The sequence below is a fragment of the Paenibacillus sp. 01T424 genome, assembly GCF_056398745.1.
The window spans coordinates 288,358-346,028 of record NZ_JBFTPZ010000001.1 but is presented as its reverse complement, the minus strand read 5'-3'; the positions used below and the strand labels follow the sequence as shown (position 1 = coordinate 346,028).

The 57,671-nt window shown below is 45.2% G+C and carries 54 protein-coding genes and 1 riboswitch (2 of these 55 only partly in view); of the genes, 41 read left to right on the top strand and 13 right to left on the bottom strand.

The annotated features are described in order from the left end of the window. A protein-coding gene (locus AC1DPK_RS01360) for a hypothetical protein (protein ID WP_477509027.1) crosses the window boundary here: on the bottom strand, positions 1 to 289 show its 5' portion. 104 nt of this gene lie to the left of the window's left edge; the window shows 289 of its 393 coding nt (coding positions 1-289); the start codon lies at positions 287 to 289; the stop codon falls past the left edge of the window. 100 nt (positions 290 to 389) lie between these two features. Continuing rightward, complete coding sequence (locus tag AC1DPK_RS01355; protein ID WP_477509026.1) at positions 390 to 1,154, bottom strand: VCBS repeat-containing protein; 765 nt, start codon at positions 1,152 to 1,154, stop codon at positions 390 to 392. 210 nt (positions 1,155 to 1,364) lie between these two features. Here AC1DPK_RS01355 and AC1DPK_RS01350 point away from each other — a divergent pair, with 210 nt between their 5' ends. The 9 genes from AC1DPK_RS01350 to AC1DPK_RS01310 all read left to right on the top strand — a co-directional run bounded on the left by AC1DPK_RS01350 (position 1,365) and on the right by AC1DPK_RS01310 (position 11,959). Continuing rightward, positions 1,365 to 1,952, top strand: a complete 588-nt coding sequence (locus AC1DPK_RS01350; protein WP_477509025.1) for an NAD(P)H-dependent oxidoreductase — start codon at positions 1,365 to 1,367, stop codon at positions 1,950 to 1,952. 128 nt (positions 1,953 to 2,080) lie between these two features. Further along, the gene (locus tag AC1DPK_RS01345; RefSeq protein ID WP_477509024.1) at positions 2,081 to 3,862 is read left to right on the top strand and encodes a sensor histidine kinase; all 1,782 of its coding nucleotides are present in this window, start codon (positions 2,081 to 2,083) and stop codon (positions 3,860 to 3,862) included. Further along, positions 3,855 to 5,486: a response regulator transcription factor gene (locus AC1DPK_RS01340; protein WP_477509023.1), complete on the top strand. Its 1,632-nt coding sequence runs from the start codon at positions 3,855 to 3,857 to the stop codon at positions 5,484 to 5,486. The genes AC1DPK_RS01345 and AC1DPK_RS01340 overlap by 8 nt, the downstream gene beginning before the upstream one ends. Positions 5,487 to 5,611: 125 nt before the next feature. After that, positions 5,612 to 6,961 carry an ABC transporter substrate-binding protein gene (locus AC1DPK_RS01335; RefSeq protein WP_430060025.1) on the top strand — a complete coding sequence of 450 codons (1,350 nt, stop codon included), beginning with the start codon at positions 5,612 to 5,614 and terminating at the stop codon, positions 6,959 to 6,961. 126 nt (positions 6,962 to 7,087) lie between these two features. Next, positions 7,088 to 7,978, top strand: a complete 891-nt coding sequence (locus tag AC1DPK_RS01330; RefSeq protein ID WP_339204444.1) for a carbohydrate ABC transporter permease — start codon at positions 7,088 to 7,090, stop codon at positions 7,976 to 7,978. A 19-nt stretch (positions 7,979 to 7,997) separates the two neighbouring features. Then, a complete protein-coding gene (locus tag AC1DPK_RS01325) occupies positions 7,998 to 8,804 on the top strand; it encodes a carbohydrate ABC transporter permease (protein WP_339204443.1) in 807 nt (268 codons plus the stop codon). Between the two features lie 39 nt (positions 8,805 to 8,843). Further along, positions 8,844 to 10,925 carry a glycoside hydrolase family 43 protein gene (locus tag AC1DPK_RS01320; RefSeq protein ID WP_477509022.1) on the top strand — a complete coding sequence of 694 codons (2,082 nt, stop codon included), beginning with the start codon at positions 8,844 to 8,846 and terminating at the stop codon, positions 10,923 to 10,925. Between the two features lie 166 nt (positions 10,926 to 11,091). Further along, complete coding sequence (locus tag AC1DPK_RS01315; protein WP_477509021.1) at positions 11,092 to 11,397, top strand: DUF7667 family protein; 306 nt, start codon at positions 11,092 to 11,094, stop codon at positions 11,395 to 11,397. Positions 11,398 to 11,542: 145 nt separating this feature from the next. Continuing rightward, entirely contained in the window at positions 11,543 to 11,959 is a 417-nt protein-coding gene (locus AC1DPK_RS01310; protein ID WP_076267544.1) for a VOC family protein, read from the top strand. 434 nt (positions 11,960 to 12,393) lie between these two features. Here the strand turns inward: AC1DPK_RS01310 and AC1DPK_RS01305 are convergent, their stop codons facing one another. Then, on the bottom strand, positions 12,394 to 13,464 hold the full coding sequence (locus AC1DPK_RS01305) for a response regulator transcription factor (protein WP_477509020.1): 1,071 nt from the start codon (positions 13,462 to 13,464) through the stop codon (positions 12,394 to 12,396). A 115-nt stretch (positions 13,465 to 13,579) separates the two neighbouring features. Between AC1DPK_RS01305 and AC1DPK_RS01300 the strand changes: the two genes are divergently transcribed. From AC1DPK_RS01300 to AC1DPK_RS01290, 3 genes are all read left to right on the top strand, one after another. Continuing rightward, positions 13,580 to 14,767: a saccharopine dehydrogenase family protein gene (locus AC1DPK_RS01300; protein ID WP_477509019.1), complete on the top strand. Its 1,188-nt coding sequence runs from the start codon at positions 13,580 to 13,582 to the stop codon at positions 14,765 to 14,767. 84 nt (positions 14,768 to 14,851) lie between these two features. After that, a complete protein-coding gene (locus tag AC1DPK_RS01295; RefSeq protein ID WP_477509018.1) occupies positions 14,852 to 15,958 on the top strand; it encodes a hypothetical protein in 1,107 nt (368 codons plus the stop codon). Positions 15,959 to 15,991: 33 nt separating this feature from the next. Then, positions 15,992 to 16,321: a low molecular weight protein tyrosine phosphatase family protein gene (locus tag AC1DPK_RS01290; RefSeq protein ID WP_477509123.1), complete on the top strand. Its 330-nt coding sequence runs from the start codon at positions 15,992 to 15,994 to the stop codon at positions 16,319 to 16,321. 3 nt (positions 16,322 to 16,324) lie between these two features. Here the strand turns inward: AC1DPK_RS01290 and AC1DPK_RS01285 are convergent, their stop codons facing one another. Beyond that, the gene (locus AC1DPK_RS01285) at positions 16,325 to 17,029 is read right to left on the bottom strand and encodes a MerR family transcriptional regulator (RefSeq protein WP_477509017.1); all 705 of its coding nucleotides are present in this window, start codon (positions 17,027 to 17,029) and stop codon (positions 16,325 to 16,327) included. A 204-nt stretch (positions 17,030 to 17,233) separates the two neighbouring features. Here AC1DPK_RS01285 and uvrA point away from each other — a divergent pair, with 204 nt between their 5' ends. Beyond that, the gene (gene uvrA / locus AC1DPK_RS01280; RefSeq protein WP_477509016.1) at positions 17,234 to 19,747 is read left to right on the top strand and encodes an excinuclease ABC subunit UvrA; all 2,514 of its coding nucleotides are present in this window, start codon (positions 17,234 to 17,236) and stop codon (positions 19,745 to 19,747) included. A gap of 54 nt (positions 19,748 to 19,801) precedes the next feature. Here uvrA and AC1DPK_RS01275 read toward each other — a convergent pair whose 3' ends face one another. Continuing rightward, on the bottom strand, positions 19,802 to 20,551 hold the full coding sequence (locus AC1DPK_RS01275) for an MBL fold metallo-hydrolase (protein WP_477509015.1): 750 nt from the start codon (positions 20,549 to 20,551) through the stop codon (positions 19,802 to 19,804). Positions 20,552 to 20,923: 372 nt separating this feature from the next. Between AC1DPK_RS01275 and AC1DPK_RS01270 the strand changes: the two genes are divergently transcribed. Further along, on the top strand, positions 20,924 to 21,208 hold the full coding sequence (locus AC1DPK_RS01270) for an iron chelate uptake ABC transporter family permease subunit (RefSeq protein WP_477509014.1): 285 nt from the start codon (positions 20,924 to 20,926) through the stop codon (positions 21,206 to 21,208). 99 nt (positions 21,209 to 21,307) lie between these two features. Next, positions 21,308 to 22,198, top strand: a complete 891-nt coding sequence (locus AC1DPK_RS01265; RefSeq protein ID WP_477509013.1) for a YhfM domain-containing protein — start codon at positions 21,308 to 21,310, stop codon at positions 22,196 to 22,198. A gap of 159 nt (positions 22,199 to 22,357) precedes the next feature. Here the strand turns inward: AC1DPK_RS01265 and AC1DPK_RS01260 are convergent, their stop codons facing one another. Beyond that, positions 22,358 to 23,506: a metallophosphoesterase gene (locus tag AC1DPK_RS01260; RefSeq protein WP_477509012.1), complete on the bottom strand. Its 1,149-nt coding sequence runs from the start codon at positions 23,504 to 23,506 to the stop codon at positions 22,358 to 22,360. Between the two features lie 281 nt (positions 23,507 to 23,787). Here AC1DPK_RS01260 and AC1DPK_RS01255 point away from each other — a divergent pair, with 281 nt between their 5' ends. The 4 genes from AC1DPK_RS01255 (at position 23,788) to AC1DPK_RS01240 (ending at position 28,195) form a co-directional block, all read left to right on the top strand. Beyond that, positions 23,788 to 25,953, top strand: a complete 2,166-nt coding sequence (locus AC1DPK_RS01255; protein WP_477509122.1) for a DNA topoisomerase III — start codon at positions 23,788 to 23,790, stop codon at positions 25,951 to 25,953. A 205-nt stretch (positions 25,954 to 26,158) separates the two neighbouring features. Then, positions 26,159 to 26,770, top strand: coding sequence for a TetR/AcrR family transcriptional regulator (locus AC1DPK_RS01250; protein WP_477509011.1), 612 nt, complete (start codon positions 26,159 to 26,161; stop codon positions 26,768 to 26,770). A gap of 86 nt (positions 26,771 to 26,856) precedes the next feature. Further along, entirely contained in the window at positions 26,857 to 27,444 is a 588-nt protein-coding gene (locus tag AC1DPK_RS01245) for an NAD(P)H-dependent oxidoreductase (RefSeq protein ID WP_441876732.1), read from the top strand. Between the two features lie 79 nt (positions 27,445 to 27,523). Further along, entirely contained in the window at positions 27,524 to 28,195 is a 672-nt protein-coding gene (locus AC1DPK_RS01240; RefSeq protein WP_477509010.1) for a YheC/YheD family protein, read from the top strand. A gap of 159 nt (positions 28,196 to 28,354) precedes the next feature. On the opposite strand, the gene AC1DPK_RS01235 is transcribed toward AC1DPK_RS01240, so the two are convergent. Beyond that, positions 28,355 to 28,921 carry a GbsR/MarR family transcriptional regulator gene (locus AC1DPK_RS01235; protein WP_477509009.1) on the bottom strand — a complete coding sequence of 189 codons (567 nt, stop codon included), beginning with the start codon at positions 28,919 to 28,921 and terminating at the stop codon, positions 28,355 to 28,357. 248 nt (positions 28,922 to 29,169) lie between these two features. On the opposite strand from AC1DPK_RS01235, the gene AC1DPK_RS01230 reads away from it, so the two are divergent. From AC1DPK_RS01230 to sda, 7 genes are all read left to right on the top strand, one after another. Next, positions 29,170 to 30,039: a carbohydrate ABC transporter permease gene (locus tag AC1DPK_RS01230; RefSeq protein WP_441876741.1), complete on the top strand. Its 870-nt coding sequence runs from the start codon at positions 29,170 to 29,172 to the stop codon at positions 30,037 to 30,039. Positions 30,040 to 30,071: 32 nt separating this feature from the next. Further along, on the top strand, positions 30,072 to 30,914 hold the full coding sequence (locus AC1DPK_RS01225) for a carbohydrate ABC transporter permease (protein ID WP_076267558.1): 843 nt from the start codon (positions 30,072 to 30,074) through the stop codon (positions 30,912 to 30,914). Positions 30,915 to 30,967: 53 nt separating this feature from the next. Then, a complete protein-coding gene (locus AC1DPK_RS01220; RefSeq protein ID WP_477509008.1) occupies positions 30,968 to 32,314 on the top strand; it encodes an extracellular solute-binding protein in 1,347 nt (448 codons plus the stop codon). A gap of 14 nt (positions 32,315 to 32,328) precedes the next feature. Continuing rightward, positions 32,329 to 33,123 carry an HAD family hydrolase gene (locus AC1DPK_RS01215; RefSeq protein ID WP_477509007.1) on the top strand — a complete coding sequence of 265 codons (795 nt, stop codon included), beginning with the start codon at positions 32,329 to 32,331 and terminating at the stop codon, positions 33,121 to 33,123. Further along, positions 33,113 to 33,454, top strand: coding sequence for a DMT family transporter (locus AC1DPK_RS01210; protein ID WP_076267561.1), 342 nt, complete (start codon positions 33,113 to 33,115; stop codon positions 33,452 to 33,454). Before AC1DPK_RS01215 ends, AC1DPK_RS01210 begins: the two co-directional genes overlap by 11 nt. Before the next feature lie 27 nt (positions 33,455 to 33,481). Next, positions 33,482 to 34,312, top strand: a complete 831-nt coding sequence (locus AC1DPK_RS01205; RefSeq protein WP_441876753.1) for a metallophosphoesterase family protein — start codon at positions 33,482 to 33,484, stop codon at positions 34,310 to 34,312. A 330-nt stretch (positions 34,313 to 34,642) separates the two neighbouring features. Further along, positions 34,643 to 34,786 (top strand): sporulation histidine kinase inhibitor Sda, encoded by a 144-nt coding sequence (gene sda / locus AC1DPK_RS01200; RefSeq protein WP_076267563.1) that lies wholly within the window; start codon positions 34,643 to 34,645, stop codon positions 34,784 to 34,786. Between the two features lie 31 nt (positions 34,787 to 34,817). Here the strand turns inward: sda and AC1DPK_RS01195 are convergent, their stop codons facing one another. Together AC1DPK_RS01195 and AC1DPK_RS01190 are read right to left on the bottom strand one after the other, a co-directional pair. Then, positions 34,818 to 35,057, bottom strand: coding sequence for a hypothetical protein (locus AC1DPK_RS01195; protein WP_441876756.1), 240 nt, complete (start codon positions 35,055 to 35,057; stop codon positions 34,818 to 34,820). Positions 35,058 to 35,174: 117 nt separating this feature from the next. Beyond that, positions 35,175 to 36,176 (bottom strand): NAD(P)/FAD-dependent oxidoreductase, encoded by a 1,002-nt coding sequence (locus AC1DPK_RS01190; RefSeq protein ID WP_076267565.1) that lies wholly within the window; start codon positions 36,174 to 36,176, stop codon positions 35,175 to 35,177. 333 nt (positions 36,177 to 36,509) lie between these two features. Here AC1DPK_RS01190 and AC1DPK_RS01185 point away from each other — a divergent pair, with 333 nt between their 5' ends. After that, positions 36,510 to 37,703, top strand: coding sequence for an NAD(P)/FAD-dependent oxidoreductase (locus tag AC1DPK_RS01185; RefSeq protein ID WP_477509006.1), 1,194 nt, complete (start codon positions 36,510 to 36,512; stop codon positions 37,701 to 37,703). After that, a complete protein-coding gene (locus AC1DPK_RS01180; protein WP_076267567.1) occupies positions 37,703 to 37,975 on the top strand; it encodes a hypothetical protein in 273 nt (90 codons plus the stop codon). Before AC1DPK_RS01185 ends, AC1DPK_RS01180 begins: the two co-directional genes overlap by 1 nt. 129 nt (positions 37,976 to 38,104) lie before the next feature. Here the strand turns inward: AC1DPK_RS01180 and hemQ are convergent, their stop codons facing one another. Continuing rightward, positions 38,105 to 38,851, bottom strand: a complete 747-nt coding sequence (gene hemQ / locus AC1DPK_RS01175) for a hydrogen peroxide-dependent heme synthase (RefSeq protein ID WP_076267749.1) — start codon at positions 38,849 to 38,851, stop codon at positions 38,105 to 38,107. 164 nt (positions 38,852 to 39,015) lie between these two features. Here hemQ and AC1DPK_RS01170 point away from each other — a divergent pair, with 164 nt between their 5' ends. From AC1DPK_RS01170 to AC1DPK_RS01135, 8 genes are all read left to right on the top strand, one after another. Next, the gene (locus AC1DPK_RS01170) at positions 39,016 to 39,306 is read left to right on the top strand and encodes a YuiB family protein (RefSeq protein WP_076267568.1); all 291 of its coding nucleotides are present in this window, start codon (positions 39,016 to 39,018) and stop codon (positions 39,304 to 39,306) included. A 208-nt stretch (positions 39,307 to 39,514) separates the two neighbouring features. Continuing rightward, complete coding sequence (locus tag AC1DPK_RS01165; RefSeq protein ID WP_339204420.1) at positions 39,515 to 41,044, top strand: replication initiation and membrane attachment family protein; 1,530 nt, start codon at positions 39,515 to 39,517, stop codon at positions 41,042 to 41,044. Between the two features lie 21 nt (positions 41,045 to 41,065). Further along, on the top strand, positions 41,066 to 42,022 hold the full coding sequence (dnaI, locus tag AC1DPK_RS01160) for a primosomal protein DnaI (protein WP_076267750.1): 957 nt from the start codon (positions 41,066 to 41,068) through the stop codon (positions 42,020 to 42,022). A 388-nt stretch (positions 42,023 to 42,410) separates the two neighbouring features. Beyond that, positions 42,411 to 43,517 (top strand): sulfate ABC transporter substrate-binding protein, encoded by a 1,107-nt coding sequence (locus AC1DPK_RS01155; protein ID WP_477509005.1) that lies wholly within the window; start codon positions 42,411 to 42,413, stop codon positions 43,515 to 43,517. Positions 43,518 to 43,551: 34 nt separating this feature from the next. Continuing rightward, entirely contained in the window at positions 43,552 to 44,385 is an 834-nt protein-coding gene (cysT, locus tag AC1DPK_RS01150) for a sulfate ABC transporter permease subunit CysT (RefSeq protein WP_477509004.1), read from the top strand. A 17-nt stretch (positions 44,386 to 44,402) separates the two neighbouring features. Further along, positions 44,403 to 45,287, top strand: a complete 885-nt coding sequence (cysW, locus tag AC1DPK_RS01145) for a sulfate ABC transporter permease subunit CysW (RefSeq protein ID WP_339204419.1) — start codon at positions 44,403 to 44,405, stop codon at positions 45,285 to 45,287. 24 nt (positions 45,288 to 45,311) lie between these two features. Next, positions 45,312 to 45,554, top strand: a complete 243-nt coding sequence (locus AC1DPK_RS01140) for a YezD family protein (protein ID WP_076267573.1) — start codon at positions 45,312 to 45,314, stop codon at positions 45,552 to 45,554. 98 nt (positions 45,555 to 45,652) lie between these two features. Beyond that, the gene (locus tag AC1DPK_RS01135) at positions 45,653 to 47,587 is read left to right on the top strand and encodes a dihydroorotate dehydrogenase (protein ID WP_477509003.1); all 1,935 of its coding nucleotides are present in this window, start codon (positions 45,653 to 45,655) and stop codon (positions 47,585 to 47,587) included. Positions 47,588 to 47,664: 77 nt separating this feature from the next. On the opposite strand, the gene AC1DPK_RS01130 is transcribed toward AC1DPK_RS01135, so the two are convergent. Then, on the bottom strand, positions 47,665 to 47,811 hold the full coding sequence (locus AC1DPK_RS01130) for a YqzM family protein (RefSeq protein ID WP_144376731.1): 147 nt from the start codon (positions 47,809 to 47,811) through the stop codon (positions 47,665 to 47,667). 208 nt (positions 47,812 to 48,019) lie between these two features. Here AC1DPK_RS01130 and uvrC point away from each other — a divergent pair, with 208 nt between their 5' ends. After that, positions 48,020 to 49,924 carry an excinuclease ABC subunit UvrC gene (uvrC, locus tag AC1DPK_RS01125; RefSeq protein WP_339204416.1) on the top strand — a complete coding sequence of 635 codons (1,905 nt, stop codon included), beginning with the start codon at positions 48,020 to 48,022 and terminating at the stop codon, positions 49,922 to 49,924. Here uvrC and AC1DPK_RS01120 read toward each other — a convergent pair. Next, positions 49,890 to 51,548: a CPBP family intramembrane glutamic endopeptidase gene (locus tag AC1DPK_RS01120; protein ID WP_477509002.1), complete on the bottom strand. Its 1,659-nt coding sequence runs from the start codon at positions 51,546 to 51,548 to the stop codon at positions 49,890 to 49,892. The genes uvrC and AC1DPK_RS01120 overlap by 35 nt on opposite strands. A gap of 245 nt (positions 51,549 to 51,793) precedes the next feature. Continuing rightward, a riboswitch (cyclic di-AMP (ydaO/yuaA leader) is annotated at positions 51,794 to 51,998 on the top strand. A gap of 90 nt (positions 51,999 to 52,088) precedes the next feature. Here AC1DPK_RS01120 and AC1DPK_RS01115 point away from each other — a divergent pair. After that, positions 52,089 to 53,429, top strand: a complete 1,341-nt coding sequence (locus tag AC1DPK_RS01115) for a TrkH family potassium uptake protein (RefSeq protein WP_339204413.1) — start codon at positions 52,089 to 52,091, stop codon at positions 53,427 to 53,429. Between the two features lie 18 nt (positions 53,430 to 53,447). After that, the gene (locus AC1DPK_RS01110) at positions 53,448 to 54,110 is read left to right on the top strand and encodes a potassium channel family protein (RefSeq protein WP_076267751.1); all 663 of its coding nucleotides are present in this window, start codon (positions 53,448 to 53,450) and stop codon (positions 54,108 to 54,110) included. Positions 54,111 to 54,211: 101 nt separating this feature from the next. On the opposite strand, the gene AC1DPK_RS01105 is transcribed toward AC1DPK_RS01110, so the two are convergent. Beyond that, positions 54,212 to 55,120, bottom strand: coding sequence for a LysR family transcriptional regulator (locus AC1DPK_RS01105; RefSeq protein ID WP_477509001.1), 909 nt, complete (start codon positions 55,118 to 55,120; stop codon positions 54,212 to 54,214). A gap of 304 nt (positions 55,121 to 55,424) precedes the next feature. Between AC1DPK_RS01105 and AC1DPK_RS01100 the strand changes: the two genes are divergently transcribed. Together AC1DPK_RS01100 and sdhA are read left to right on the top strand one after the other, a co-directional pair. Next, complete coding sequence (locus tag AC1DPK_RS01100; RefSeq protein WP_441908277.1) at positions 55,425 to 56,096, top strand: succinate dehydrogenase cytochrome b558 subunit; 672 nt, start codon at positions 55,425 to 55,427, stop codon at positions 56,094 to 56,096. 24 nt (positions 56,097 to 56,120) lie between these two features. Then, positions 56,121 to 57,671, top strand: the 5' portion of a protein-coding gene (gene sdhA, locus AC1DPK_RS01095) for a succinate dehydrogenase flavoprotein subunit (RefSeq protein ID WP_076267580.1). Its footprint extends 207 nt past the window's final position; 1,551 of the gene's 1,758 nt are visible here — the first part of the coding sequence; it begins with the start codon at positions 56,121 to 56,123; its stop codon lies beyond the right edge, outside the window.

The following is a 57,671-nucleotide window of genomic DNA, read 5'->3' as shown; positions in this document are numbered from 1 at the left end:
CAGGGAAAAACCAGAAACCATGACCATTCTCCATCCATACGTAAGTGTTGCGGAACAAACAGCCGGAAATAGCGCCTGGATCAATTGCAAATGACGAAACAGCTGGCTGCGGCGGCGTGAATTGTGGAGGCGGAGCGGTCGGACCCGACATACCTGGTTGACCTTGTTGTCCTGGTCCCATAGGTCCTTGTGGACCTTGTGGACCTTGCGGACCTTGCGGTCCAAATGGTCCGAAAGGCCCCATCGGTCCCATTGGCCCCTGAGGGCCTATTGGAGGCATAAATGCCATGCAAAATCACTCCTTATCAATTGGGCTAATGCATGTTATGCAGAAATACCTAGCAACGATTGGGCGAACGATCATTGTCAGCGATTCAATCTGAAAAAAGTTAAAAATGTGATTGGAGCGGAGTACCGATTATAGCGACGTTTAATCTAGAGGAATCAAATCTGTTTCCATTCCATGTCAGCAGATTCTCTACATAACCGAGCGTATCAGCGTTTGTTGGTCCAATGATGCGCTGAAGAGCCTGCAGATCAAAGGATGCACGGTTTTCGGCTGTAATAATTGGGTTTAATGCTGCGATAGCCAGCACTTCACCTTGCAGAGGCTGCTTCAGCGTTCCGTTTTCGTTGTAATAAGTGGCTAAATAAGCGGCCCCTTTGCTGCTTATATCAATTATAAACAGCAAATCAAGCTGAGCACTTGATACCGATACTTTGTACATATCTTCATACTGGACGCGAAACTTGTATTGTTGATTGTAGCTGTCTGAATCAAACAGCTTGTGAAGCGCATGGTGAGCGAAGGAGTAAATGTAGAAAATGCCGTAACCGCCGCTTCCTCCGGAATCGATACTGATCAAAATGTCTGGTATTTGATTTTTATCAAAGTCGCCAAGCAGCAGGACAGCGTTATAACCGGCATTATTTTGTAAAGGAACGACTGTTCGCTGCTGTGAATAACCATCTTGAATGACTAGCGTAATATGATCTGCGAATATACCGGATGGTCCATCCGGTTTATGACCAATTAAATAAATCTGATCAGGTATACCGTCACCAGTTACATCTCCTTGTTTCATGTCGAGCAAATATTCGTCTGTTGCTAACCGATCTGGCTGGTACCTATGTGTATGGAAATACGAGTGCATAACTTTTCCTCCAAGCCTAAAATACATGGTTTCTGTCTATACCTATGCCAATCCCTTGCGATTGGACTGTGCGAATGCCTAGAAGCGGGCAAACAAACCAAAGCAAGCTTTCGTTTGAAAAGAGAGCATTCAGGCATTACATATTGCAAGATGATTAGGCAACACTAATGCGGACTGATGTCTATATACTTACGGAGGTGCAGCCTTTTTATGAAGCACTTAATCGTCTATTGTCATCCTAATCCAGACAGCTTTAATAACGCCATTGTGGATGCTTTTATTGAATCATTAAAGGAGCAAGGCCATGAGGTCGTCGTCCGAGATTTGTACGCGATGCGATTTGACCCTGTGCTCAAAGCCAGCGATTTTGAGGCGCTGCGCGAAGGCAACACACCTTTGGATATTAAAACGGAGCAAGAGCATGTGAAATGGGCGGATGCTTTTACGATGGTATATCCTATTTGGTGGACGGGGCTGCCCGCACTTATTAAAGGTTACATTGATCGAGTATTCTCGTATGGTTTCGCTTATGCGTATGGTGAGGATGGAACGATCAGCAAGCTGCTTGCGGGCAAGAAGGGGCTTATTATTAATACACATGGAACGCCTTCGGAGATTTACAGCCAGACTGGCATGTACGATGGGCTGAAAAAAACTTCGGATACGGGTATTTATGAATTTTGCGGCATCAAGTCAGTTGGCCATATATTTTTTGGCAGCGTGCCGCAAATTGATGATGCAGCCCGAAAGAAGATGCTCGAAGAAGTGCGGGGCAAGGCAGTCAGCTTGTTCGAATAGAAAGCCAAGAAAAGCTGGTCGCAACGATGCGATCAGCTTTTCCTTTTTTTAAAGCATGCTTGTCCTGTCCGAGGTTGAGGAGTATCATATAGTCCAAAAGCCTAAATGTATAGAATTGGAGATTTGGAATGAGAATCGGCATTCGCACCAAGATATTCACAAGCTTCTCTGTAGTAATCATTGTTTCGCTGACGATAGTTAGCGTGTTGTGGTACAACAAATATTATGATAGCCAGCGCGATTCGGCTGAGAGCTTTATGTCCCGTACCATTTTGGATGCAAATAAAAGCTTCGAGCTTACTCTCAAGGACATCGATTATATTAGTACGATTATTTCTCTTAACCGGCCCAACGTGATTGATGTGCTTTTGCCTGATCCTTCTGAAAGTTTAATTAATCGACTCGAGAAGGATCGTAAGCTTGATAACTTCATTTCTAGTTTATATGGCTACAAATATTACATATCGAGCATACAAGTAGCGAGTTTGGGAGGCCGCAGCTACTCGCAGGGGGCCACGGTTCCAACCAATGAATTTATGGAGTCGAGCTGGTTCGAGCAGCTGCTCGAGCAAAGAGGGAACAAAATATTTATTACGACTCATTCCAATAAAAAACTTAATTATGTGTCTTCCTATGTGAACCAAAACGTCGTTTCTATTGCGAGGGCAATCATGGACGGCTCGGAGGCGGCAGGTTACGTCATGGTTGATTTCAGTTATGAGGTTGTTGAGCGTATTTTCAATACCCCTCTGCCTAATAAAAGTCAGTTGTTTCTGATTGATGAAAAAGGGAATTTTGTCTACTCGCCGCGCAACAAGGATATTAATCAGCCGATTTCAGATACAGCTTATGCAGATGTACTCCCTGAGTTGAAGGGCAGCTCGGGCAAGCTAAGCATGAACATAAACGGAGAGAAGCATCTTGTTATTTATCATACTTCCGATTTTACAAATTGGACGACAGTGGGGCTAATTCCACAGGGTGAGCTGCTCGCAGAGAGCAGAAAAGCAGCCAATACGATTATGATTATTCCTATGGTGACCCTCATTGTTGCCCTTTTTGTTGCTACGATTTTGTCCAATCAAATTACGATTAATATCGGCCGTTTAAGGCAGGCCATGAAGAAGGTCAGCGAGGGCAATTTATCTGATCCTATTGCCATATCATCAGGAGATGAGGTGGAGGAGCTGAGCCATGGCTTTAACGCGATGGTTACCAACTTGCGGCTGCTGCTTGATGATGTGAAGCAAACGGAGGAGCAGAAACGGATTCTTGAGTTTAAAGCGCTTCAGGCGCAGATCAATCCTCATTTTTTATTCAATACACTAAATCAAATCAAATGGCTGGCAGATGTACAGAAAGCCGACAATATTAAGCAGCTTGTTACTTCTCTCGTTACACTCCTGCATAGCAGCATGGGAAAAGGCGGAGAGTATGTTACCGTTCAAGAGGAACAGCAATATTTGGAGCATTATTTGAATATTCAGCAGTTTCGTTATTACGATAAGTTTGTCGTTGTATTCGACATCGAGGAAGAGATTTTGCAGGTGCGTATGTTGAAGTTTTTGCTGCAGCCTATCGTTGAGAATGCCCTCATTCATGGCTTAGAGCCGCTTAAGGGAAGAGGACAGCTCACGGTTAAAGGATATGAGGATGATGGACATATCGTAATACAGGTGTCAGACAATGGTGTAGGCATCGAGCAAGAGCGATTGGAAACTATTTTTAATAAAGTCACTGAAAAAAATCGGTCTAGATTTAGCGGTATTGGGCTTGTAAATGTACAGCAGAGAATGAAGCTCCATTATGGAATAGGCTATGGCCTGCAAATCGAGAGCGTGCCCGGTTTATTCACGACGGTAACTGTGCGTATTCCGATTGAAGTGAAGGGAGACAACAAGCATGATTAATGTTTTGCTGGTCGATGACGATCTGCCTATGTTGAGCAAGCTGAAAAACATCATGAACTGGGAAGCGGGCAGCTTTCATTTATGCGGAGAAGCCAGCGGCGGCTATGCAGCGATCAAGCTTCTGGATGAACGCAAGCCTGAAATCGTCATTACGGACATGAGTATGCCGGGAATGGATGGTTTAGAGCTGATCAGTTATATGGAGGAGCATTATCCGCATATTCAAGTGATAGCGATCAGCAGCTACAGCGATGTTCATTATGTGAAGAACAGTATGAAAAAGGGCGCTGTCGACTATATTTTGAAGCATGAGCTGGATGCAGAAACACTGGCTGCTGCCCTTGCAAGCGCACGGGAGCGGTTTGCGATAGAGCAGGAGGAGCAGGCGAAGACGCTGGATTTGCAGCGACAAATTCAGCAGAATCAAACAACGCTGATCAGGGGGGTCATTCGAAGTCTTGTTCAGTACACATACAATAGCGAAGAAGAGCTTCTCGTGCAGATGGACAAGCTTGATTTAGCTCTGAACCTACGGATGCTCACCGTCGTCGTTGCGGAGTGGGATAGCCGCGGCATGCTTCATGATAAATATAACGCCAAAGAGCTTGACTATATTATGGGCACTTTTATGGATATTACCGACAATATCCTTGCAGATACAGGAAACGCTTATATGACGCCGATCGAAAATGGGAAGTTTGCCATTTTATTTTCATTTGATACGAACAGCAAATTTATTTGGCACACGATTATATCGGAAGCGCTCTCCCGAATCAGATTGAGCGCCAAACGGCAGCTTAACCAGATGTTAAGCTTCAGCGTAAGTGAAATGTGCAGCAAGGTGAATGTGCTGCATGAATACTTCAATGAGGCGGATAAAGCGCTGCAGGAGAGGTTTTATGAAGGCGGCGATGTCGTCATCTGGCCGGGGATACAGCGAAAGGCAGGGGCTGACTCTGGAACAAGCTTCTCCGTTGATGTGAAGCTGGAGCGAACATTGCTGTCGCTTCTCGCAGCATCCAATGAAAAGGATCTGGTCACTAAAATTGAAGAGCTGTTTACTAGAATGAATGAAGCGCGTGCACCGCATAAAACGGCTCAAATGGTTGCAGTAGAACTCATTCATCTTGTTAATCGCAAGGCGAAGGAAGCTGGCATTGCAGATCAGGATTTGTTCGAGGGCGATCAGAATCCTTATCTGGCGATTGGTAAATTTGATACGCTCTCCGATCTGAAGGAATGGATTGTTGGGGTGTATAAGAAGCTTGTCGAGGCGCTTCGTCCGTATGTGCATGACAATCTTTATTCTGAAAATACCCGCCGCACGATGGAGTGGGTTCGGAAAAAATTCTCAGAGCCAATCACTTTGCAGGAGGCCGCAGATATCATTGGAGTCAATTCCTCTTATTTGAGCCGGATGTTCAAGGAGGARTGCGGWCARGGCTTCRCYGATTATGTSAACCATGTGCGAGTGGARCAAGCTAAGCTGCTGATCAGGTCAGGCGATGTTGATTTAAAGGATGTTGTGAAGCAGGTTGGTTTTAACAATTACAATTATTTCTTTACGGTATTCAAAAAAATTACTGGAAACACGCCAATCGAATATGAAAAACAACAAAAATAAGATTATTTGAGTGAAAAGTAAAAAAGATAGAGTAAATGTAAAAATAATGGAGTCCACGTGTGGGCTCTTCTTTTCTATGATGAAGAGGCAAGATGACAAACATACATCTAAGGGGAGATGGAACAATGAAAAAATTATCTTTTAGATTTGCGCTTGTATTGGCATTATCCATTTGTTTAACATTGACGGCTGCTGCTTGCGGCAGCAAAAACACAGACACAAATAACGGCAAGAATAGTGGATCAACTTCTACGGAACAGCAAACGGTTACTTTCTGGTCTTGGGTTCCTACGGATGTACAAGCGGAGAAAGCGATTGCGGCATTTGAAGCAGCTAACCCGAACATTAAAGTAGATTACTGGCGCGGCGAGCAAACAGACTTTCAGAAGAAGCTTCAAGTAGCGATGGCTGCCAACGAAGGTCCGGATCTTCTTGGTATGCAAGTTGGAGGCATGCTGAACCAATATGCCAACACGCTAGAGCCTATCGAAGCGCTTGCGGATACGAACTGGGGTACTGGCTGGCAGGACAAGTTCGTTAAAGCTTCTATCGATCAAGTAAGAGCAAAAGACGGCACAATGGTTGCACTGCCGCTTAACTTGACTGGCCAAGAATTTGTTCTTTATAACAAAACGATTTTTGATAAATTGGGCATTACAAAAGTGCCGGCAACGTATGAAGAGTGGTTGTCTGTAAATGCGACTATTCGTGAGAAAGGCAACGGCATCGTGCCTGTAGCTTTCGGAGCGAAGGACATTTGGCATGACGTTGATATGTTCGTAGCGCTTAGCAATCAATTCGCGCCAGGCAAAATCTATGAAGCAGAGCAAGGCAAAGTAGCTTGGACCGATCAAGCTTTCGTCGACACGATGACAGCATGGAGCAAGCTATTCACAGATAAAGTGATGCAAGACGGAGCTTTGGGCTTGTCTACTTACCCAGATGCTCGTGACCAATACTTCTATTCTGGTAAAGCTGCGATGTTCTTGACTGGTTCTTGGCATGCAGGCTTCAGCCTACCAGGCGGAGAGAAAGACGGAACAGCGATTGAAAACGATGAAACGGGCATTTTCTTGCTTCCGCAAATCGGACCAAACGAATCCAAAGCGGTTGCCAGCGTAGATACAGCACTTTCAATCAACAAGAACTCCAAAAACAAGGAAGCGGCTTGGAAGCTGCTTGAGTTTATGACACAAGGCGAAGGCCAACAAATTATGGCTGATTTCATTCAAGGATCACCAGCTAAGATTGGCGTTGAAATTCAATCGCTTGATCAATTTAAATTCGAATCCGAGCGTGAAGCGATCAAAACGGTAAACGATGCAATCGAAAATGCAGTAGGCAAACGTCTGCTTGATTACCCTGAGCTTACGAATGCGATTGGTGTAGCGATGCAGGATGTTGCAGCAGGTAAAAGCATTGAAACCTCGCTTAAAGATATTCAGAAGGTTTCCGATGGTATTGACCGCAAGTAAATTCGAATTTTTAGCAAGCAATAAGATTTAGAGCAGATAAAGAGCATGGATATGCGTGTTGGTATTCATGCTCTTTCTTATACTCAAAATCGGATATTTGATAGGTAAATGAAGGGGTGATACACCATGAACGGCAATCGTTCTGTTCTTTCCGGATGGAGAGCTTATTTATATATTTTACCAATTCTTATCGTATCGGGTTTATTTTTGTACTATTGCATAGGATTTACGGTTTATACGAGCTTTCATTCTTGGAACGGCATTGACTCGGAGATGAAATATATCGGCTTTGATAACTATATCAAGCTGTTTGACGATAAGTCTTACCATATCGCACTGCGAAATAATCTCGTGTTCTTTATTTTTACAGTGGGCATTCAAGCGGCGCTTGGGTTAATGCTGGCGATACTGCTTCGCGCGAAGCTGCGGGGCCATTCCATCTTCAGATCGGTCTATTTCATACCGACCATTATGGCACCGATCATTATTGCAGCTATATTCCGTATCATTATGGATACAAACTTCGGCAGTCTAAATGAAGGATTGCGCGCTTTGGGGCTAGATTTTCTAGCTGTATCCTGGCTTGGCGATCCCAAATATGCGCTCATGTCGATCATTATCGTCAATATTTTTGAATGGATGGGCTTTAGTATGACGCTTTATTATTCAGCGCTTCTAGCCATTCCAGATGAAATCTATGAATCAGCTAAAATTGACGGCTCCGGCTTTTGGAGGACGCTGTTCAAAATTACGGTTCCGCTCGTTGGCGGCACAACGTCTACACTCGTCATTCTTGGTATTGTCGGCTCGCTCAAAACGTTCGACATCGTATCGCTGCTTACTGGCGGCGGGCCGGGGCGCTCGACAGAGTTTCTGACTACCTATGTGTATAAGAAGGCGATTGAGGAGTTTAATGGCGGGATGTCCGCTGCTGCAGGAGTGACCATTCTCATCATCGCTCTCATACTTGCCGTGCTGCAAATTCAGTATACGAACCGTCAACAACGTGATTTATAACCGTAAGGGGTGAGCTCAAATGTTTATTAATTTACGCAAATTAGATAAATGGATCATTCAAGCCGTTTTAGCGATAGTTGCGGTCGTTTGGTTGTATCCGCTTGTACAATCCGTCATTAAATCGCTCGGCATCAATGGGTTTGGCAATTATCTTGCCGTTATCAATCACCCAAAGGTCAATTATTTCCTAGTCGTTTTCAATAGCTTTTTTATCGCGGTATGTACAACTCTCGCAGTAGGTTTGCTAGCTACACTGGCTGCTTATGCATTCTCGAAAATGCAATTCAAGATGAAAAACGTCCTATTTTATTCGCTGGTTGCCTGCTTGGCTATTCCTGCGACAGCGGTCATGTCACCGCTCTTTTTTACAGCAAAAACACTTGGCATTATGAATAGCTATTCTGGCGTCATTTTGCCATTGGTCGCATTCAACGCACCGTTCATGCTTCTTATTCTCAAAAACTATTTCGATTCCATTCCGAATGCGATTCTGGAAGCGGGCATGATTGATGGCTGTACATCCTTCCGAATGTACAGAACGATCATGATCCCGCTTGGCATTCCTGCTATTATTAATATTGCAGTGCTTACGTTTATCTACTCATGGAATGACTATATCATTCCGCTGCTCCTTATTCGTGATGAAGAGATGTATACCGTTACGCTGGCTACGCAATTTTTTACGGGTACAACAAATCAGACGCCAGAAATGGTCGCACAGCTTTATGCAGCGCTTATTTTGATGACTATTCCTTCAATTATTGTTTATATGTTCGGTCAGAATGCAATGAAATCAGGCTTAACGGCAGGCGCAGTAAAAAGCTAATTAATGAGCTAGTAGATAAGCTGGAGGAGGACTATTATTATGGCTAAAAACATACCATCTATCGGACTGCCGCATCATGGCGGCGCATCGTATTTGAATCCGCTGAAGATCGGAGCGGGCGCAGGGCAGCAGGAGCCGCTGACGCTCGTGCATCCCGATCCTTACCTTTTGAAATTTAACGGTCGTTATTATACCTATGCAACCGCGAAAGCTGGCGTAGTTGTGCTGCGATCCAGTGATCTTGTAAGCTGGGAGCACTTAGGCTATGGATTTCAGCTGGAAGGGCATAAGGAATATTGGGCGCCAGCCGCTGTATATGAGAATGGCCGCTTTTACTTATACGTATCATCAATGCCGATAACGGAAGATGATGTGCATGAAGAGCGATTAATGGTTGCCGTTTCAGATACACCGGAAGGGCCATTCGAATACGTGCGAACGTTTTATGACACGTTTTCATTGGATGCGCATGTCGTGAAGGACGAGCAAGGCGATTATTATATGTTTTACTCCAATAATGAATATTCAGGCGTAGATCGTGATCGTGCGGGCACAGTCATCCTGGTCGATAAAATGCTTGATATGGTTACGCCAGCCGGTGAACCGCAAATTGTCGTATTGCCTACTATTGATGAGGAAATCTATGAGGAAAATCGGTTTGGCGACGGCCGTGACTGGCATACGATTGAGGGTGCTTTTTACTTGAAGCGCGGCACGAAGCATTATATGATGTACAGCGGAAATGCATATGTACGCCCGAATTATTTTTTAGGTTATTCGGTGGCAGACGGCAGCAAAGGCCAGCCGCTTCATGAGCTGGAATGGAACAAATATCCTTCCGATGATCAATATGAGCCGTTTCTTCGCAAAAATGATGGTGTCGAGGGCGTAGGCCACAATTCCGTGGTGAGAGCTCCAAACAACGTAGATTCATGGGTGTTTTACCACGGCCGGAATGCTGACGATGTTCTTGACATGGACCGTGAGCAGCGGACGATGCGAGCAGATCCTCTGCTTTGGAGCGGTGATCGGCTCTATATTGCCGGCCCGACTTATACGCCGCAGACAGCGCCGGCGCAGCCAACATTCCGTGATTTATTTGACGGTAGTGAAGAAGGTCTAGGCGAGTTGTGGCAAGCAGCTGCGGGCAGCTGGACAAGAGCAAATGGCGAAGCGCTTCAGACAAGCCGTGCTGTTATCTCCGGGGCGGTCACGAAGTCTGCATACAGCCACTATGTTCTTGAAGCAAGCGTGAAATGGTCGAAGGATCATACCGGCGGTTTATATGGCATTTATGCCGCATATCAGGACGAAAGCAATTACGTGTCGGTCTTATTGGATGTAGGACGAAGAGTACTACGTGCTCATGCCGTCTATAAAGGCATTCAGCATGAAGCTATCGAGCATGCTTTGCCAGAGAGCTTTAACTTCGCCGTATACCATTTGCTGCGTGTGGAGAAAACGGGAGACAACTATCGTATTCAGCTTGATGAGGTTACGGTAATAGATAAACAATTCCCGATTGCAAGCGGCAGCGTAGGTTTACAAACGCGTTATACAGCTGCTTCCTTCGCAGGTTTTGAGGTTACACGCCATTTGGCGTTAACGGATGCGAGCAGCACTGCATTTGCTGAGCAGCTTGAGCGGACAAGCGGCGATGGCATCTGCCGTGTCAGCGGCGGCGAGCTTCACTGCCGCAGCAAGCAAGGGCTGCGTACAGCTTGGTTATTGGACAAACTAGGTGATGCTGCCTCAGGTGAGGCTTACTGTTTTGATACCGATATTCTCGTGAAGCGTGGTTCCGAATATGGCGTCTATGCCGCTTATACGGATGAGCGCAACTCGGTAGAAGCCGTGTTGAATCGTACAGCCGGTTCCGTAACCGTATCGTCATGTATTGATGGAGAGGCATCTGTTTTGTCCAGCGTTACTTTAGATGCGGCAGACTTCGATTGGACGGTCTGGCATACGCTTTCGAGTACGGTCGTTAACGGCTGCTTGACCATTCGACTGGACGATCAAGTCGTATTTGCAGGTGCTGTATCCAGCCTTGCAGGCTTGCCTGGTCTGGTGGGCGCAGGTGAAGCTTCATTCCGTGAAACACGGTATACGATGCTTTAATAAGTGAATGTTGTCATGATAGATTAATGAAATAATGGGTCTGTTTCTCTAGGTCGCGAGTGACCTTTAGGGACGGGCTCTTCTTTTTTTTATAGCAAATCTACTAATTTTTTGTGAGTTTTAATAGCAAGGAGATTATTTTGGCTACGACTGGGAAAGAATAGAGGTGAAGGTCATTAATAGAACGATGGGAATGATCGATATGATGAATGTTCATTGGCGCCTTGCTGAGCTGTGGCTGCTGCAGGAGAAACGGAGCTTAACGGAGCAAGAAAGCTCAGAGCTAAACGCCTGCATGAAATTGAATGCCAAGTACGCACAAAGACTTGCCGAACAATATAATTTTGGCTATATGGCGAGCATGACAGGTGACGAGGTTTGGCTTCAGGAAATCGCAGTCGAAATTGACAAGCTGGAGAGAACTAATGAATGCAAGCGTCCTTTGTTTTTTGAAGGCAAAACGGAGAAGTAAGCAAGAAACGGCTTATTAATGTGCGAGTATTGGTATGAAAAAAGCAATCGACAAACTATCATTCACTAGTAATAAAGCTAGAATATAGGTTATTATGATAGTGATGATTTACATGTAGGGCATTCTAATTAAGAGGTGATAGGTTATGGCTTTTCAGTCCGCAAACATCTTTGTGAATTTACCGATTAAAGATTTGAATAAGACAGTCGATTTTTTTACTAAATTAGGGTTTGAGTTCAACCCCCAATTTACGGATGAGAAAGCTACCTGTATGATCATCGGACCTAATATTTTTGCTATGCTGCTGGTTGAGCAGTACTTCCAAACGTTTATTGATAAAGAAATTGCAGATCCATCAAAAACAGCTGAGGTCATATTGACATTATCCGCCGAAAGCAAAGAGCAAGTGGATGAGATTGTGAATAAGGCTTTGGAAGCTGGCGGTAAACCTGCTAAAGATCCAATCGACCATGGATTTATGTATAACTGGAGCTTTCAAGATATAAATAATCATCTATGGGAACTAGTGTATATGGACCCAAGTGTGATCGAACAAGGGTAATCTGGTGCAATAGGCAAGTAATGCAGGGGTTGTCTTAAACGTAGATTTATCTGCGTTTTGGACAGCCCCTGCTTTGTTTTGTTAATCGAGCTTAGACTGCGTGAATCCCAAAGCGCTGCTCTGCTGGGGCTTCGTTCACCTGCCATTTGGATTGCACCACTATTTTCAGTTAACGAACCCAGCAGCTCTTATTTAAACCATTTGTCTTGAAATGAAAATGTAGCGAACTCCAGCGTCCTTATTTCGAGAAAAACAGCTCAGGACATCCAATACAGCATGCTATAACATTAATGGGGTTCGTTAAAATTCAAAACATGGCATTTTGTTCACAATAAGAATGATACAGTTCGTTAGAGCTGTGATCTGGGGAGTGTTAGCCAGCATCTCGTTCCCAGTTTGCAAGACCCCTTGAAGATGACATCAACCTCTGGTTATTAGTTATGACGGGAAAACAGTTCCCATAAAAGCTCACGCCGGCTGTTTACGCCGGTTTTGGTGAAAATCGACTTTAAATGGTCTTGAACGGTATAGGCAGAAATATGAAGAGACTTAGCAATTTCTTTAGTTGAAAATGCTTTGATGATCCGCTCTATAACCTCCTTCTCGCGAGAAGAAAGGGCGTATGCCTCTGATATAAGCGGAACAATATCGGATGGTTTAGCTAGCTCGATAAATACCGCAAGCTGGGTCAAACCATTTGTCCCATCCAGCCTGCTCGCAAGCAAGGATAAATAATGACCGCTCGGCATCCGAATACATACTTTTGCTGACTTTGTTTCATCCGCTGAAGAGGCTGGCTTCGCCAGCGTCCGAGAGCAAACAGCTCTGATTGGTCTTGGCAGTGTATCGCCTTCTATTTGCTCTAAGCCTCTTAAGGCGGAAAGCCAGCGGCGGGCAGCATCATTGGAGGAATTGAATTGAAGCTGCTCGGACAGCACCAAGAAGCCAGGCTCCTCTAAGCCTGCAACGCCCTCGGTCGACGGAAGCTCCAAAGCGTATTTTTTTAATGTTTTGGCTAAAATCGGAGCGACAGCGACCATAAACAAAATTTCCGACTCAAGGAAAAAAGGCTCTCCTGACTTACGGAACAACGTCAAATATCCCCAGCATGAACCCTCGCAAAGCAAAGCAGCACGCAGCTCGTCTCCGAATCCAGCAGGCAGCAGAACCTCTTGGTAACGACCGCTTCGCCCCAAGTGGCCCTCAGTGGCTTTGCTTAAGGAGGCTGCGGCCAGTTCTGACTGGGCTAACTGCTCATAGCTGTTGTAATCCTCATGCAAATATTCATATTCAAATAATTGATGATGAATTGCTTCCACAGCCTCATCTGTTGTCGCCCCGATTGAGAGCAGAGTCATCGGATCAACAGAAGTACAGCAGGCTCCAGCATAAGGCACGGCTTCTCTGATGATGGATAAGGCCGCTTCGCGATAAGCTTGTGATGTTATTGAGGCAACGGACAACTTATTTAATCGCTGCTTGACCATATCTATGGTTAAAGACATACGCAGTCTCCTTCATTTCTGTATTCGGAATCCCACATTTATGGGATGGTCGTTTATTTTATCTCCACTATAATTGAGAATAATTCTTAATTCATTTTACATAATGGATGAGACGATGAACAGCTTTGCTGCTGCTTATATATTAGACGGCTATGTTGATTTAAGAGAGGATAAGGGGACAGCTATGAAAACAGACATCATTGTAGTAGGCGGTTACGGCCATGTGGGCGGGAAAATATGCAATCAGCTTGCGATTCATTATCCAGGCAACGTGTATGCGGCAGGCAGAAGTCTAGCGCGAGCCGAGCAATTTTGCCAGAGCGGGGGCGGGAAGGTAAAGCCGCTTCGCATTTCAGTGGAAGAACCGCTTAAGAAGCAACAGCTTGAACGAGTAAAGCTTGTTGTAATGTGTTTGGATCAGATGGATACTGCCTTTGCGGAAGCTTGTTTGCTCGCTGGCGCGGACTATGTAGACGTATCGGCAAATGGTGCTTTTTTTGCAGCGATGGAGCATTTGAATAAAAGCGTGAACGATCAGCAAGGTACCGCTGTATTAAGCGTCGGGCTGGCGCCAGGCCTGACGAATCTGCTGGCGCTTAAGGCCGTGCAGTCGATGGATGAAGTGCAACGGATTGATATCGGCATTATGCTGGGTCTTGGAGACGCGCATGGCAAAGCAGCTATCGAATGGACAGTCGATAGTCTCTCACGGTCATTTCATATTACGGAATCAGGCAGCGCACGAAGAGTCAGCAGCTTTACGGAAGGGCTTAAAACAGATTTTGGCGCTGATTTAAAAGTCCGAACAGCCTATCGCTTCCCTTTTTCCGACCAAGAAACACTACCTCATACATTAGGCGTACCATCAGTATCTACGAGGTTATGCTTTGATTCGCGGATCGTCACCAGCACGATAGCACTCTTTAAGGGATTAGGATTCGATCGTCTGCTGCGATTAAAACCGATGAGAAGTTTGGTGATTCAATTGCTTGGTAAGCTTCGAGTCGGTTCTGCTTGTTACGCGGTAAAAATGACAGGTTACGGTGTTAAATCAGGAGCAGAGACGTTAATCGAATATGGGCTGCAGGGTACAGAGGAGGCTGAAATTACAGCACAAACGGCAATTGCGGTTGCCATGGCTGTATACAGCTCGAATCTGCCAAAAGGAGTTTATCATATTGAGCAATTATTTGAGCTCGATCTCTATGAAACAAAGCTTGAGCTGCGTTTAAAAGAGGACGAGAACAAGCTTTCAATCGCTGCTATTTCCAATATCGAGAGCTGGACTAGGATGAATATGTAGTTTTTCAGCTGATTCATTTGGTATAATTAGCATTAAATGCCTAAAATACTGAATCGGATTTACGATAGGGAGATGGAGCTGAGCATGGATAAACAATCAATGATTGCTTTCATTTTGGAAGAATATGCGTTCGTAAAGGAGGATAACCGCGCACAGTTTGATGCGATTATTCTGCGTTTATCCGGTCATAAGGGCGGCATATCGTTGGAGAGCTTGTCGGCGTGGGAAGAAGATGACCTTACGCAGCTGTACCAAATTCTGTCCGGCCATAAACTGACTCGTGAATACGTACCGGATATCATTCAAGCTTATGCCAGCATCGATAGGGCAAATTTGCCATCGAAAACATCGTTTGGGCCTATCATCGAAACTGAACAAAAATGGGATAAGCCGCGTATTCATCGGCAATATGGCAACTATGAGGTGCCGCAGGCGATTAATCAGCTGTACGAGCTGGAGACTGAACTCGGAAGAGCAATGGATCTAGAGCTGGGGCTTATCATGCAAAAATATGACTTCCGCTATCCATGTACGCCGCCCGATTTTATTCCTTTCGCCAGCTCTGGTTGTGATGGCATTCATTATTGTTTTGTAACGGATTTCGGAGCTGTCAAAGATTTGGAGCAAGCTTATATAGCTGTCGTATCGCCAATGGATTTTGACTCGGAAATATGGCTTGTTTCCAAAAATATTACGGATTTCCTTCGTCTTATTATTACGGATAGAAGTCTACTGTATAATAACCCTGCGACATTTGATGATTTCTTTAAAAAGATGCGAGAGCAGAAAAATGAAAGCTTGGCGGATGAGCATTCAGCGGCGCTGCAAAGGCTGAAAGAGCTTTTTGGACTGCGTGAAATTACTGACTTGGAACAGTATATGCAAAGTGTACGTGAGGAAAGGGCGCAAGCGATTTGCATGCAAACGCTGGATTCGATTGGTGTTGCACCGCTTTTGGGTCAGGTTGATTATATCGCTGAAGGGCCGCTCTCTATTGATTGGGATGATAGGCGGGCGCTCGATGCAATGGTTGAAGAGGCAACCCCGGAGAGAAAGCTTGCTTTCCTTCGTGATGCGCAGCACAAGAAATTAATTTTGGAAGACAGACGGATGCTCAGACGCTGCAAGCGCGTATTGTCGGAGCTGGAGTTATATCATGAACTGAGTAATTTGCTTGAACTGGTTGAATAATAAAATTAAAAATGAATGAGGAGTGTGTTCTCGATAAATCTATTGTTTGTATGCAGCAGAAACAAGTGGCGAAGCTTGACTGCGGAAACGATTTTTCAAGGTGTTGGCGGCCATGAGGTGAGGTCCGCTGGTACGGAAGAGAATGCCCGGATTAAGGTGACAGCAGGTCATATTGGCTGGGCTGATTATATTTTTGCAATGGAGAAAAAACATATTCGAAGGCTGCAAAGCAAGTTTGGCCATGAGCTTTCGGGCAAGCAGCTAATCTGTCTTCATATACCAGATGAATTCGAATACATGAACGAAGATTTAATCGATCTACTTCGATCAAATGCAGCTTCCTATCTCAGCGATCTGGGCTAATGATTAATGCTTTTGTTCGATGGCGAGTAGAAGCTTATACAAAGAATGGGCTCCGAGCAGTTGGTTTCTATTGACTCGATTTAGAAATTGCATCGATTCACGCGCTATTTTTATCGCATTTTCTACCTGGTTATCGTTAACCTCTTTCAGCACCTGCTGAATGATCTCAAGCGACCATACCGCCGCCTTGAAGGTGCGAATAATTAAGATTTGACGCAGGTTTGCTGGACTGAAGATGCGGTAGCCATTTTCCTTGTTGCGATTAACAATAAGGAGACCCATCTTCTCCCAGTGACGAATAGCGGAGCTTGGTATGGTTGTTGCCTCGGATACTTCCCCAATGGTCATCCCTTTTCTTTTCCTTGCTCTATGCAGCAAATGAATCTCATCTGTCTCCAGCGCAAGAATCGTTTTATCGGCGATCGTTTTGTCACGGTGAAGCTCTGCCTGTGCACGGTTTACAAGCCATAACGCCTCATCAATCTCGCCTTGGATCAGTTTAATCATCACTTCTTTGGTAAGCGTCATTCCAAAACCTTCATTCATCGCTCTTATGCACTCAAAGTAAGCGACGTGTTCTGCTGTATATATGCGATAACCGTTTGTCCCTCGTTCAACCGGTGGAATGATGCCCCAATCCTCGTAGTGCCTCAACGCGTTAGTACTAATATTTAATCTCCTGGCAATATCAATCGGTCGAATAATCACAAAAAACACCTCCGAACATTTTCTAAAAACATTAAACAACCATGGGAACCTTTTTGTCAACGAAACAGGTTTAAATAGGGTGTTTATTTGCGTAACCTTCACACTTGCATCAATGTAGTATGCTGGAATAAATGCTGGAAAAGCGCTCTAAATAGGCGAAGCGTTGCTTACCCCAAAAATTTATTGTCAATGAGGAGGACATGCATGAACGATACGATAGTCATTACAGGTGCACGCGAAAATAACTTGAAAAACATTTCACTCTCAATCCCCAAATACAAATTGGTTGTGTTGACAGGGCCCTCAGGCTCCGGCAAATCAACGCTTGCCATGGACACGCTGCAAAGGGAATGTCAGAGGCAGTATATGGAGTCAATGGGGATGGTATCGGATTCCATAAGCAAGCCGAAGGTGGAATCGATAGCTGGACTTTCTCCTTCCATCAGCATCGGTCAGCACGTCACCAATCGCAATCCGCGTTCTACGGTTGGTACGGTTACAGATATTTATACGTATTTGCGTTTTGTCTACTCCAGGCTTAGCAGCCGTGTATGCAGCAGCTGCGGTACAACTATACCGCCTGTATTCGATGAAGAGAATGATATCGCAGCTGCAGAGGAAGAGGAGGGACGCCAGACGATCGTATGCCCGGGCTGCAATAAGGAACATGAGAAGCTCGGAATGGCTCATTTTTCTTTCAATAAGCCGGAGGGAGCCTGCGAAACCTGCAGTGGGTTAGGACATGTTGCCACGCTTGACTTAGAAGCGGTATTCAATCAAGAGCTGAGTTTCCGCGGCGGCTGTGTGACTTGCCTGTACGAAGTACAACTCGAATATTATGCTGTCATTTTAAAGGGTGCAGGAGACCATTATGGATTTACATTTGATCTCGACCTGCCATTAAAGGATTATACGGAAATCCAGCGTGATCTGCTTTATTACGGCGTGGAGAGCGATGCATTCATGAGGCATTTTCCTCTTGCAGCGCCGCCAAAAACAGTCGGAAAAGGCAAGTTTGAAGGCATTGTAACTGGAATGTGGAGAAGGTATAAAGAGAAGGAAAGCGAGCAAGGGGCAGCAGAAAAGGAAAACGATTATTTTAAGCAAGATGGGTGTACGGATTGCAAGGGCATGCGTCTAAAAAAAGAAAGCCGGTCAGCTTTAGTGGCAGGGGCTTCGATATCAGAAGTATCCACTTGGTCATTGGAGGATTTGCTTACTTGGACCAAGCAGCTTCAGGATGCTGTGCCTCCTCAGGGACGGCCGCTGCTTGCGCCTGTCATGACCGATATGCCGATACGTTTGGAGAGAATCATCGATGTTGGCCTTAGTTATTTATCTCTGGACCGACAGACCGTTTCCCTGTCAGGCGGGGAAGCTCAGCGTCTGCGATTAGCGTCACTCCTTGGGTCTGGACTTACTGGTGTGCTCTATATATTGGATGAGCCAACAACAGGTCTACATCCACGCGATACAGCAGGTTTGCTTCGCGTTCTCATGCAGCTGCGTGATTTGGGCAACACGGTACTCGTTATTGAGCATGATATTGAGGTCATGAGAGCTGCAGATCATATTATCGATATCGGTCCAGGAGCAGGATATTTAGGTGGGACGGTCGTTGGCGAAGGCAGCTTGGAGGAGCTGATCGCAAGTGAGAGTTCCGTTACAGGTACCTATTTGCGTCAGGAAAGCTTGCCAGCGGCGGTACGGACAAGAAGGTCAGGCGACGGTAAACAGCTGTCGATTGTCCATGCACATGCTCGTAATTTGAAAGGGTTTGATGTTGCTTTTCCGCTTGGCTGTCTCATCTCGGTGACGGGAGTGTCTGGCTCAGGCAAATCTACCTTGTTATTTGATTTGCTTGCGGAGGGAGGGCAGGGGAAACGACGTATTGCGGGCTGCGACAGCATTGCGGGCTTTGAGCATATCGGAAATCAAATTACGGTCGATCAGTCACCATTAGGCCGTATGCAGCGCTCAAATATTGCGACTTATACAGAAGTATTTACACAGCTGCGAAATTTATATGCAGGGCTGCCAGAAGCGAAGCGCAATCAGCTTACCTCGAAGCATTTTTCATTCAATACACCAGGGGGACGCTGCGAGACTTGCCAAGGACTTGGCGTATTATCGGTAGACATGAGTTTTCTCCCTAATCTTGAAATTCGCTGCACGGCTTGCAAAGGAAAACGATTCAAAGATGAAGTATTGAGAGTCACTTACGAGGGTTATTCGATATCGGATTTGCTTAATATGACGGTTGAAGAGAGCCGAGCTGTGTTTAAAAATAAAGCAAAAATTGCGAGCATGACCGAGCTGCTGTGTGAAGTAGGGTTAGGTTATCTGCAATGGGGACAGTCGGTAAAAACGTTGTCCGGCGGAGAAGGTCAGCGAATTAAGCTGGCGAAGGAGCTGAACAAGAGATCGAACAAACATACCCTTTATTTGCTGGATGAGCCAACAACGGGCTTGCATCTAGCGGACGTTGAACAGCTGCTTGCTCTACTCAATAAATTAGTGGATGCCGGCAATACGGTCATTCTGGTTGAGCATAGCTTGGAAATTATCCGGGAATCCGATTGGGTCATCGATATAGGGCCCGAGGGAGGTGCAGCAGGCGGCAATCTTGTCGCAGCAGGAACGCCAGAGCAAGTAGCGTCTATTGCTGCTTCCTATACAGGACAGTTTTTGAAAAAAGCGCTGGCTGGCGGATTGTAGGAATATATAAAAGGGAGCTGTCAACGTCGATTGCGTTGGCAGCTCCCTTATTCGCTATTCGGCAGCGAGCTCTAAAATTCGCTCATTCACATGATCAGAATATAACCCGCCATGGTAGCAGATGACTGTGTTTATGTCGTATTGCGTTAATTTTTTGATGGATTTTTTTGCGGTATCCGGATCGAGACAATAATGTGGGGTCGGTCCTAGCAGCTGGTCGTTTTCAACGATTAGAGCATCAGCTGCAATTAACGTTTTGCTAGCAGTATGATAAAGGCTAAGATGTCCGGGCGTATGCCCAGGTGTGCCAATGACGATAATTCCTCCGCAATACGGCAATTGTTGCCCATCCGTAATGATAACATCGACATTCGCTTTAGGCGGATTTTCAAGCGTCTTCCTGAATGCGGCTCGCCATTCCTCAGGCACCTCTGCCGGCAAGGCTTGGACAGCTTGCTCAATCGATTCTGGTGTAACTTTGAGCAAATGTGCTTCACCTTGAATGTAAGGAGCCTCTACTTTGTCCGCAAGCACCTCCGCCTTATGAGGCAATTCCTGCAAAATCGCAGGCAAGCTTCCAATGTGGTCAAGGTCTTGATGGGTAATAATGATTTTGTTAAGACGCTCAAACGCAAGTCCAGCACGCTCCATTTGCTCCTTTATTAATGGCAGCTGCCCCGGATAGCCAGTATCCACTAAGATCACGGTGTCGTTATCCCAAATTAAAGTGGGATAAATTGTTTCCATTCGACCCATCATGACCGCTGATATCGGCATCATATTAACTCCGCTTGCAATGTTCATTTTAACCCTCCGCTACTGTTTAGAAGTTTTTGCTGCAGGTGAGTTGCTCATTTCAAGTAACATCGTACCAGTAGTTAAAATGTATGTAAATAGTAAAATATTATATTATACCACAAAAATAATTATTTGTCAATATGCATTAGTAGCGTTTTTGATGAAATAACGTTTCATCTCACGAATCATATATTCACGCCCAATGGGGCCCCAAGGGTCCCATTCTCTAGAATCGGGATAATGTGCTCAAGCGCATTGTTTTTGTAAATGGGATGCGTGATGCGCTCATCACATTGGAACTGCAAGCGATCGTAAAATAACTCCGTAAAGGTATGTTCACTATTTCCATAAAGGCGGCAATTATTTGGCAGCAGTCTTATGATTACCCATTTTCCTTGTTTTGTAACCGAAGCAAGCTTTTTTCTTGCGTCCTGCTCGGCCATGATCATTTGCCGAATGATGATTTATTTAATTGCTTGGAAAAAAGGTGTAAATCCCTTTCGCCTCGTATTAGTCGGCATAGGTGTGGCTTCCTTGTTGTCGGCGATGACGACATTTATGCTTGTGTTTAGCCCTGCCTATTATTCCAGATACTCCTATATTTGGTTGACCGGAACAGTTTATGACACAACCTGGACCTATGTATGGAACCTTTTACCATGAACCTTCGTCTTAATGGTTATCGCACTCGATTTATCTATTTATTATATCGGACACGAAGTAACAGGTAGCAATGGTTGAATTTTTTTGGAGAAAGGAAGTGTGCATTTGAAGCGTGGCTACATCATTCTGATTGGCGTCGTAGTTGTGGCTGCTGCAATTTTGATGTTTTTGTTTCGGGTAAACGAGAATCAGGTTACCGTCCAGCGCATGCTTGATTTCGAGCAGGCAGAGCCGACCTCGCAAGTGGTGTGGGAGGATCGAGAGTCGATTCGAGCATTCGAATATGCATTCCGATTTGGTAAGCAGATGAAGGGAAAGGTCGATATCGCGGCACCACCCTATTCTGTAATCTTAGGGGACTCGCGTTACCTGCTTTGGATATCGAAGARCAGCGAGCATGGGAATTTCATGAAGCCAGGTGATACTGGAACGCTTTATCGATTAGGGAAATCATCCACGAAGAAGATTTGGACTTTGCTGGAAGATGCGTATTCGGTGAGTGGTTCTGGCAAAGAAGGAGCAGACGAGCAAGTAGACGGAGAACAGCAGAATACACAGAGCATGTCGCCATCACCTATAATCGAGTCTTCCACTCCCATTCCTATGCAGTCGTCTGAGTCGCCGAATAACGAAGTACTCGAGCCAGCGTATTTGGAAAGCTCAGCTTTCACGGAAGAAGAGAAGCCGCTTATCGAGCTAATTAATTTGCGAATAAAGTATATGCATGAGAAAAAATGGGATGATTTTTTAAACTTGTACACGGAAAGTGCACGCAAGTCACGCGAAGATTCAAGTGGCATTACCGGATTCACAATTACAAGCATAAAGGTCGAACAACCAATAGCTATTAAAGAGCAAAAGTCGTTGTTTGAGGCTGTCGTTCAAGTTTCGGAGATCAGGAACAATGAAGACAGCGGTGGAAGCTCAGTGTATGTGTTCCATAAGAGCAAGGAAAAAGGTGCTGAATGGCGTATAGCTGATGTAGATTAATCGTTAATTAGCGGCTTCACACTGCCAAAGCGGCAACTCGGAGTCTACAATAAAGATATAAAAATAGCGGCAGCAATTGTGTGTATACCCTCGTCATAGGCTGGATAGCCGGAAATGAGAGTGGTTTACATCATTGCTGCCGCTATTTTCGTTAACCTTTTAAACGGTTATGAATTCTACCTCGATATGAATGACCTCAGACCGGCTGCCAATTCGTACCGGCGGTCCCCAAGTTCCGAAGCCTGATGATACGATGGCGTTCAGGCCGCCTTTTTTTAAATAACCCCAATCAAGCTCAAACAGCTTTCTCGTAATCAGATGATTAGGCATCATCTGGCCGCGATGGGTGTGGCCGGATACGGAGATGTCGATGCCGTTATCTGCGGCGCTTGCGATGTCGGAAGGCTGATGATCGAGCATGATTAGCGGCCTAGTTTGATCTAGAGGAGCGACAAGCTCCTGAATAGGCAGCCTTCCTTTGCCGCTGAATCCCGCAGCCGCCTTATCTTTACGGCCGATGACATAGAAGCTGTCAGCAATGAGCGCCGTCTCGTCCATAAGGACACGAATGCCGATTGCATCCATTGCCGCAATAAATTCTGGCACTTTCCGGCCAATGTATTCGTGATTTCCAGTTACGGCGTAAACGCCTAGTGGCGCTTTGAGCTTGCCAAGTTCAGTTGACATGTTTTTGCGAAGAAAAGGCTCAATATCATCATCAAGAATATCGCCAGGAAGCAGGATAAGATCCGGCTCAATTTCTTCAACCTTGTTCACCAGCCTAACTAAATGCCGATTGCCTACGATTGTACCCAAATGAAGATCAGAAGCCATGGCGATGCGCAGCTTCTTCAATTTTCCAGCAGGTTTTGGCACTTGAACATGATAGGTTCGAACAATTGGGCTCCATGCATTCCAAGAACCGCGGATAAGGAGTACAGCCATAATAAGCAAGGCAAGCCCGCCTACACCGACAATATAGATTGATTTTTCAGCGCCAGCTGCTTTTAAGATAAGGGCAACAACATTGGCAGGCGGCAAAATGATTACGGCATATTCCAATACGGCAAACCAGTAGGAACCAATCAGCTTCAATACCTCGGCAACCGGTTTAAAAGGCGCACGGTAAGCGAGCCGGCCGATAATGTACGAAAATGCAATGACACTAGCAATGATCGTATACACTGTCGCATTTTCGAAATGAAATAAATGAGATAAGAACAGCCACCCATTCCAGCCAATATAGAAGGAAATGCCGCTGTATAAGAGCAAAACACCAAAAACAATAGCAACAACACGCAGCTTCATCCATCAACGCTCCCTAGCTCTTAATCTGCTTTCTTATAAGCTGAACCTACTATATCACACCGAGAATATAGCAGTAAAATTCACAAGAATAGCAGGAATAGATTGCTAATCGCCAAGTGTTTCAATACGATAGGAAGGATGCGAAATCGATGCATAAAGGTTTTACAGCATGCTGGGAGTTAAGGCTGCAGGCGTTGCGCAGGCTGCGAGCCTATGGTATCGTTTCGTCATAATGATTGATGCGAATGAGGCATCTAAATGGAATGGAGCGAATAATCCGAATGAAATCGCTTGTACTGGCAGAAAAACCGAGTGTGGCGAAGGAAATAGCCCGTGTACTCGGCTGCGGACAGAAACATAAAGGCTACATGGAAGGCCCTAAATATGTTGTAACTTGGGCGCTGGGACATTTGGTGACACTGGCTGAACCTGAGGATTACGATCCGAAATATAAAACTTGGAATTTGGAAGATTTGCCGCTGCTTCCGCCAAAAATGAATTTAAAAATTATGAAGGAAACATCACAGCAATATCGTACAGTAGCTCAGCTTTGTAAACGGCAAGATATTAGTGAGCTTATCATCGCTACGGATGCTGGCCGAGAAGGCGAGTTAGTCGCTCGTTGGATTATGGAGCTTGTTCATTGGCGCAAGCCGTTTAAGCGTCTTTGGATTTCATCTCAGACGGACAAAGCGATAAAGGACGGCTTCAACACCTTGAAGCCAGGCAAGGACTATAACAATTTGTATGCTTCGGCCGTTTGCCGTGCAGAAGCGGATTGGTTGATTGGATTAAACGTGACGAGAGCATTAACGACCAAATACAACGCACAGCTAGCAGCTGGACGCGTGCAAACGCCAACGCTCGCCATGCTGATGGAGCGGGAACAAGAAATACAATCGTTTCAATCGCAGCCATATTGGAATGTGTCTGCTGATTTTGGCTCATTCTCTGCGCATTGGCGGGAGCAGGATGCACATGACGGAAGAGTATGGAGCCGTGCTGATGCTGATGCGATCGCCGCTCGTATCAAGCAGGGAACTGCAAAGGTAAGCAAGCTTCGCACCTTGGAGAAATCGGAGCCGCATCCCCAGGCCTATGACCTTACTGAGCTGCAGCGAGATGCAAATAAACGTCTGGGCTTCTCGGCCAAACAAACGTCCAACGTGCTTCAGAAGCTTTATGAGCAGCATAAGCTGGTTACGTATCCGCGTACAGATTCCAGATATTTGTCGAGCGATATGGTTCCTACCTTAAAGGGACGGTTAGAGAGCATCGCTGTTGGGCCTTACACACAGCTGGCTCGCAAGCTTGTCAGAATGCAGCTTCCAATAACGAAGCGAATTGTAGATGACAGTAAAGTAACAGATCATCATGCTATTATTCCTACAGAACAATTCGTAAATCTGTCTGCTCTAAGCAATGATGAGCGCCGATTATACGATTTAATCGTAAAACGGTTTATTTCATTATTTTATGGACCTTATCGTTACGATGAGACGAGTGTTGTGCTTGCTGTAGGCAAGGATATGTTATACGCAAAAGGGAAGATCGAGAAAGAAAAGGGCTGGAAGGAAATTTATCAATCAGATGCTTATTCTTCCGTTCAAGATGAGGATGACGACGACGGAGCGGGCTCAGGTCAAGGGAAATCCGACGGACAGCCTGCTCAGCTGCTTCCGCCGCTATCCATCGGACAATCGCTCCCTGTGAAGCAGGAAAAGGTACGCGAGCTTCGCACAATGCCGCCAGCACGCTATACAGAAGCGACACTGCTTACTCGCATGGAGAAGCACAGTCTTGGAACACCGGCAACAAGAGCTGATATTATTGAAAAACTGCTCGGAACAGATACGATAACTCGGACGCAAAACAAGCTGATGCCAACGGGAAAAGGAAAGCAGCTGATTGAACTCGTAGTAAACGAGCTCAGAAGTCCTGATTTAACAGCAAAATGGGAGCAGGAGCTGGAGCGTATTGCGAAAGGTAAAGGCGACCCGGCTGCCTTTATGAAAAATGTTAGACAGCAGGCTGCGAAATGGGTTTCTGAGGTTATTGCTGAGACGAAGGAATATAAACCGCATAATTTGACCCATTCACGTTGTCCTGAATGCGAGAAGCCGTTGCTCGAAATTAACGGAAAACGAGGCAAATCGCTCGTCTGCTCAGATCGTGAATGCGGCTATCGCCGTTCAGCAGAGCCAATGCTCTCCAATAAGCGCTGCCCGCAATGCCATAAGAAGATGGAGATTAAAGACGGCAAAGCAGGTAAATTTGCACAATGCAAACCATGCAATGTCATCGAAATGCTTGGCGATAAGCAAAGCGGCAAAGTGAATCGCAAGCAAAACCAGAAACTGATTGAACAGTATAGCGATAATACGTCGATGTCCAATAGCTTGGCAGATAAGCTTAAGGCAGCACTCGAGAAACAATCAGGCAAATAAATTAGAGAAAACCGGCAAGCAACCCTTAAAGGGCAGCTTGCCGGTTTTTTTTGTGAAAAGAAAAAATAAAATACCACTTTACAAACCGACCAGCGGTCTGTATTATAGAGACATCAACAAACCGACCGACGGTCTTCTGTCCTTTTAAATAATTTATCGTCGATTGCAACTCATAATAAACAATTAATAATAAAGGAGGCTGCTTATGGTAGATTACACTGCAAATGCGAGTTATAAATTATTGTTGGAAACAGCAGAGCAGCTCATTCAGGAAAAAGGCTGCCGACATACCACATTGCAGCAAATTATGCTTAGTACCGGATTGTCCAAAGGTGCCATCTATCATTATGTAAAAAGCAAAGAAGAGCTTTTTGGACTTATATTGTCTTCGCAAGTGGAGCTCATTAATGATTCCTTCCTGCTTACGATAGAGAAAAGCTGCAGTCTTACAGCTCCATTGCTTGCTATTACTGAGGGGCTTGATCAGCTTCAGCAGAAGGATAGTGTAGCTAATCAAATCTTAACTTATCTGCTTAGTCAGAAGGATAAGCCAGGTATTGCAAGTGTTCTGCAGCAATTTCACGAGCGTTCAACAGCGACCTTGCTAGAGTGGATAGAAAGCGGACAAAAAGAGGGTCTCATTGCTCAAACCGTGGATGCGCGTAAAGCAGCGGAGCAAGGCGTAATGCTTTCATACGGCATGTGCGTTCGGAACATTATGTTAGCCGACACGCTTTCATCACCAGCTCGTGCATTCGAGAAAGAAGATTTTTATACATTTATGCTGCTCATTTTACAAGACGGAACTTCTGAATAGTGTCAAAGAGAATCACGACAAGGATAAGTACCGATGATTAGATTTCTTGCAATTATTTTATTAACTGAAACGGTGGTGGAGCCAAAGTGAGCTCAAACAAAAAAATACTTATCATTCAAGGAAATCCCAACCCTACCAGCTATTGCAGCTCTTTGGCAAAGGCTTATGCTGACGGCGCGGTGCAGGGGGGCGCTGAGGTTCGAATCATACAGCTGCATGAGCTAAGCTTTAATCCTAATCTTGCCTTCGGCTATGCGAAGCGTACAGAGCTTGAACCGGATTTGCTAGAAGCTCAAGCATCGATGAAGTGGGCGGATCATCTCGTCTTTATTTATCCGACTTGGTGGGGGACGCTGCCGGCTTTGCTCAAAGGTTTTTTGGATCGGGTGCTGCTGCCAGGTTTCGCTTTTAAATATCGTGAAGGCTCTATATTTTGGGATAAGCTGTTGTCTGGCAAAACAGCTCGCTTGATCGTTACACTGGATACACCAGTATGGTACAACCGCTTTGTATACGGTCAGCCAGGGCATCGCGCAATGAAGAAAGCAACACTTCAATTTTGTGGAATTAATCCAGTACGGATTACGAATATTGGTCCAGTAAAAGGTTCTACGGATACGAAACGAGGCAAATGGCTAGCGATTGTTGGTAAGCTTGGTAATAAAGGCTCCTAACCTATGTCATTCATCCAAGAGACAGATAGTGTTCTGTCATATGCTATGGATGAAGAGGTAGGAAAGGGGAAAGATTTCATTGGGTGATAATCAGGGTAGGCAATTAGCTAGCAAATGGGCTAAGACGGCAATACTGCTCTCTCATTCCAGCATCGCACCGCATATTCCTCCAACTAGGAGATTTACGGCCAATAACCTCAGAAGCATGTTGGATACACATCAAATGGTTGTTGTTAAGCCAGTAGTCGGTGCTGGCGGACACGGCGTTATAAAGGTTACGCGATACGGCGATGGGTATACCTATACTTATTATTCGCAGACGAAACGATTCGCTAGTTTTGCGGCTTTAGTAGGATCGCTTAACAATCAACGTAAAGGCCGTGCTTATATTATTCAAAAAGGGATATATTTGGCAACGGTGGACGGCAGGCCTATTGATTACCGAGTAAAATATGTGAAGACGGATAACGGCTGGGTCTATCGTGCAATTGTAGGGCGAATTGCTAGAAAAGGGCTGTTCGTAACTRATTTATGCCGAGGCGGCACATTGGTTTCAGCAGCAGACGGGATTAGCAGATCCCTATCTTCAGCACAGGTAGGGGAAAAGAAGCGGAAGATGCGTGAGCTTACCGTATTATCGACAAATGTGCTTGAAGCCAAGTACCCCGGAATTGGCCAGTTAGGGTTTGATTACGGTATTGATAAACAAGGTAAAATATGGATATTTGAAGTGAATACAAGGCCGCAATAACAGGCAAACAAAAGGATGCGTAGAAGTGGAAATCACTTCTTAGCATCCTTTTGTTCAATATAAGAAAGTAGATTATTTTCTCATACTTCTCTTATATTTCTCCGTCAAAGCGGCTTCAGCATCCAGAGGGTGCCGAAGCCGTTTTTGCTTTATTCATAGCTAAAGATCGGGCTTGGTCTCATTTTGGCGGAAAAACTCTCCGTTACGAAGCCCGTCGACGAATTGCTGAAGCCAGCTGTAATACTCAATACCGTGGCGCAGTTTGTTCAAGTCCTTTAGGCATAGGAGCCGCTCCTCAGCCTCCGTATCAATATCTAAGATGATTTCAGACAACGGAGGAATAACCTCATTTATTGCACCGAGCATGACATCGATCTCGCGCTGCAGCTTAGCAGCAAAGAAGTTTTGGAAGGCTTGGAAAAAGTCAGTCTCCGCTACATATAAATCTTTGCGTTCCAGTTTTTCATCCAATTTCATTATCATCTTTGAATCCATCAAGGATCGAACGGCATAGCTCATATTGCTTTTGCTCATATTCATTTGCTGCTTCATTTCTTCAAGTGTCATCGGTTTATCTTCAAAAAACATGATGCCGTAAAGCTGTCCGAATGAATAATTAGCACCATATAAATCCATCGTCTGGGCAATAGCGTCTATTATCTTTCCTCTTATTTGCTCCTGAGTCGTGGGCAAACTATTCTGATCGCTGGTGGAAGCTCTTTTCACAACATCACCTACAAGATTAAGATTTTATGATTCATTATACAGCAACAATATTAGTTGAAAGTGAATCTTTCAGGAAAACAACTCTTTTACAAGATCTTTATCAGACGTTAACGTTCAGATAATGTGGCTGTTCTAAACTGAGTGTACAATAATTTTTGAACAATAGAGGTGAAAATGAGTTATTAATGATAATTATAGCAAACATTAAGAAAAAATTGAACGATAAACAGGAGATGATAAAACGCGATATGGCTAAGGAATGGAAGGCTCTATTGTTCACGCTGCCGGCTATGATTCCATTGATTGTATTTTGGTTGATCCCGCTGGGAACTATTTTTTATTTGAGCTTTACGGATTGGGATTTTATGAGTCCCGTTAAAACATTTGTAGGTTTTGAAAACTATATTTATTTGTTCAATAATTCAGCATTCTATCAATCCCTTGGCGTAACACTCCTCTTTTGTCTTGGTAGTGTGCTACCGGTGATGGCTTTTGGACTCGCGCTAGCGTTGTTGCTTAACCGGAAGATGAAGGGCTCGGTTATATACCGGACGTTATTGTTCTCTCCTTGGGTTACACCAACGGTTGCTGTATCTATTGTATGGTCTTGGATATTCGAACCTAAAGTAGGAATGGCCAATACGGTGCTGAGATGGTTCGGCTTTGACGGAATTGGCTGGCTTCAAGATACGAGATGGGCGCTTGCAGGGGTGCTGATCGTTACCATCTGGAAGCTGATGGGCTGGTCGATGGTGTTTTTCTTAGTCGCCTTGCAAAATTTGCCGCGAGAGCTATTGCAGGCTGGAGAGCTGGACGGAGCGGGAAGCTGGAGCAAGCTTCGATATATTACGATTCCGCTAATATCGCCAACGACCTTTTTTCTTTTTATTGTACAAACGATATCGGCGCTGCAAGCTTATGATCAAATTAACGTGTTAACGCAGGGTGGCCCGGCCGGTTCAACAAGAACGCTTCTATATATGTATTATCAATCGGCTTTTGAGTCGTTTGATATCGGAGAAGCTTCCTCTGTGGCGGTTGTGCTCGTAGCTATCTGTATGGTGCTATCGATCGTATCCTTTGCCATCAGCCGTAAAACCGTTCATTACAGCTCATAATCGTCAACCGCATGGAGAGGAGAAAGATTGTTATGCAAGCTCAAAATGTTTTTCGACGTACGATCAGGCATTTGTTATTGCTGCTCTTCAGTGCCGTTATGGCCTTTCCATTCTATTGGATGATTACAAGCGCGCTCAAAACAAATGATGAAATATGGCAATTCCCGCCGACCTTTTGGCCAAGTTCTCCTCAGTGGAGCAACTTTTTGGCTGCTTGGCTAGAAGCGCCTTTCTGGCGGTATTTAACGAATAGCATTCTCGTAGCTTCAGTCATTGTTCTGCTGCAGGCACTGAATTCTGCGATGATGGCTTATGCTTTGACGCATATGCGATTTCGATTGAAGAAAGCCATCACAGCAATCATAATGCTTGGTTATATGATTCCTAGCACAGCGGTTTACTTGCCGAGCTATATGATTTTGGCCAAGCTCCACCTGCTCGATTCCTATGCTGGCCTCATTTTATCCAACTGCGTCAGCGTCTTTTCCATTTTTTTGATCAGACAAGCTTTTTTACAGGTGTCGCATGAACTGGTAGAGGCAGGGCAAATCGATGGTGCGTCATCCATGCGGATTTTATGGTCGATTCTTATTCCGGTGACGCGTTCCTCCTTTATTGTGCTCGCTCTTATTACGTTCATTGAACATTATAATAACTATTTTTGGCCGATGCTGATCACGAAAAATCCGAATCTGCAGCTAGTCTCGGCTGGCCTTAGAAGCTTCTTTGTGGAAGGAGGAGCCTATGGCTTGAAGTGGCCGCTTATTATGGCGGCAAGTTCTTTTACGATTATCCCGCTGCTTGTGCTGTTTCTTTTTGCGCAGAAGACGATTATGAAAAGCTTCAATATGTCAGTTGGCGTGAACAAAGGGTAGAAAATAGGCTTTGCTTGTTGTTTTATACAAATCGAGTGGAGGAATCAATTACAATGTTGAAAATGAAGCAAGGTTTAGCTCTGATGATGGTAACCAGTTTTGCGGTACTGGCAGCGTGTGGACAAACAGCAGGAAATACGAAAACGAATAATGGAGCTAATGCAGATCCAACCAATGAGGCAAGCGAAGCTCCTGCTCCTAAAGAGCCAGTTACGATTGAGTTCTGGTATGGGCTTGGCGGCAAGCTTGGCGAAACGATGAAGGAAAAAATCGACTTATTCAACAACTCGCAGCAGGAGGTAATCGTGAAAGGGATCGCCCAAGCGGATTACTCCGAAACCGAGCAGAAGCTCCAAGCTGCGATTGCAGCGAAGCAAGCGCCTGCTGCTGTTCTTTCCTCTAATATGAACTGGGCAAAAAAAGGATTATTCGCTGACATGAGCGAATTAATTGGTGCTGACTCTTCTTTCAATAAAGAAGACTTTGTACAAACATTTCTTGAGCAAGGACAGCTGGACGGCAAACAATATTTCCTTCCGATGTATGGCACGACGCAGGTCATGTATTATCGCAAGGATGCACTTGAGAAGAGCGGACTTACAACAGAAGATTTTAAGACATGGGAAAGCTTAGCTGCTTCGGCGTCGAAGATGGCGGTTAAAGCGAATGGAAAAACAAGCTTCTACGGCTGGGAGCCGATGTGGGGCATGGAAAATATGATGGATGCTGTATTAGGCAAAGGCGGTACCGTTCTAAGTGATGATGGCAAAACCGTGATGATTGACTCTCCAGAATGGGTTGAGACATGGGAGATGTTCCGCAAATGGATTCATGAAGATAAAGTGATGACGATCCACTCCGGCGGCCAAGGATGGGAATATTGGTACAAAACGATCGACGATGTTATGAAGGGACAAGCTGCAGGCTATACGGGATCAAGCGGCGATCAAGGTGATCTTGATTTCAATATCGTTGGGGCAATGGAGCAACCGGGCTGGGACGGCATAGGTGCAGGCAAACCTGTTGCAAGTGCAATTATGGCAGGCATTCCATCTGGCGTTAGTGAAGAACAAAAAGAGGCGGCATACAAATGGCTTACGTTCTTCTCTGAAACGAAAAATACCGCATCATGGTCGATTGGTACGGGCTATATCGCAGTTCGCTCATCCGCACTTGAGGACGAGGAATACAAAGCATTCAGCGAGAAAAACCCTCAAATTAAAGTGCCGCTTATGCAGGCAGCTCATGCATCTGCGCCATTCCAGGACCCGACAGGCGGCAAAATAAACGATTCGCTTAAGATTGCAGCTGATAAAGTGCAAATCGGAAATGTTTCTGCTGAGAAAGCGCTCAAGGAAGCGAAGGAAGCAGCACAGAAGGAGCTCGACAGATTAAAATAGGAGGAATTGTTAATATGCCTGACTTAATAATAAATAATCGAGCATACAAGGTGTCAGGCATCTTGTTTGACAAGGATGGAACGCTGCTGGATTTCATCGGGATGTGGGGCAGCTGGAGCGAGTTCATATTCATTGAGCTAAAAAATCAGCTAGAGCACCGAGGAATTCCTTTTCAGCTTGATCGAATTCCTAGCCTTTGGGGCACGAAACATGATGCTGACAACAAGATCATCGATTATGATCGAAATGGTCCGCTTGCTATGGGCACGATGAATGACTTGTATGCAGTGCTTGCTTGGCAGTTGTACAGCCAAGGCGTATCGTGGGCAGAAGCGATGGAGCATGTTCAGCATTGCAAGAAGCAAGCGGATATTGAGCTGGAGCTCTCGCGCCCAGCTCTCCCGCTGCCTGGAAGCATTGATTTTCTGGATAGCTGCAGAGAGCATGGCATTAGGCTTGGCGTTGTCACTGCTGATGAAACGGAGGCTGCAAAAAAACATTTGGAGTGGCTTGGAATTCGCAATTATTTTGATGTCGTAATCGGCACTGATTTGGTTGAGCGAGGCAAGCCGTTTCCGGATATGATGCAGCTGGCCTGCCAGAAGCTTGGAATTGATTGTTCGGAGGCTGCGATTATAGGCGACACTAATGGAGATATGCGGATGGGACATGCGGCTGGGGCTTGTGTAAAAGTTGGTATCGCAGATGTTGCCGAAGGATCTCGCGTCCACAAGGCGCTTCCTAATGCAGATGAAGTTATTGCTTCTTATAGTGAACTAACGATTAGGAGACGAGTGAATGAAGAGTGAAATGGGCTGGGGATGGACATTTCTTCTTCTCGCTATCGTATTAGAGCTGTCAGGAACCGTTTCTATGAAATATTCAGCGGGCTTTTCACGATTTTGGCCCTCTGTACTCATGTTTTTGTTTTATGGTGTCAGCTTCACGATGCTAAACTTCGCTCTATCTTATATGAATGTGAGCGTTGCCTATGCGATCTGGTCAGGTATTGGCATTATTCTCATTACGATTGTCAGCGTTACGATTTTTCATGAAAAGCTGCCTATTACCTCATTGCTCTGGATCGCTGTTATCGTTGTTGGAGTAGTGGGCTTGAATATGAGTGTAAAAAACCATTAAATGCAAGCAGAAAGGGAGAGGAATAAAATGCTGTCTCCAATTATTAGTTTTCAAGTCATTACGGACACCCATGTTACGAATGACCGGGATCATATTCACAATAAGCATTTCGAGCAAGCGCTTCTTGATATTGCTGCATATGCCTCTAACAGTATAGGCATAATGCATGTTGGAGACGTGACGGATCATGGACTCCGACCTGAATATGAGGAGTTTACCCGCATTTGGGAAGCAAACAAAGCAGGACTGCCAGAGATGCTGCTTACGTATGGCAATCATGATATTTTTTTAGGTGAATGGAGCAATCAACTTAAACTCTATGAATCTAGCACCGGCATGAAAGGTCCATATTATGATAGATGGCTGGAGGGCTATCATTTTATTTTTCTTGGCTCGGAGCAAGGATTAAAGGATTTCGCCTATTTGAGTACAGAGCAGCTTGACTGGCTTGATGAGCGTCTTGGTGAGCAGGCATCAGCATCAAAGCCGGTATTTTTGTTCCTGCATCAGCCGCTGAAGGATACGGTTGCCGGCTCGCTCGAGGAGCAGGGCTGGTATGGTGTGACTCAGGACAAAGAATTGAAAGCAATATTGAAAAAGCATCCTCAGACCATCATGTTTAACGGACATACCCATTGGGAGCTGGAAGCGGGACATACCTGCTTTGAAGGAAAAGGTGAAACGGCGACCATATTTAATACGGCATCGGTCGCTTATTTATGGACGAATGAGGACGAGTACAAAGAGGGCAGCCAAGGTTATCAGGTTGACGTGTACGCAAATAAGATTATTGTGCGCGGCAGAGACTATACGACTTCCTCATGGATCGAAAACGAGCAGTATGAATTGAATTGGTAAGGAATCATTTCTCATATGAGCCCCAATTGGGGCTTTTTTTATGTGATTGTATGTGGGCTAGTGTAGGAAATAGGGAGAGGTTTCAATATATTCCATTAATAGATTCATATAAAGCGATTAAAGTTTTTTATTGAGAGGATGTAAAAAAGACCTGTGGATAACTCTATCCACATTATCCACCTTGATAATGCTTAAAATTCGACGTATATACACATGCTATTCACATCGTATCCACAACATCTTGTGTATAACCGGGACTGTTGTCCTTCTAATAGTGCCATGCTACTATGAAAAAGTAGTAACCAAAGTATGGAAGAAAGGGTGTGTAGTATGGAGCTACTGTCTGACGAAATGTTAGTAGACACTTATTATGCAGCTGTGCAGTTTGAATTGGAACCCGAGTTTATTCGAATGTTAGCCATCGAAATGACACGCAGACGACTCAAACCAGAAAACATCAAAATTACAGCATAAAAAGTCGCGATTCTTCAAGATAGCAGAGCGACTACATTTCCTTCACCCAAACCTCGGCAGTAAGCTTGCAGGCCTGACAATATACAAGATGCTTGCAAGATAAAGAGTTTTGCACATGCACACTATTTATGAGCGGCTCGTCTTCGATCTGTTCATAGGGAGCGTAAGGGCTCGTCAGATCAGATGCACGACCGCAATCGATAACTGCGCTATCGCAAGAGGAGCAGCGAACATGCAAATATTGAAAGCCATTACAAACAGGACAAAACATAAGGGTATCCTCCTAGGCTCACCGTGCATATGAATGCAATAGGTGTATGATTGAGCTAAGCCAAGGTTAGGATACCCTTATGTTTATTTTTTTACCGTTATGATCAATATAAATGCGCTAAAGCTTCATGTTGCTGCTATGTCCTGGGGAGAGCTTTGCTCCGGGATCAACATAAACCTTAGCGTTATTAATAGCAGTAGGGGCTTCTCCGAAACCAACAGCGATCAGCTTGAGCTTACCGGGATAAGTAGTCACATCGCCGGCTGCAAAGATTCCAGCAATATTCGTTTCCATACGGGTATCAACGATAATCGACCCGCCTTGAATTTGAATACCCCAATCAGCAATCGGACCGAGTGAAGAAATAAAACCAAAGTTGACGATGACGGCATCGACTTCAAGTTCAATTGTCTCTAATGTTTTGACGTCGGACAACGTGACTTTCGTAATGCTCTCCTCACCATGTAGCGCTGTAATTTCTTTTGGTGTAAGGATGTTAACTTTCGAATTCATTAAATTCTCAACGCTATGCTCATGCGCTCTGAATTTGTCACGACGATGAATTAGCGTAACGCTCTCAGCAATGGGCTCCAGCATGAGCGACCAGTCAACAGCTGAGTCGCCGCCGCCGCTTATCAACACCTTTTTCCCCTGAAAACGCTGCAAATCACCCACAAAATAATGAAGGTTTTTCTTCTCAAATCCAGCGGCCTCAGGCAATTCAAGCCTCCGCGGCTCAAATGCACCAACACCGGCAGTAATAATGACCGCTTTAGCATAATGTTTTGTTTTGTCTGTTATAATTTCAAAGAGACGTTCATCAAGCTTGTTTACGTTTAATACCTTTTCCTCAAGGCAGATTTCCTGCTGAAAATGAGTAAGCTGCTCTCGTAGACGGTCAACTAGTTCTTGTGCCGTTACCTTAGGAAATCCAGCAACATCATAAATGTATTTTTCAGGATAAAGCGCTGCAAGCTGACCGCCTAGCTGGGGCATGCTTTCGATGAGCTTAACTGAAGCTTGGCGCATACCGCCATAGAAAGCAGCAAACATTCCTGCAGGCCCGCCTCCGATGATTAAAATATCGACGGGATCTACTGCTGATTCAGGGTTTGACATTGTAGCCACCTCCACGTTATAAGCTTTACGACTTCAATTATAAACTTTCCAGATATAAGAAGGAAATATTTAATTTGTATAGAGTTCTAAACAATTTCGTATATTTTGCCCTTGAACTTTGCCCGAAAACTCTGTAGAATTTCTGATGTATGTTATGCATGGGAGTGGTTGCATAAAACGTCGAAAGTTGTCGGTTTAATGCCATAGGCTCATTGATAAAAGCACTTTAATTAGAACACACTGAACTCATCATTATAAATATTCGGTTTAGCATGTGTAATTTTTCACAAAGTATAAATACAAAGATAAATAAGGAATGGATGGGATTAAACGATGAGTAACATACCTAAAATCGTTATTCTTGGCGCAGGGTACGGCGGCATTTTGACCGCACTTCGACTGCAAAAAGAATTAAATTACAATGAAGCTGACGTTACGTTAGTTAATAAACATGATTACCACTATATTACAACACATCTTCATATGCCAGCGGCAGGCACGGATAATCCGGAAAATGCACGGGTGAGCATTTCGAAATTGATCGATGAATTTAAAATCGACTTCGTGAAATCAACAGTCGTTCAAATTCGTCCGCAAGATAAAAAAGTGATTCTTGAAGACGGTACTTTGTCTTATGATTATTTGGTCATTGGTCTTGGAGGCGAGCCTGAGACTTTCGGAATTCCAGGCTTAGGCGAACATGCAATGAATATTCGCAGCATCAACTCTGTTCGTTTGATTCGCGAGCATATCGAGTACCAATTCGCGCGCTTCAAACGTGAACCGCATCGTACGGATTATTTGACGTTTGTTGTTGGCGGTGCAGGCTTTACGGGAATCGAGTTTGTTGGAGAACTCTCCGACCGTATTCCTGAGCTGTGCAAGCAATTTGACGTAGATCCTGCGCTTGTAAAAATCTACAACATCGAAGCAGCACCAACGGCGCTGCCAGGCTTTGATCCTGAGCTCGTAGAGTATGGGATGGATGTGTTGACCAAGAAGGGTGTAACGTTCCGTATTGGCACAGCCATTAAGGAATGCTCGCCAGAGGGTGTAATCGTTGGCGAAGGCGAAGAAATTAAGTCGGCAACCGTGATCTGGACTGGCGGTATTCGCGGCAATCGCCTCATTGAGGAAGCTGGCTTCGAAACGATGCGCGGACGCGTGAAGGTGGATGAATTCCTTCGTTCCCCGAGCAATGAGAACATTTATATCATTGGCGACAACTCGCTGATGTTTAATCCAGAAGGCCGTCCTTATCCGCCGACTGCTCAAATTGCAATGCAGCAAGGTGTCGTATGCGCACATAACCTTGTCGCTTCCATTCGCAATCAACCACCGAAGAGCTTCACGTTCAGCAACAAAGGAACGGTAGCATCACTTGGCAAAGGCGAAGCAATCGGAGTAGCTTTTGGCAAAAAATATAAAGGCCGCGTAGCCGCATGGCTGAAAAAAGCGATCGACCTTCGTTACCTGTTCATCATCGGCGGCATTTCGCTTGTACTTCGCAAAGGGAAGTTTCTATAATGAGACATTGCAGCGTACAAGTCCGCGGATTGCTGACCAGAGATGAGCTGGATCGTTACAATGCATTGATGGAAGTCGGCTCCTTCTTAGAATCGCAAACACGATACGACTTGGCCTATACGGTGCAAAAGGAAGTTGACCTCCTTATTCAGCCGGCGATCGAACGGTTGAAGGACAAAGGCCGCGCTCGTGACCGAGCTACGCAAGAGTATTTGGAAGCGAAGCGGCTTGGTCTTGAAAATAATGACGAAGATGACGACGACGATAATTAAAATAATGGCTTTCGCTCATTGGAGCAGCAACGAAACTGCTCCAAGGCGGAAGCCTTTTTCATTCAGTTGATTCTCTCGGAAAAAAAGAAGCCCAAGCCATTTGAAGAAAAGGCTTGGGCTTTCTTTCTATTATATTTTCAGCAAAGCTTGGAATTTTTCTGCATTCAAGAAATTGCCGACATAAAAATCACCGAAGTCAGCGTAACGAGCGCTCACTTCATCAAAGCGCATTTCATAAATCAGCTTCTTGAATTGCAACGCATCATCGGCGAACAGTGTAACGCCCCATTCCCAGTTGTCGAAGCCGACAGAGCCGGTAATGATTTGTTTAACTTTGCCAGCGTATTGACGACCGATCATCCCGTGGCTGCGCATCAACGTTTTACGCTCGTCCATTGCGAGCATATACCAGTTGTCTTGTCCATCCCGGCGCTTGTTCATCGGATAGAAGCAGATGTGGTTTGCTTTTGGCAGTGTCGGCTTCAATCGAGCTATAATATCCGGGTTTTGCATCGGATCAGAGCCCGGTTGTGCCATGTAGTTGCTCAGCTCTACAATGCTGACATATGAAAATACCGGATATGTAAAGCTTGCGAATGTTGTTTTGTTAAACGCCGTTTCAAGTTCGTTAAGCTCCTCTAGTGTTTCACGCAAATGCATGAATACGAAGTCTGCTTTTTGACCAACGATTGAATAAACGGCTGTACTGCCTTCTTTATTTTCCTCCACTGTGGTCCATTGCTGCAAAAACGTTTGCAGCTCGTCCAGCGCGCGGCTGCGTTCACTTTCATCGGCTAAGCGCCAAGCGGTCCAATCCACACTGCGGAAATCATGCAGCGCGTACCAGCCTTCTAATGTTTGTGCTGCTTCACTCATCGTATAAATGCTCCCTTCAAGCTCCATAATGATGCTCTAATCATTGTATCGTAAGGAGGGCGGAGTGAGCAAATGGCGGTCTTGTGACATTTGTCCTCATATAATTGACTTCCATCTAACCATTAATTAAACTAATAAACGAGAGTGTGAAAGGGGAAGTTTGGATGCTTCAATTAATTATTGCAACCGTGCTGTTTTTAGTTATGATGTTCGGCATTGGCTTTATTTTGAATATGTTGTTAAAAACAACGTGGTTCCCGATATATTTATTTGTTATCGCATTAATTGTATTAGGCATTTGGGCTCCGTGGGATCAGTCGGCGTCAACGACGATTGAAAACTTTGCTCACTACACGGTTTTTGATTACATACCGGTAATTGGAGCGCTAATCGGCGCATACGTAAGCGGATGGGCGATTCAGGCGCTGCGCAAGGGCGGCTACAAAATGTTTTAAGCCAAGTAAAAACGCCTTCAGCGTCCACTGGATGCTGAAGGCGCTTTGACGGAGAAATATAAGATAAGCAGAAGGAACGAATGATATGCCTTCTTATATTTGAAAAAAAAATCCCTCCTTCGGGGGATTTTTCTATTTTCCGACTCGTCCTGAACATCGGTTTTTATGTTAAAATGATAGAATGTTAGTGAAGGATGGAGCTGATGCTATGCGCATCAATAATATATTGCAGTACACGGAACACCACCGATATTACATTTTTCGCGATTTTTCGCTAAGCAGCCTCGACTACAAAATGCTGTCGCTAATCTATCAGCCGATGATTGGCGCATTTGCCGTCGCATTTTACCAGCAGCTGTATCATGGCATTGCCGAAGGCACCTCGGGCTACTCTTCGATTGAGCCGCAGCGCAAGCTATTTCTTGGCTTAGGGCTGGAGATGAACGAGCGCGGACGCAAGCATCTTATCGAACAGGCTTCGAAGCTGGAGGCTGTTGGATTGCTGCAAACGTCACGTTTAGGCGTTCCTGATAATGCAGATGTTATTTATGAATACGAGATGTCGCAGCCGTTGTCGCCAGTCGAATTTTTTCGCAACATGCATTTAACGATGCTCTTGCGCGATAAGGTTGGCAAGTATGCGGTAATCTCGCTTCGAGAATCATTTGGCGCTAATGAACCGGATGAGCTGGCAGGAGCGAAGTTAACGAAAGAAAATATATCCGTGCCTTTCTATGAGCTGTTTAAGCTTAATATGCAGTCCGTAGACAATGAGCTTGAGCAAGCGTTGACAGAGGTTGCGCCATCGCGGCAATCAGCCGCTAGGCCGGCACAAGCAACAGCAGGCATACCTTATGGAGAAATTATTTTGCGTTTTCCTCGTAATTCCGCCAATCGGCGGTTCGTGGAGCGGCTGCGAAGTGATGAAGAACAACTCTCACAGGTGAACTATGTAGCTTACAAATATAATTTGGCTGTAGTGGATATATGTCGTTTGCTTGATGAGGATGGCATTTTTGGAGAGAGCGGCACACTGAATGTTGACGAGCTTCAACTGCGGGCTAATCAATTTTATAGGCAGGACAAGAAGCGGGAAGGCGAACGGCAGCGAGCGCTGTCACGCACGCAAGTTGTTGCGGACGAGGAGACGGTTGATCCTGATGAATTGACCGAGGAATACGAAGTGCAAGAGCAGCATTATTTGCAAGTTCCAAATCAGCTTAGCGGCCGCTGTGATGTTCAGCAATATAATATGCTGATGCGAAATGAACCACATACACGGTTTCTTCAGCGCTTTTTCCCCGGAGCAGTACCGGATTGGATTGAACGAGTGTTTGAACGCATCGACCTCAATTATAAATTAGCTGCCCCTGTTATAAACGTACTTATACATTATGTTATCGGAGCTAACGATGCGCAGCGGGTGACAAAAACATTTTTAGATGCCGTAGCATCGAACATGCTTGTGAAACAAATCGATACATTCGAGAAAGCTGTGCTTTATGTGCGAGAGCAAGCGCAGGTGGAGCAGGATAAGGAGCGCCGCAAGGAAGCTGCGACCAGTTACGCTGGCGGAGGCTATAACGGCTCGAAAGGCGGCTCCAGAAGCGGAGGCAGCAGGGGCACATCCCGTAAGCCTTCTATTCCAATCGTACAGGAAGATCAATCGGCTTCGGCAGTTTCGGCCGATGAGCTTGAAGAGCTGTTGAAGCTGGCTCGGAAATTAGACGGTAAATGATAAAGGCGGTGTAAGCAGATGATGGAGTCGATGGGCGAATTGCTGAAGGCTTGGCCTTCCGGCAAAGCCTTTACGGAAAAGGCGGAGCATAAGCTGACTGAGCTGCTTGCAGAACCGCTTGTTGAGAAGCTTCGCGTTAAATATCCGGATTTGGATGAGCAGACAATCCGTCTTAATTTGAATCGGGTTTATCAATATGTGACGGAATACAGGAACTGTACCAATTGTCCGGGCTTAGACAATTGCCCGAATGATTTTGAAGGCCACTATACGCTGCTTAGTTCTGATACGGTGAATGGACTAACGCAGTTATATGACCGTAAGGTAGCATGCAAGAAATTTAACGCTCGTCAGAATGAGGATCAGATTAGAAGCCGGATCAGAAGCTTCTACATAGACGAGAAGGCGCTGCAGCGCGGCTATTCGTCAGCTGAGATTATTACGAGAGATCTTGAGCGTGCAAAGGCGGTTGGGCAGGTTCAGAAATATATCGATCGCACGAAAGAGCATGGCTTGCAGGAGGAAGGCTTGTATTTGGCAGGCCGCTTTGGTACAGGCAAAACATTTTTAATGTGTTATTTGCTTCATGAGCTTGCGAAGGCTGGATATTCTGGAGTGATCGTCTACATGCCTGACTTTGTAGAAGATCTGAAGACGCTCATGCATGAGCCTGGCAAGCTGAAGGAAACGGTCGAGATGATGAAGGAAACCGACCTGCTTATCTTTGATGATATGGGCGCGGAAAATTTAAATCCATGGGTTCGCGATCATGTACTAGGCGCGATCTTGAATTATCGGATGCAGCGCAAGCCAACGTTCTACACCTCCAACTACGAGCTGGAGGCGCTGGAGAGGCATTTTAGCTTTACGAGCAAGGATGGCGATGAGTTGCATAAGGGACAGCGTATAATGGACCGTATACGGCCTTACGTTGAAGTCGTCATGGTTACCGGTGAAAACAAGCGCGGACAAAAGTAATTGATTAAAGCTTTGGTTAACGGATTCCTATTCGAGGAATTTGTTGACCAAAGCTTTTATTTTTGTTTAAGGCTGGCAGCGGCATCAAGCTTTATCTCAGTATGGTTGAAAGCGTATTCAGAATGAGCGCTGTTTTTATACTGTGTCGTTCGTTCTGCTAGCATATAAAGCTTTCTTATAGGACTTATCAATTATTTGAAATTAAGTATTGACAGAAAGTGGGGCTCGCTGGTAAGATTCTTCCATAACCAACTAAGCAGGTAGGAATAATGTTTTCCGACCGGACGAACCGGAGCAAACACCTATCCAGGAGAAACATCCTCACAGGAAGTAAACTTCATAAATGTTTCTGAAAGCCTGTTAATTTAAAAAAGGGGTGTATGGAAAGATGAAGAAAATTACTCATGTTCGTTCCGTTGTTATTCTATTGGCATTAGTGCTTGTATTGGCTGCTTGCGGTCAAGGCGGCAACAACAAAACAAACAAAGAAACGAATAAGCCTACTAACGAGGCAACTAATACAGCTGCAACAGACGCACCTACGGATAAACCAAAACCGCCAGTTGAGTTTTTGAATGTATCCTACGATCCTACTCGTGAGCTTTATGTAGCATTTAACGCGGCATTCTCGAAACATTGGAAAGCGGAAACAGGTCAAGACGTGACGATAAAACAATCGCATGGCGGGTCTGGTAAACAAGGCCGCGCAGTTATTGATGGCCTGAAGGCGGATGTTGTAACACTTGCACTTGGTTATGACATCGATGCAATCGTTGAGCCAGGGCTAATTAATGCGGATTGGCAATCAAAGTTTGAGCACAACAGCGCTCCTTATACATCAACAATCGTATTTCTAGTTCGTAAAGGAAATCCAAAGGGCATTAAGGATTGGAACGATCTAATCAAGGACAAAGTTGAAGTTATTACGCCAAATCCTAAAACATCTGGCGGAGCTCGCTGGAACTATCTTGCTGCATGGGGTTATGCGCTCAAGCAAAATGGAAATGACGAAGCAAAAGCACAGGAGTTTGTTACACAATTATTTAAGCATGTACCTGTACTGGATTCCGGTGCACGCGGATCAACAACAACGTTTGTAGAACGCGGCATTGGCGATGTACTGCTTGCTTGGGAGAATGAAGCTTTCCTATCGATCAATGAACTTGGTCCAGACAAATTCGAAATCGTATATCCTTCTTTAAGTATTCTTGCTGAACCTCCAGTTGCTGTAGTGGATAAAGTGGTAGACGAGCGCGGAACTCGTGAAGTAGCGGAAGCTTACTTGAAATACCTTTACACAGAAGAAGGCCAAGAAATTGCAGCTAAAAACTACTACCGTCCAATTTCGGAGACAGTTGCTGCAAAGTATGCAGATCAATTCAAAACTCTAGAATTGCTCACGATTGATAAAGATTTTGGCGGCTGGAAAGAAGCGCAAACCAAACACTTTGCAGACGGCGGCATTTTCGACAAAATTTACACACCAGGCTCATAATGCAAAGCATAAACAAGATTGGAGCTGACTTCACATGAAAGGTTCCAAGCCCCGTAAGGTACTGCCGGGTTTTGGTTTGTCGCTTGGATTCACATTGTTTTACCTTAGCATTATTGTATTGATTCCGCTGACTGCCGTTTTTTTCAAAACGGCAGAGCTCAGCTGGTCGGAATTCTGGAGCACGGTTACGAATGCTCGTGTCGTTGCATCTTATCGAGTCAGCTTTCTAACCGCATTTTTTGCCGGACTTGTTAATGCGGTATTTGGCCTATTAATCGCTTGGGTGCTCGTTCGTTATCAGTTTCCAGGCAAAAAAATCGTCGACAGTTTAGTGGATCTGCCATTTGCACTGCCAACTGCAGTGGCTGGCATTGCTTTAACTGCGATCTATGCACCGAATGGTTGGATTGGCTCATTGCTCGCACCGCTCGGTGTCAAGGTTGCTTACTCCCCGCTCGGTATTACCATCGCATTAATATTTATTGGACTTCCATTTGTTGTTCGTACGGTACAGCCGGTGCTGCAGGATATGGAGAAAGAAACGGAAGAAGCGGCAGTTATGCTCGGAGCCTATCGTTTAAGAACCTTTTGGAAGGTCATCTTGCCTGAGCTGTTGCCAGCACTACTAACTGGTTTTGCTCTAGCATTTGCACGAGGTATCGGAGAATATGGCTCGGTCGTGTTCATATCGGGCAATATGCCGCTGAAAACAGAAATTACTCCACTGCTCATCATGACGAAGCTGGAGCAATACGATTACGCTGGCGCTACTGCCATTGCACTCGTAATGCTCGTTGTATCCTTCCTGATGCTGCTAGTCATTAATTTACTGCAGTGGCGAATGAATCGCCGCACAGTATCAGACTAAGAAGGGAGCTCATACAAATGGCTGGAGCAATTACAGTACACACGAATGCAGAAGCTTCCAAACGTCCGAGGCATATTACAGAATCAGGTCCCGTAAAATGGCTGCTTATTATCATTGCGATGCTGTTTCTTGGATTAGTTGTCCTGCTGCCGCTGGCATCGGTATTTGTTGAAGCTTTAAAAAAAGGTGTAGGCGTATACATTGATTCGATTACAGAGCCGGATGCTTTGTCGGCGCTTAAGCTCACGCTTATCGTTGCATTAATCGCAGTTCCTGTGAATACGGTCTTTGGTATTGCTGCGGCCTGGGCGATCAGTAAATTTCGCTTTCGCGGTAAAAATATTTTAATTACGTTAATCGATTTGCCGTTTGCTGTGTCGCCAGTCATTTCTGGATTGATCTATGTGCTGTTATTTGGCGCACAGGGCTTTTTTGGTCCTTGGCTCGATGAGCGTGGCATCCAAATTATATTTGCAGTTCCTGGAATCGTACTTGCAACCGTGTTTGTTACGGTCCCCTTTGTTGCTCGCGAGCTTATTCCGTTGATGCAAGCGCAGGGCGTCCAAGAAGAGGAAGCAGCTGCAAGCTTAGGCGCTAAAGGCTGGCAAATCTTTTGGAAGGTTACTTTGCCAAACATCAAGTGGGGGCTATTGTATGGCGTTATTTTGTGTAATGCACGAGCAATGGGCGAGTTCGGCGCTGTATCTGTCGTATCCGGCCATATCCGCGGAGAAACGAATACGCTGCCGCTGCATATTGAGATTTTGTACAACGAATATCAATTTTCGGCCTCATTCGCCGTTGCTTCTTTGCTCGTCATGCTAGCGGTCGTAACGATGATCGTGAAGAGCATTGTAGAGTGGAAGTCTGGCACGCAGAAGCCAGCGGAGAAAGCTGAATAAATGACAATAATGGAGGGGTTTGAAATGGCAAAACCGCTAGAGTTAGATGCGCAATGGCTGGAGCGTATTTCTGAACAAGTAACGGGTCTTAATTATGGGCATGTAACGATCACTGTTCATGATGGAAGAATTGTACAGATCGACCGGACGGAAAGAACACGTTATGATGGTCCCTCTCAGAAGCAGCAGGTTCCGTCCGAATCTTCACAGCAATCGAAGCAGCGGGACAATTCATCAACGGGTGAAGCGCTTAGAATTGTGCAGTAGCTCCCTAATAGATTCGATAAAAATACAACAAACCCAATGCCGCGCAGGCATTGGGTTTGTTGTATACTGGAAGAAAAGTATCCATAAGGAGAATATTAATGCCGGATTGGTCCTATCAGTCCTTGTTTCGACCTCTTTTATTCAGGCTTCCTTCTAGGCTCAGCAGAACACTGACTCTAAAAGCAATGGGAACGCTGAGCAGCATCCCAGGCGGTACTTTTGTCATTCGTACACTTGGGCATATGGAGCCATCACCTTACTTGGAGCAGAAGCTAGCAGGCATTTCCTTAACTACAAGTGTGGGATTGTCAGGCGGTCTAGACCCGCAAGGAGTGGCGCATAAAGCGCTGGCTCAGTTTGGAATCGGTTTTATCGAGCATGGTCCAATCACCGTCAAGCAAATTATGAGTGATAAGCCTATAACGAATGACATCCTAAATGAAACCATTCGATATCCAGATTATTATGAAAACGACGGTGTAGAGCAATATGCTGAGCGTATGGGAAAGCCCGGACATTCGTTGCCGCAGCTGGCAAGAATTGCTCCAATGCCGCATGCTTCTTGCGAGCAGGCTCTAATCGAACTTAAAAGCATGCTGGTGCAGCTAAATGCAGCGGGTGCGGCTGGTTTTTATGTTGATGTCCTGCATTCATCAAGGAGCCTCGAAGAAGCCCTCACTATTTTGAAAGGCATAGCCGGATACGCTTCTGCACAACCGCATGCTAATAAACCTTTGTTTATTTATGTTTCGCCTGACTTTTCTAATGACAGCTTGGTCTCCCTGCTCCAGGCAGCAGAAGGTGTATGGAGAGGCGTAGTCATTGGAGAAGCAATTTGCGAAGATAACAACGAGGGCTATGGCGCCTGCGTGGGTAAAGAGGCCAAGGCGCTTACTTTGGCCAAAATAAAGCTGCTGCGAAAGGAATGCTGTTCCCACTTGCTAATCAAAGCGGGCGGGGGCGTGCATGAGCCGCAGGATGCGTTAGATTTGCTGAAAGCAGGCGCTAACGCCGTTCTACTTCACAGCGGGCTGATTTATGCAGGGCCTGGTCTGCCAAAACGGATTAATGAAGCTGTCATTTATGAGCAGGTCCGAGATCTTCCTGCGCAAGTGACTCCATCATTCTGGAAGCATTGGGGCTGGATGCTCCTGCTTGGAATCGGCATGATTATTGGCGGGATATTGTCTTGGATTATTGCTGCGACTACGGTGCTGCTGTCCTATGACTTGAATTTTATAGACATGACGTTGGACGAGCTGAAGCAAGTCAACCATCATTTGCTGCATTTTATGTCTCATGACCGAATTACGCTTTCCGGTACGATGATTACAATCGGCATATTGTATGTTCAGCTGGCTAGACATGGATTAAAGCATAGTCTGCACTGGGCTCGAACGGCTCTGATGACGTCGGGTATTGTTGGGTTTTTAAGCTTTTTCTTATTTCTTGGATACGGTTATTTCGACCCGCTGCATGCGCTTGCTGCTGCTGTTTTGTTCCCGATGTTTCTGCTATCCATGCGCAGAAATCCGGATCGGCCCTATCGCTTGCCAGTTAATGTTCGTAATGATCGATTATGGCGTTTGGCGATGTATGGACAATTTTGTTTTGTTGTTTTGGGCTTTGCGCTGGCTGTAGGCGGTTTAACGATCGCAGGCGTTGGGATTACAGAGGTGTTCGTACAGTCGGATTTGGTTTATTTGAATACGACGCATAACGAGCTGAATGGGGCGAACTTGAAACTCATCCCGTTAATAGCCCATGATAGAGCAGGATTTGGCGGAGCGTTGTTCTGTGCTGCGCTGGCCATTCTTATTATTGCGCTATGGGGAATCCAGCAGGGATCGCGCTGGATATGGTGGACGCTGCTGCTTGGCGGAGCACCGGGCTTCTATGCGGGCTTAAGTGTTCATCTATCCATCGGTTATATCGATTTTTTGCATCTTTCACCTGCGTTGTTTGCGTTATTGCTTTATATACTCGGACTTATTTTCTTGTATCCTTATTTAATGATAAAGCAACAAGCATAGCGGAATTATATCTGATTTATCAGCTGCGTATCGTTGATAGGCAACAAAAAAAAGGAGCAGCTCGCTGCTCCTTTTTCTTATGAAATGATGAATTTCACGATTACAGCAACAGCGAAAATGACGGTCATTAAACCGAGCATGCCGCCAAAGCCGAACACGACGTCCATCAAGTCATGGCGAGGCTCTTCGTTAAAATGCTCGCGCGGGTCTCTTACGTTTTCCATCGTTGACGTCCTCCTTGAAAAAGACCGATTGCGTAAGTAACAACCAATTTACGGTCGTCTTTATGTAGTATCGGTTTATTCAACTTATATTAGTATACTCAAACAGATAAACAGTTGTAAAGCCAGAACCGGTGACAATTGTAAAACAAAGTATAGCCGAGTTATGATAAAATATGAACAGAATCATTTGGCAGTCGGAGGCGAGAGCATGGATCATCAGCAAACGGATCGGGAGCAGGCAGAGCAGCAGCTTGCAGAGGCAAAAGAGACGATACGGAACAAACTAGCTTTGCTCCCGGATCAATCAGGCTGTTACCTCATGAAAAACAGCGAAGGCGTCATCATTTATGTAGGCAAGGCAAAAGTGCTCAAAAATCGCGTGCGTTCTTATTTTAACGGCAGCCACAACGGCAAGACGCAGCGGCTTGTATCTGAAATTCGTGATTTTGAATTCATTGTAACCTCTAGCAATATGGAAGCACTCATTTTAGAATGCAACTTAATTAAACAATACCATCCAAGATATAACGTCCTGTTAAAGGATGATAAAACGTTCCCCTATATCAAAATTACGAACGAGAAACATCCGAAGCTCGAGGTCACAAGACGTATCATTAAAGACAAGGGCAAGTACTTTGGCCCTTACCCGAATGCTTATGCCGCTCAGCAGACAAAGAAGCTTCTGGACCGGCTATATCCACTTCGCAAGTGCAAGACACTTCCAGATAAGGTGTGCTTGTATTATCATCTAGGACAATGTATTGCACCGTGTGAATTTGATGTACAGCAGAGCGAATATGATCGGATGATTCAAGAAATTTCAAAGTTTTTGAACGGCGGTCAAGATGTCGTGAAAAATGAGCTGCAGCGCAAGATGGAGGAAGCAGCCGAGAAGCTCGAATTTGAACGGGCGAAGGAGCTTCGGGATCAGCTTATTGCAATCGATGCGGTCATGGAGAAGCAGAAGATTACGATGTCCGATGCGCTTGACCGTGATATTTTTGGTTTTGCAGTAGATAAGGGCTGGATGTGCGTTCAAATATTGTACATGCGCCAAGGGAAGCTCATTGAGCGGCACGGCACAACTTTTCCTTATTACGGGGAAGAGTATGATGATTTCATGACATTCGTTACGCAGTATTATAGCGATAATCCGGCATTGCCTAAGCAAATCCTGCTGCCAATACCGCCTGAGCTGGAAGCGGTGGAATCAGCGGGCGGAGTGGCAGCAGTTGATGAGGCAGCCGCTACGCACGCTGACGATGTCATTGCATCCTTGCACAGCTGGCTGAAGGTTAAGGTGCTTATGCCGCAGCGCGGACGCAAGAGCGAGGTCGTAACGATGGCTATCGATAATGCAAGGGTGATGCTGGACGAGAAATTCAGACTCATCGAACGAGATGAGGAACGAAGCGTTAAAGCGTCAGAGTCGCTTGCAGGATGGCTAGGACTGGATGAAGTACGCCGAATCGAGGCATTTGATAACTCCAATATTCAAGGTACGAATCCAGTTTCGGCTATGGTTGTCTTTACGGACGGCAAGCCAGACCGCAAGGAGTACCGTAAATACAAGGTTAAGACAGTACAAGGTCCAGATGACTACGAAACGATGCGCGAGGTCATACGGCGCCGCTACGAGCGTGTGGTGAAAGAGGAATTAGCTCCGCCGGATCTGATTGTAGTCGATGGAGGCAAAGGGCAAATATCAGCGGCGCTCGACGTGCTTGAGAATGAGCTTGGGTTATACATCCCGGTTTGCGGTCTTGTGAAGGATGCAAAGCATAAGACAGCGCAGCTTATGACTGGAGATCCTGCGGAGATTGTTCCTTTGCCAAGGGACAGCCAGGAGTTTTATTTGCTGCAGCGCATTCAAGATGAGGTGCATCGCTTTGCGATTACATTCCACCGCGAGCAGCGCGCCAAATCCATGGTGGAGTCGAAGCTTGATTCGATTCCGGGCATTGGCGAGAAACGACGCAAGCTGCTGCTCAAGCATTTTGGCTCGATCAAAAAAATAAAAGAGGCCTCAGTCGAAGACTTCCGGCCTCTATCTATTGGTGATAAATTAGCTTCGCAAATTATAGCTGCCCTAGGGGAGGAGTCGTCGTCATAGACGGCTTCTTCTCTTTTTTGTGACTTAAATATTTTAGAACAAATGCAATCAGTACCGGCAGCACGGAGAAGAAAATAGCCGAGATTATGTTCGGTGCTGTTCCAATAGTGAGCAAGGATAGGCCAACTGCAACGCTGTTGAAGATGGCATGGGTGAACATGGCTGTAATGAAGCCGTATCTGACGAAGATAAAGCTGAACAACAGCCCGATAATCATCAGCTCAAACAATCTCGTCGTAGACGGATAAAAAGGATACATCACATGGCCGAGCGCCCAGAAGAAGGTAGGCAGCAGTGCTGCGGCAAACGTGTTTTTAAACCACCTGCGAAATAGTCCAATACCGAAGAAGCGGAATACGGCTTCTTCGCCAATTGCGGCAGCCCAAGCAAGCACGGGCATCAGCCAAAGAATGCCCATATTGTATGGGGATTGTGAGGCATCTGATGTTTCCCAAGTGCCAATGGACAGCTTCAAGGCGATAAAGATAACCGATTGAATTGCGAATAAGATGATCGCGAATAAATAGGACAAGCCGACGCTGCGCCAAACATAATCGCCATACCCTCTTTGACCAAAACGCGGCCATAAAGCGCGGCCCTGCGCCTTCCAGAGGCCGTCTCCGGCAACAATGGATACATAAATGGAACCTGCCATTGGAATCGCTAGCAGAACACTTACGATGGCAGTGATCGAAACGGTAGCGCCTGCCATATCCGTCTCGCCGAGCGTAGCCCGGATACCATCCAGAACGTTTAAATTCATGATCGTATAAGTAATTAAATAAATGATCGTTAATACGATTCCGTATTTAAAGGATGTATGTTTTCGATACAAAACGGAGTAAATAATAGCTAAGACGAATAAAACGAAGCTCATGAACAGATAACCGATAGAGGTAAGGTATCCAGCTATTTTATCTTGTTTCTCTACATAGTTTATGTAATCGGATGGTGCTTTAAATGTAGGTTTATATCTCGTAATGACCGTCTTTTCATTAATGTTAAGAGCATCTAAAGTGATCATAAACTGTGCATTTTTCATTTCATATCCAGAGAGAGGCATTGCGACCAAATCACCATTTGCATTCAATGATCCAGCTGGTTTCATTTGTTTGTTAATTAAAAATTGTTCACTGTTGAATGATTGATTGTTCAAAAATGTTTTAACCACTTTTTGCATTTCATCTTCTGTTAGTCTTTGACCGTCGAGTTCATCAAGCTTCAAGTTCCAAGCTACGACTTTCCCGCTGTGCATATGCAGATAAACATATCCGCTGCCGCCGCCTACGAATTTAAGATCAACCTGAAACGTATCTGTAGGAAACCTAGGGTCATATTTATCCGTATATGTTTTGACTAGCTCATATTTAGATAAGTAGCCATTCATAATTTTATCGGTTTGATGTACAGCTTTAGCTGATTTCACCTTCAAGCCTGTTTCTTTTTCAACAAATGCAGACGCCTTATCCTCCGCCGCTGATTTCGTAATGACCTTGGTATTCATTTCGCCAGATGAGATAGCTGTAATCATTGGAACGATTTGTACGGCTCCATAAATAATAAAGCAAGCAACTGCTGCCCATATAAATCGTTTCCATTCATTGGGTTTAATAGAATCAATCATAGTTTCACCTCAACTGTCTTCATAATAAATAGCTCATTTTATTACCTTAACATATGAATCCCTAAATTATCCAATGAAAATGACCGTTTGTTTTCAAAAAAATGCGAAATAACGATGTCCAGCAAGCTAGCTATGTGCTGGTTCGTCCCATTGCCCTAATTTGAGCTAATATCGTCCTGTTTGTCATAAACGTCACCTTTATATCAGGAGTGCTTAGGGATTATAATCGTTATCGTCATACTAATTGCATAGCATAGCCGAATTTCCTAAGGAAATCGGGGGAACCATAAAGTTGTCTAAATGGATGAGCCTGCTGAAAGCAAAGCAGTTCAACATTAGATAGCATGGGGTGAATTTTAGCGGTGAAGCATCGTCTTCTTCCGCTGAATAGGGCTGCCTGTCCAGGCCCGAATCCGTCAGCTAACCTCGAAGGCGTATTGGAACAGGACTCATCGCACGAGCACTTGAGTTTCCAGTGCTTTTTTTTATGCTTAAAAACAATAAATGACAATATGACATAATCAAAAAGAAGGGAAATGAATGAAGGTTAGTTGGAATGTTTTGAAGTGGTCACCCCCGCGTATTTTGGTAAGTGGATTCGCTCTTATTATATTGCTGGGTGCCTTATTATTATCCATGCCTTTTGCATCGGTAAGCGGTGAGAGATTGCCTTTTATAGATGCGCTGTTTACGGCAACCTCGGCAACCTGTGTAACAGGGTTAGTTGTCGTTGATACCGGAACTTATTTCTCTATATGGGGTCAAATCATATTAATGTGCCTGTTCCAGCTTGGCGGACTCGGATTTATGACGATGGCAACGCTGGTAGCGCTCGTACTTCGCAAGAGGATTTCGCTGCGTGAGCGGCTTTTGCTGCAGGAATCCATGAACCAGTCGAGCATGGAAGGCATCGTGCGTTTGATTAGACGCGTTATTGTGTATTCATTGACAATAGAGCTTATTGGCGCTGCGTTGTTTGCTTCGAGGTTTGCATTTGATATGCCGCTGGGCAAAGCGATTTATTTTGGAGCCTTTCATGCGGTTTCATTGTTTAACAATGCTGGTTTTGATATTTTTGGGAACTATCGCAGCTTGACCTTATACGTTTCTGATCCAGTCGTCAATATTGCAGCTATGATGCTGATTATTTCGGGTGGACTCGGCTTTGTCGTTATGTCGGACCTGATGGAGTTCCGCAAAAACCGCAAGCTGTCGCTGCACAGCAAGGTCGTGCTATCTATGACAGGAACGCTTATTGCAGTAGGGACACTCGTCATATTTATTTTTGAATTCTCGAATTCGAAGACACTGGGCTCTCTGGACTGGGGCGGGAAAATTTTGTCCTCGTTCTTCCAGTCGGTAACGCCGCGGACGGCAGGAGCCAATACGCTTGATTATACGGCTATCCGGCAAGCAACGATGTTTTTCACCATTATATTAATGTTTATTGGCGCCTCGCCCGGCTCGACGGGCGGCGGTATCAAAACAACAACTTTTGCAACGCTGGTCGGCGCTGTATTTGCAATGATTAGAGGACGAGAGGACATCGTTCTTTTCCGTTACAGATTAGGCAAAGACAGAATTTTTAAAGCACTCACGATTACTTTGATCTCTTTATCGCTTGTCATTATTGTAACGATGATCTTGTCGATGACGGAGGATCAAGCTTTTATAAAGCTATTGTTTGAAGCGACATCAGCATTTGGAACAGTAGGATTATCCGTTGGTGTTACGCCAGAGCTGAGCCTTGTTGGGAAAATAGTCATTGCATTAACCATGTTTGCCGGAAGACTTGGACCCCTGACGCTCGCATACGCGCTTGGGCCTCGTACAGAGAAAGAGCTTTATCGGCATCCAGAAGGCAAAATTACGATTGGATAGGAGACTTTGCAAGTGGGAATTAAAAAGAAACAATTTGTCATCATCGGCTTAGGGAGATTTGGTTCGAGCTTAGGGCGCGAACTCGTCCAGCTTGGCCATGAGGTGCTTGGAATAGATAAGGATGAAGAAGCCGTTCAGGACATGAGCGGTATTCTAACCTATGCTGTATCAGCTGATTGTACGGATGAAGAAGCGCTGCGCTCCTTGGGTGTAAGAAACTTTGATTGCGGAGTTGTCGCGATTGGCGATGACATTCAATCCAGCATTTTAACAACCATACTGCTTAAGGATTTGGAAGTGAAGCAAGTTGTAGCGAAAGCTTTGACTGAACTGCATGGCCGGGTGCTTGAGAAAATCGGTGTAGACCGCGTGGTCTATCCTGAGCGCGATATGGGTATTCGAGTTGCGCATCAGCTTGTATCCCCAAATCTATTAGATTATATCGAGCTTTCCAAAGAGTATACGATCGCCGAGCTTGCCGTACCGCAATGCTTGGATGGCAAGTCATTGCATGATCTTAATCCGCGAGCTAGATTTGGATGCAGCATCGTAGCCATAAATAAGCCTAATGGCATCATTATTGCACCGACAGCAACGGATGTCCTTTCACTTCGTGATGTCATGGTTATTATAGGAACAAATGAGCAAATAGAAGACTTCGAAGCATCCGTTATCCGTTAATTTTTTTATGTAGTGGAAGAGGCTTATCATTAGAAAAGGCAGATTAGGCTGAAATGGATTTGGAAGTGTAATATTGGAAATGCTGAAGGACAGCAGCTATTTTAAAAGCTGCTGTCCTTTTTGCTGGGGAAGCCTGCTGCAAGCTCATTGATCCAAAGACGAACGGACGGGCTGAGGGCGGCCGAATCCGCATGAATGAGCGAGGTGGTGCGCTTTGTATCCTCAAGTTCTCGAATGGGAATGACGGTAAGATCATTGTCTTCAAGCAGTTGATTGCGCATATACGATTGAGGCAGGAGCGTCGCAGCACGGCAAGTATGCAGCAAACGAAGGATAGCTTCAAACGAATCAATTTCCATTCGCACATCCKGCTGAAGATGATATTTGTCAAACAGCTCGTCGGTCAACAACCTGTACCAAGTGCCTTTGGAGAACAAGATCATCGGCATGCCGGTCACATCCTGTATACCCAGCGTGCCTTTATCGGTAATGACCTGATTACGAGGCACCACGAGCGATAGATGATCCTCAAACAGCGGAATACACCGCAGCGTTGAATCCTCAATACTAGAGGCGACAATGCCGATATCGGCTTTGTGATCTCGTACGAGCGATACGATTTCATGCGTCTTGCCGGTAATCGCTTTAATGTCGATCTCCGGATGAGTTGAAGTTAAGCTTTGAATGAGATCGGGCAAAGTCGTTTGAAGCGTCGTCAAGCTTGCGCCAATAGTAAGGGTCGTATGTCCAGCTGAGGTGAACTCAGAGACGGTTTGCAGATATTTGCGATGAAGCTGGCGAAGCTCCAAAGCATATTCATAGGTCAATTGCCCAATTCGAGTAAGCTCCAGCCGCTTTCCGATGCGATGAAACAAAGGAGAGCCCAGGTCCTGCTCAAGCTTGGCAATTTTGCGAGAAAGTGCAGGCTGAGACAGGTTTAGCAAGGCGGAAGCCTTGTTCATACTGGACTGTTCCACAATAACGGTGAAGACATGCATCTCTTCATTCATGAATGAAACCCCTTATGTCATTTTGTTATAAGAAATTATAAAAAATAAGCAATTCCATTATAAGCTTAAAAGGAGTAGGATGGGAAGTGTGGCTAATATGTGTCGAGTTTTGTTGACGGACATACATGCTGGGGTTACAATGTAGAATGATTTGCCAAGCGTAAACTGCTGATGACAACCATTGGCTGCACAGCACCTCGTTTGCGCTGGAATATAAGCAATGTATAAAGGGGAAACCGATACATTCTTATATTTTAAGAAAAAGCATGCTAGCACTCACAGTTTTGAAAGGAGAAGGAATGACATGAAAGGAAATTCGTATTTCTCGCGCAAGCTTCACTCGCTTCTCGGGATCATTCCACTCGGCGGATTTATCGTCGTGCATGGTCTGACTAACTACCAGGCGTTTGAACGCGGGCCTGAAGGCTTTGACAAAGGCGTAACTCTCATTAACAGCATGCCCGTGCTGCCGCTGCTCGAGATTTTCGGCATTTACCTCCCGCTATTGTTTCATGGTATTTACGGCTTGTATGTCGCTTACCAATCGAACACGAATACGGGACGTTTTAAGTACGGCCGGAACTGGGCGTTTACCGCTCAACGGGTAACTGGGGTAATTACTTTTGTATTCGTTTTCTGGCACGTATATCAAACTCGGATTCAAGTTTATCTCGGCCACATCACCCATGAGGAACTGGGATCAACGATGAATCAAATTGCGAGCAACCCTACTTACTTCGTACTTTATGTTATTGGTGTATTAGCAGCTGTTTTCCACTTCAGCAACGGCCTTTGGGCGTTTCTGATCAGCTGGGGCATTACGATTGGCCCGAAAGCTCAACGCATCTCTTCATATATTTGCATGGGCGTTTTTGTAGTCGTATCAGCATTGTTTATTCTTTCGCTTATCGCATTCAGCGGAGATCAATTCAAAGAAGCTGCAAGTGCTGCATTGGCACTTACGAATATCGGTTAGTTTGTAGACAAGGAGCGAAACGTTATGGCTAAAAATAAAATTATCATCGTAGGCGGCGGTCTTGCAGGCTTGATGGCTACCATCAAAGCAGCAGAAGCTGGCGTTCACGTTGATCTGTTTTCACTAGTACCGGTCAAACGTTCCCACTCAGTATGTGCACAGGGCGGCATCAATGGCGCTGTTAATACAAAAGGAGAAGGCGATTCTCCATGGGAGCATTTCGACGATACCGTATACGGCGGAGATTTCCTCGCCAACCAACCGCCAGTTAAAGCAATGTGTGATGCGGCACCAGGCATTATTCACTTGATGGACCGGATGGGCGTTATGTTCAGCCGTACATCCGAAGGCTTGCTGGATTTCCGTCGCTTCGGCGGCACGAAGCATTCCCGTACAGCATTTGCAGGCGCAACGACAGGTCAACAGCTGCTTTATGCACTGGATGAGCAAGTTCGTCGCTGGGAAGCAGCTGGACTAGTTAACAAATTCGAGCACTGGGAATTCCTTGGCGCTGTTGTTGACGATGACGGCATTTGCCGCGGTGTTTCGGCACAGGATCTTCGCTCGATGGAAGTTCACACGGTTCGTGCAGATGCAGTTATTCTTGCATCAGGCGGTCCTGGTATTATTTTCGGCAAAACAACGAACTCTGTTATCAACACCGGCACAGCTGCCAGCGCAGTTTACCAGCAGGGCGTTAACTACGCAAACGGCGAGTTCATTCAAATTCACCCAACAGCTATTCCAGGCGATGACAAGCTCCGCTTGATGTCGGAATCAGCGCGTGGTGAAGGCGGACGGATTTGGACGTACAAAGACGGTAAGCCTTGGTACTTCCTAGAAGAAAAATACCCTGCTTACGGAAACCTTGTTCCTCGTGATATTGCGACTCGTGAAATTTTCAGCGTGTGCGTAGATCAGAAGCTTGGTATCAACCAAGAAAACATGGTTTACCTTGATTTGTCTCACAAAGATCCGAAGGAGCTTGATGTTAAGCTCGGCGGTATCATTGAAATCTATGAGAAATTCATGGGCGACGATCCACGGAAAATCCCGATGAAAATCTTCCCAGCGGTTCACTATTCAATGGGCGGCATGTGGGTTGACTACAATCAAATGACAAACATTCCTGGTCTGTTTGCAGCCGGTGAGTGCGAGTATCAATATCATGGTGCGAATCGACTTGGCGCCAACTCTCTGCTATCCGCTATTTACGGCGGTATGGTAGCTGGACCAAAAGCTGTTGAGTATATCAAAGGCTTGAAGAAATCAGCTGAAGATGTAGCTTCCTCCGTATTTGACCGCGAGAACAAGCGTCAAACGGACAAGTACAACAGCATCGTTAATATGAAGGGTACTGAAAATGCATATGTCATTCACAAAGAGCTAGGCGAATGGATGACGAACAATATGACGGTTGTTCGCTTTAATGACAAGCTGGAGCAAACGATCCACAAGATCAAAGAGCTGAAGCAGCGTTATGCGAATATCAACATTAACGATACTGCGCAATGGAACAATGCAGGCGTTGCCTTTACTCGTCAGCTTTGGAACATGCTTGAGCTTTCTGAAGCA

What these genes read in the sequence shown, in the direction of transcription:
- AC1DPK_RS01355 (WP_477509026.1), bottom strand. Translation starts at nt 1,154, where the DNA reads ATGCACTCGTATTTCCATACACATAGGTACCAGCCAGATCGGTTAGCA.
- AC1DPK_RS01350 (WP_477509025.1), top strand. Translation starts at nt 1,365, where the DNA reads ATGAAGCACTTAATCGTCTATTGTCATCCTAATCCAGACAGCTTTAAT.
- AC1DPK_RS01345 (WP_477509024.1), top strand. Translation starts at nt 2,081, where the DNA reads ATGAGAATCGGCATTCGCACCAAGATATTCACAAGCTTCTCTGTAGTA.
- AC1DPK_RS01335 (WP_430060025.1), top strand. Translation starts at nt 5,612, where the DNA reads ATGAAAAAATTATCTTTTAGATTTGCGCTTGTATTGGCATTATCCATT.
- AC1DPK_RS01330 (WP_339204444.1), top strand. Translation starts at nt 7,088, where the DNA reads ATGAACGGCAATCGTTCTGTTCTTTCCGGATGGAGAGCTTATTTATAT.
- AC1DPK_RS01325 (WP_339204443.1), top strand. Translation starts at nt 7,998, where the DNA reads ATGTTTATTAATTTACGCAAATTAGATAAATGGATCATTCAAGCCGTT.
- AC1DPK_RS01320 (WP_477509022.1), top strand. Translation starts at nt 8,844, where the DNA reads ATGGCTAAAAACATACCATCTATCGGACTGCCGCATCATGGCGGCGCA.
- AC1DPK_RS01310 (WP_076267544.1), top strand. Translation starts at nt 11,543, where the DNA reads ATGGCTTTTCAGTCCGCAAACATCTTTGTGAATTTACCGATTAAAGAT.
- AC1DPK_RS01305 (WP_477509020.1), bottom strand. Translation starts at nt 13,464, where the DNA reads ATGTCTTTAACCATAGATATGGTCAAGCAGCGATTAAATAAGTTGTCC.
- AC1DPK_RS01300 (WP_477509019.1), top strand. Translation starts at nt 13,580, where the DNA reads ATGAACAGCTTTGCTGCTGCTTATATATTAGACGGCTATGTTGATTTA.
- AC1DPK_RS01295 (WP_477509018.1), top strand. Translation starts at nt 14,852, where the DNA reads ATGGATAAACAATCAATGATTGCTTTCATTTTGGAAGAATATGCGTTC.
- uvrA (WP_477509016.1), top strand. Translation starts at nt 17,234, where the DNA reads ATGAACGATACGATAGTCATTACAGGTGCACGCGAAAATAACTTGAAA.
- AC1DPK_RS01275 (WP_477509015.1), bottom strand. Translation starts at nt 20,551, where the DNA reads ATGAACATTGCAAGCGGAGTTAATATGATGCCGATATCAGCGGTCATG.
- AC1DPK_RS01270 (WP_477509014.1), top strand. Translation starts at nt 20,924, where the DNA reads ATGATTACCCATTTTCCTTGTTTTGTAACCGAAGCAAGCTTTTTTCTT.
- AC1DPK_RS01260 (WP_477509012.1), bottom strand. Translation starts at nt 23,506, where the DNA reads ATGAAGCTGCGTGTTGTTGCTATTGTTTTTGGTGTTTTGCTCTTATAC.
- AC1DPK_RS01255 (WP_477509122.1), top strand. Translation starts at nt 23,788, where the DNA reads ATGAAATCGCTTGTACTGGCAGAAAAACCGAGTGTGGCGAAGGAAATA.
- AC1DPK_RS01250 (WP_477509011.1), top strand. Translation starts at nt 26,159, where the DNA reads ATGGTAGATTACACTGCAAATGCGAGTTATAAATTATTGTTGGAAACA.
- AC1DPK_RS01230 (WP_441876741.1), top strand. Translation starts at nt 29,170, where the DNA reads ATGGCTAAGGAATGGAAGGCTCTATTGTTCACGCTGCCGGCTATGATT.
- AC1DPK_RS01225 (WP_076267558.1), top strand. Translation starts at nt 30,072, where the DNA reads ATGCAAGCTCAAAATGTTTTTCGACGTACGATCAGGCATTTGTTATTG.
- AC1DPK_RS01220 (WP_477509008.1), top strand. Translation starts at nt 30,968, where the DNA reads ATGTTGAAAATGAAGCAAGGTTTAGCTCTGATGATGGTAACCAGTTTT.
- AC1DPK_RS01215 (WP_477509007.1), top strand. Translation starts at nt 32,329, where the DNA reads ATGCCTGACTTAATAATAAATAATCGAGCATACAAGGTGTCAGGCATC.
- AC1DPK_RS01210 (WP_076267561.1), top strand. Translation starts at nt 33,113, where the DNA reads ATGAAGAGTGAAATGGGCTGGGGATGGACATTTCTTCTTCTCGCTATC.
- AC1DPK_RS01205 (WP_441876753.1), top strand. Translation starts at nt 33,482, where the DNA reads ATGCTGTCTCCAATTATTAGTTTTCAAGTCATTACGGACACCCATGTT.
- sda (WP_076267563.1), top strand. Translation starts at nt 34,643, where the DNA reads ATGGAGCTACTGTCTGACGAAATGTTAGTAGACACTTATTATGCAGCT.
- AC1DPK_RS01195 (WP_441876756.1), bottom strand. Translation starts at nt 35,057, where the DNA reads ATGTTTTGTCCTGTTTGTAATGGCTTTCAATATTTGCATGTTCGCTGC.
- AC1DPK_RS01190 (WP_076267565.1), bottom strand. Translation starts at nt 36,176, where the DNA reads ATGTCAAACCCTGAATCAGCAGTAGATCCCGTCGATATTTTAATCATC.
- AC1DPK_RS01185 (WP_477509006.1), top strand. Translation starts at nt 36,510, where the DNA reads ATGAGTAACATACCTAAAATCGTTATTCTTGGCGCAGGGTACGGCGGC.
- AC1DPK_RS01180 (WP_076267567.1), top strand. Translation starts at nt 37,703, where the DNA reads ATGAGACATTGCAGCGTACAAGTCCGCGGATTGCTGACCAGAGATGAG.
- hemQ (WP_076267749.1), bottom strand. Translation starts at nt 38,851, where the DNA reads ATGAGTGAAGCAGCACAAACATTAGAAGGCTGGTACGCGCTGCATGAT.
- AC1DPK_RS01170 (WP_076267568.1), top strand. Translation starts at nt 39,016, where the DNA reads ATGCTTCAATTAATTATTGCAACCGTGCTGTTTTTAGTTATGATGTTC.
- AC1DPK_RS01165 (WP_339204420.1), top strand. Translation starts at nt 39,515, where the DNA reads ATGCGCATCAATAATATATTGCAGTACACGGAACACCACCGATATTAC.
- dnaI (WP_076267750.1), top strand. Translation starts at nt 41,066, where the DNA reads ATGGAGTCGATGGGCGAATTGCTGAAGGCTTGGCCTTCCGGCAAAGCC.
- AC1DPK_RS01155 (WP_477509005.1), top strand. Translation starts at nt 42,411, where the DNA reads ATGAAGAAAATTACTCATGTTCGTTCCGTTGTTATTCTATTGGCATTA.
- cysT (WP_477509004.1), top strand. Translation starts at nt 43,552, where the DNA reads ATGAAAGGTTCCAAGCCCCGTAAGGTACTGCCGGGTTTTGGTTTGTCG.
- cysW (WP_339204419.1), top strand. Translation starts at nt 44,403, where the DNA reads ATGGCTGGAGCAATTACAGTACACACGAATGCAGAAGCTTCCAAACGT.
- AC1DPK_RS01140 (WP_076267573.1), top strand. Translation starts at nt 45,312, where the DNA reads ATGGCAAAACCGCTAGAGTTAGATGCGCAATGGCTGGAGCGTATTTCT.
- AC1DPK_RS01135 (WP_477509003.1), top strand. Translation starts at nt 45,653, where the DNA reads ATGCCGGATTGGTCCTATCAGTCCTTGTTTCGACCTCTTTTATTCAGG.
- AC1DPK_RS01130 (WP_144376731.1), bottom strand. Translation starts at nt 47,811, where the DNA reads ATGGAAAACGTAAGAGACCCGCGCGAGCATTTTAACGAAGAGCCTCGC.
- uvrC (WP_339204416.1), top strand. Translation starts at nt 48,020, where the DNA reads ATGGATCATCAGCAAACGGATCGGGAGCAGGCAGAGCAGCAGCTTGCA.
- AC1DPK_RS01120 (WP_477509002.1), bottom strand. Translation starts at nt 51,548, where the DNA reads ATGATTGATTCTATTAAACCCAATGAATGGAAACGATTTATATGGGCA.
- AC1DPK_RS01115 (WP_339204413.1), top strand. Translation starts at nt 52,089, where the DNA reads ATGAAGGTTAGTTGGAATGTTTTGAAGTGGTCACCCCCGCGTATTTTG.
- AC1DPK_RS01100 (WP_441908277.1), top strand. Translation starts at nt 55,425, where the DNA reads ATGAAAGGAAATTCGTATTTCTCGCGCAAGCTTCACTCGCTTCTCGGG.